The organism is Microbacterium sp. HD4P20, assembly GCF_019449275.2.
Classification (GTDB): domain Bacteria; phylum Actinomycetota; class Actinomycetes; order Actinomycetales; family Microbacteriaceae; genus Microbacterium.
This window is the reverse complement of sequence record NZ_JAHZQZ020000022.1, coordinates 1-57,671: the sequence shown is the minus strand read 5'-3', so window position 1 is coordinate 57,671 and position 57,671 is coordinate 1. Positions and strand designations below refer to the sequence as shown.

Below are 57,671 nucleotides of genomic sequence, written 5' to 3'. Positions count from 1 at the left end.
TGTGGCAGAACTACATCGACATCTGGACGCAGTCCGACATGCTGACGTGGATCCGCAACACGCTGTTCCTCGCGGTCGTCGTCACATTCCTGCAGGTGCTCACCGGCTCCTTCGCCGCCTACGGCTTCGCCAAGATGCGCTTCCGCGGCCGCGACGTCCTGTTCCTGCTCTACGTCGGCACGATCGCGGTGCCGTGGCAGTCGTACATGATCCCGCAGTTCATCCTGCTGTCGAACTTCAAGGTGTCGAACACCCTGTGGGCGATCATCCTGCTGCAGGCCTTCGGGGCGTTCGGCGTCTTCCTCATGAAGCAGTTCTACGAGACGATCCCCGAAGAGCTCTCCGAGGCGGCGCGCCTGGACGGACTCAGCGAGTACGGGATCTGGCGCCGGATCATGCTGCCGCTGTCGATCCCCGCGCTCGCGAGCCTCACGCTGTTGACGTTCGTCACGACGTGGAACGACTACCTCGGGCCGCTCATCTACCTGCGCAACCCCGACCTGTGGACGATCCAGCTGGGCCTCAAGAGCTTCGTCTCCAACCTCTTCGACACCAACTACGCGCTGCTGTTCGCGGGCCTGACGATCTCGGTGATCCCGATCGCGATCATCTTCCTGCTGGGGCAGAAGTACTTCGTCGAGGGCATCGCAACGAGTGGTCTGAAGGGCTGATCGTGAAGCGACTGAACGGTCTGGTCTCGCACGAGACATGGGCATCCCTCATCGGGATGCTCTACCTCGGCCTCATCACGAACCTCCTGCTGCTGCTGACCTCGCTCCCGCTCGTGGTGCTGCTGGCGACGACCGACCCGGCGCGGTCGTGGCCGCTCCTGGCGGTCGCCGCGCCGCTGGCCGCGCCCGGGCTGGCCGCCGCATTCCGGGCCTTCCGCGAGCACGCCGACGCGGGGCGGGGCGAGGGCGGGCTCGGTCCGGTCCGCGCCTTCGGTGCGGGGCTTCGCGACACGTGGCGCGGCGCCCTCCTGATCGGCGCGGGGGTCACAGTGTTCGTCGTGGTGCTGCTGGTGGACGTCCGGATGCTGTCGGCCACGCCGGCGGCGGTGTTCACGGTGCCGCTCCTCGCGGTCCTGGCGGTGCTCGCCCTCGCCGTGGGCCTCCTCGCGCTCGTCGCGATCGCCGAGGTGCCGACCGCGCGCCTGCGCGACGTGCTACGCGCCAGTGCGTATCTCGGACTGCGGCGGTGGTACCTCACGGCCATCTCGCTCGCGGCGCTCGCCGTGCAGGCCGCGGTGTTCGCGGCAGCACCGGCGATCGGACTCGGGCTCACGGCATCCGCTGTCCTCTATCTCGCCTGGACCAACACGCGCTACACGCTGCGCCCGGTCCTCGACCTCGATCTCGATGAGACCGTCCGCGCCTGATCCGGCGCTCGTCTCGTCTTCTCTCTACGAAGGATTCCCTCTCATGACGTCCACCTCGCCCGTGCAGGGCACCAGCGCGGCAGCATCCTCGCGCGAGACCGACGCTGCGATCGCCGCGGCCGTCGCGACCGTCCGCCGCAACATCGAGACCTTCGGCGGGAGCTTTCCCGGCGACACGACGGTGGACGACCGGTACGAGCTGCGCCCCGCGGAAGGCGGGATCGGCGAAGGCGGCAACCGCGGCTGGACCACGAGCTTCCGCACCGGCATGCTGTGGCTCGCGTGGGAGCTGACCGGCGACGCGGCACTCCACGATGCGGCCCTCGGCGACGCGCGCGACTTCGAGCGCCGTGTGCGCGAGGGTGAAGACCTCGACACCCACGACCTCGGATTCCTGTACACGCTCTCGACGGTCGCGGCCTGGCGCCTGACCGGCGACGAGGCGGCGCGGTCGGCGTCGCTGCTGGCCGCCGACCACCTGATGCGACGCTTCCTCGAGCCCGCGGGCATCATCCAGGCGTGGGGCGACCTCTCCGACCCGGCGCAGCGTGGGCGCACGATCATCGACAGCCTCATGAACATGCCGTTGCTGACATGGGCCGGTGAGCAGAGCGGCGAAGGGCGCTTCACCGACGCGGTCCGCCGGCACACCGCTCAGCTGCGCGAGCACATCATGCGCGAGGACGACTCGACGTTCCACACCTTCTACTGGAACGCCGAGACGGGCGAGCCGCTGCGCGGCGCGACCGAGCAGGGCGCGTTCGACGAGTCGTGCTGGGCCCGCGGCCAGGCGTGGGGGATCTACGGCTTCGCGATGAACTACGCGGTCGTCGGTGACGACCGCCTGCTCGAGGCATCCCGTCGCTGTGCGGACTACTTCTTGCGGCACCTGCCCGCCGACGACGTGCCCTTCTGGGATCTCGTCTACACCGACGGCAGCGACGCGCCACGTGACAGTTCGGCCGCGGCGATCGCGGTGTGCGGGCTGCTGGAGCTGGCGAAGGTCGAGTCGGATGCCGCGCGCGCGGCCGAATGGACTGCTCGGGCGCACGCGATCCTGGCGTCGCTGATCGCGAACTACACGCCGGCGGCGCCCGAGGACTCGGATGCCCTGCTGCTGCACAGCGTCTACGACCTGCCCAAGGACAACGGCGTGGACGAGGGCACCCTGTGGGGTGACTACTTCTACCTGGAGGCACTCATGCGGGTGGCACGCCCCGACTGGAGGAAGTACTGGTGAGGCTGGTCACCTACGCCACGGGCGACGGCGCGCGGCCCGGTGCCGTCGTGGCGGCAGTCGGCCGCGACCGGCTGCTCGACCTCGGCCACGTGGCCGGGTCTGTGACCGCGCTGCTGTCGGATGCCGCAGCCCTGGCGTCCGCGCGCGCGGCGGTGGCGGCATCCGACCCGTCCTCGCTGCCCGCGCTGGACCCGGCGGCACTGCTGGCCCCGGTGGCGCCGGGCAAGATGCTGTGCCTCGGGTACAACTACCGCGGTCACGTGCCCGACGGTGCCGAGCCCGAGGCCGAGCCGGAGTATCCGGATGTCTTCGTGAAGACGCCGAACACCTTCGCAGGGCCGAACGATCCCGTCGCGATCCCACCGGGCGCGACCGACGTGGACTACGAGGGCGAGGTCGCCGTCGTGATCGGGCGGCGCGCGCAGCGGGTCGCGATCGACGACGCCCTCGACCACGTCGCCGGATACACGATCCTCAACGACGTGTCGGATCGGGCGTGGCAGCGCCGCCAGAGTCAGTGGGCGCTGGGCAAGTGCTCCGACGGCTTCGCGCCGATCGGTCCGTGGATCATCACGGCCGATGACGTGCCCGACCCGCAGGACCTGCTGGTCGAGGTCGTGCGCGATGGGGCGGTGACCGTTTCGCAGTCGACGTCGACCACGATCTTCAGTGTCGCGTTCGTCATCCACCATCTGAGCCAGGTGCTGACACTCGAGCCCGGCGACATCGTCTCGACAGGCACGCCGCAGAAGCTCCCCGCCGCACAGGAGGCGCACCGCCCGCTTGCTGCCGGCGATGCCGTCACGGTGCGCATCTCGGGGATCGGCGAGCTCACCACCCGCTTCACAGCCCCTTTCGTCACCGCCGCACGCGACCAGGAGGCCGCCGCATGATCCTCGATTCCTTCCGGCTCGACGGAAAGGTCGCGCTCGTCACCGGCACCAGCCGCGGGCTCGGTCAGGCGGCCGCGGTCGCCCTCGCGGAGGCGGGGGCCGACGTCGCCCTGCTCGACCGCGGCGATGCATCCGAGACCGCCGAGCTCGTCGCCGCGACGGGCCGGCGCGTGCTCCGCCTGCAGCGCGATCTCGTCAGCGCCACGCCCGAACAGCTGGGCTCGGCCGTCGACGAGGTCATCGGCGAGCTCGGCGGACTCGACATCCTGGTCAACAACGCCGGCACGATCCGCCGAGCGCCGGCCGCCGAGTTCCCGCTCCAGGACTGGGACGACGTGCTCGCCGTCAACCTCGATGCCGTCTTCCACCTGTCGCAGGCTGCGGGCCGTCACATGCTGGCCCAGGGCGGCGGACGCATCATCAACGTGGCCTCGATGCTGTCGTTCCAGGGTGGCATTCTCGTTCCGGCATACACCGCGTCCAAGCACGCCGTCGCGGGCCTGACCAAGGCGCTGGCGAACGAATGGGCAGCGGGCGGCGTCACCGTCAACGCCATCGCGCCGGGCTACATGGCAACCGACAACACCGCGCCCCTGCGCGCGGACGAAGACCGTGCCGCGTCGATCCTCAGCCGCATTCCGGCCGGTCGCTGGGGCGAGGCATCCGATCTGCAGGGAGCCTTCGTCTTCCTCGCCTCGGACGCCGCCGCCTATCTCACCGGCGCCGTCATCCCCGTCGACGGCGGCTGGCTCGTCCGCTGACCGACCGAAACCACAGGAGAGACATCGTGACAGACACCCACATCCCGCAGCGCTACGCCACCAACCCCGCCCAGATTCCAGGAATGACCACGGCGGAGCTGCGGGCGACGTACCTCATCTCCGACGTCTTCGTGCCCGGTGAGATCCGGCTCACCTACACGCACCACGACCGCATCGTGCTCGGCGGCGCGGTCCCCGCGGGAGCCGAGCTGTCCCTCGGCGGATACCCCGAGATCCGCAGCGACTACTTCCTCGAGCACCGCGAGGTGGGCATCGTCAACGTCGGCGGCACCGGCACCGTCACCGCGGATGGCGAGGTCTACACGCTCGTCACGGGAGCGTGCCTGTATCTCGGCCGGGGCATCCGTTCCGTGTCGTTCGCGGACGCGTCACCTGCCGAGGGCGAAAGCGGTGCGCAGTTCTACCTGTTCTCGGCGCCGGCTCACACCGCCTACCCCGCGGCGCTGGTCTCGCCCGGCGAGGGGACGGTGCGCGAGCTGGGCGACCAGGTGACCTCGAACCGCCGCACGCTGAACCAGTACATCCACGAGAACGGCGTCAAGAGCTGCCAGATCGTCATGGGCGTCACGCAGTTGCACCCCGGGTCGATGTGGAACACCATGCCCGCCCACACCCACGACCGCCGCACCGAGTGCTACCTGTACTTCGACCTGCCCGAAGAGGCGCGTGTGGTGCACCTCATGGGCGAGCGCGAAGAGACCCGTCACCTGCTGGTGGCCGACCGGCAGGCGGTCATCTCGCCGTCGTGGTCGCTGCACTCCGGAGTAGGCACCGCGGCGTACTCGTTCGTGTGGGCGATGGCCGGCGAGAACCAGGCGTTCGACGACATGGATGCCGCCCCCGTCACCGACCTCCGGTGACGGATGACGCGGCCTGAGTACGCTGGCAGGATGCCCCCGACGCTGCTCGCCATTGGCGAGACGATGGCGATGGTCACGCCGGCCGTCGCCGTCTCCGCCGCCGACGCCGACACGTTCCTGCTGGATGCGGGTGGGGCTGAGTCCAACGTCGCGGCGCACGTGGCGGCCCTCGGTCACCGCGCCGTGTGGTTCAGCCGCCTCGGCGCGGATGCGCTCGGGCGCCGGATCGTACGGCAGCTGACCGAGCGCGGCGTCGACGTCTCGCGCGTCGTGCTCGACGACGCCCACCCGACCGGCTTGTACGTCAAGGACCCCGGGCGCGGCGTGCTGTACTACCGGCGAGGCTCGGCGGCGTCGCGCCTGTCGGAGGCCGACGCCGAGGCGGTGTCGTTCGAGGGCGTGGATCTGCTGCACGTGTCGGGCATCACGGCCGCGATCTCGGCGTCGGCGGCGGCGTTCCTGTCGCGAGTGATCGCGCGGGCGCGCGTGCATGGCGTGACGGTGTCGTTCGACGTGAACCACCGTGCACCGCTGTGGGATGCCGCGACGGCTGCGCCCGCGCTCCTCGAGCTCGCGCGCAGCGCCGACATCGTGCTGGTCGGCCGCGATGAGGCGCAGACGCTGTGGGGAACGGATGCCGCCGCCGACGTGCGTGCGCTGCTCCCCGAGGTCGCGGAACTCGTGGTCAAAGACGGCGATGTCGGCGCGACGGCGTTCGTCGGCGCGGACGAGGTGTTCGAGCCGGCGCTCGTGGTCGAGGTCGTCGAGGCGGTCGGCGCCGGCGACGCGTTCGCCGGCGGGTATCTCGCCGGGCGCCTGTCGGGTGACGCGATCGCCGAGCGGCTGCGCGCCGGCCACGCACGCGCGGCGCGCACGTTGCGGACGACCAAGGATTCTGTGGACGAAGGAGACGACTGATGACGACGACCGACGATGGCGATTGGTTCGAGACCGCGTTCGCGGGGGCGCCGCTCATGGCGATCCTGCGGGGGATGGGGGTTGAGCGCACCCTCGCCCTGGCTGAGACCGCGTGGGATCTGGGCATCGACTCGGTCGAGGTGCCGCTGCAGACCGAGGAGGACGAGCGCGCACTGCGCGAGCTGGTCGAGCGAGGGGCGGCGCGTGGCAAGAGCGTCGGAGCCGGCACGATCATCTCGCCCGAACAGGTCGCGGTCGCCGGTGATGCCGGAGCCGCGTATCTGGTGTCGCCGGGTATCGATGCGGCGGTCGTGCGTGCGGCGCAGGATGCCGGCATCCCGATCCTTCCCGGTGTCGCGACGCCCAGCGAGGTGCAGCTCGCGGTCTCGCTGGGGCTGACGTGGCTCAAGGCCTTCCCCGCGACGTGGCTCGGCAGCGGATGGTTCAAGCACATCCGTGGCCCTTTCCCGCAGGTGAAGTTCGTCGCGACCGGCGGGCTCGACGCGTCCAATGTCGAGGAGTTCCTCGATGCCGGCGTGCGCGTCGCGGCGGTCGGCTCGGCACTCGAGGACTCGTCGCAGCTCGAGCGACTGGCGGCCCTGCTGAAGGAGCGCGCTGCGGCGACGGGCTGATCCGCCGCGGTAACCGGCTGGTCGGTGCGGATGCCGGTGGCGCTACGGTTGCGGAATGGCCGAGTACGTGCGCCCCGCGATTGCGGCGCCTCCGTTCCTCGACGACGAGGGGCGTCCGTACGGTGACCGCCGGGCGGACGTGTCTCCGCCGGAGGACTGGTATTCGGTCGTCAGCCATCCCGAGAGATTCGCGCCCCTGCATACGGTCGGGGATTACCTCATCGAGTGGTTGGTCGACGAGTTCGACGCGGTGACGGAGGAGTCTCCGGAGGTCGCGGGTGACTTCTTGTCCGTGCCGCCGGACGCCGTCCGAGCCGTGCGGGTGACCCCTGGTGACGAGGTCGCCGCGCCGCTCACGTTCGTCTTCACGTCGTTTCCCGGCATCCACCTGCATGCCGGCTTCCTCTTCGAGGACCGGTACCCGTCGTGCGGCTGCGACGCGTGCGACGAGGAGTGGGAGAGCACCGCGACGGAGCTCGAACGTGCTGTGGGTGCCGTGGTCGGCGGTGGGTTCTCGGAAGGGTTCGCGCCGGGTGCCGAGCTTCCGGTGTCGTTCCGTCTCGAGCGTCCGGACGGATGGCGCGGTGGCTCCAGCCGCGCCGACGCGTACCCGGCGGAGCTGCTCGCGCGGGTCGGACCGCTGCTGACGCCGTCGCGGGCGTGGGCTCCGTGGCCGCGCCGTGTCGGCCGGTGACGCTCCGCCGGGCGGTCGCGGGACCAAGCCTTCCCTTGGTGCGCCGCGTTCGGAAGAGTGGGGGCATGCGATATTGGCCGTCAGTCCTGCTGCTGTGCGGCAGCGGTGTCGCCGGTGCCGTATCGATCTGGCTGTTCGTGCTGGCGAACGAGAGTACCGGCGGCTTCATGCTCGCCGGCGTCGGCCTCGGATTTCTCGCGTTCGTGGGCGCGGCGTTCGCCGTCGGCCGTCTCCGGCGGATTCGGAGCTTGACCCCTGAGGCGATCATCGGCGTGCAGGCTCCCTCGTCGGACTGACGCGGCGACAGCACTGCGCGCCGGCCGGGCACGGGCACCCGGGTGGGGAGCAGTTGTGCGCGCCGGGGCCGGTTGTGCAGGTCGGCCCATACCAGCAGAACCAACCCGGCACCCGAACGCGGGCGCGGTTGTGCGTGCTGACTGAAACCGGAACCACACCCGGGCGGGGGCGTGGCCGTATGCCCTGGCCCGAACCGGCACCCGAACGCGGGCGCGGTGTGCGCGCTGACTGAAACCGGAACCGACACCCGGGCGGGGGCGTGGCCGTATGCCCTGGCCCAAACTGGCACCCGAACGCGGGCGCGGTTGTGCGTGCGGGACCAACCCGGCACCCGAGCGCGGGCGCGGTTCAGGCGACTTCGAAGCGGCGAGGCGACTTCGACGTGAGCAGCGTCGGCTCGCCGACTTCACCCGTTGCCGGGTCGGGTGGTGGATGCAACCAGTAGCCGTCGGCGCCCGACATGGGATCTCGTGTTCGTGTGATCCGCCATCCCTGGTTATGCAGTCGGAGGTGGCAGTTGCGGCACAGGGGAACGCCGTCGTCGACATCGGTGCGGCCGTGATGCTCCCACCAGTGGTCGATGTGGTGGTACTCGCACTGCGAAATGGGCGCCCCGCAGGCAGGCCAGACGCAGCCGCCGTCACGGGTCGCGATCGCGACCCGTTGCTTGCGGGTGAACAGCCGAAGCTCGCGCCCGACATCGAGAGGACGCCCTTCCGCACCCCACAGGACGGGAACGGCGCCGGCGTCGCAGAGCCGCGCTTCGACCACGCCGGCTGGGAGCGCCTGGCCGCCGTCCTCGAGGTGTCCGACGCCGGTGATCCGCATTGCTCCCCGTGAGCCCGCGTCGGAGATCGCGCCGCCTTCGAGGACGATGCGCACACCCGGCTGCCGATCACCGAACGCCTGCTGCGGATCGGCGGAGGCTCCCGTGCGGAGTACCGCGACGATCGTGTCGTACTGCACCTGTTCGTTGGTGCGCTCGTCCGCCTCGGCCGCACGCGCGATCTCGTCGGCGTCCGCGCCGACGAACCTGGGCCCGCGACGGGGACGCAGAGCTGCCTGCAGGAGAGCGTCCACGAAAGCCCCCGCCTCGTCGTCGAAGACGAAGCGGCCGTGCTTCTGCCCGCTCTCATCGGTCCACGTGCGAAACGAACGCCGGGCAAACCGTTCTTCGAAGCGCAACGTGACGCCGACCGGATCGAGCCTGTCCCGGGCGATCCGTGCCTGGTCGCGGAGTTCTTCCACAGGACGCACGGGTGCTTCATTCAGCAGCAGGGCGACCGCTCGCGCCCATGCCTGCTCGAGGAAGCCCGGTTCCAACGCGGGGTACCGTTCGACGGGCGGCTCACCGAGTCCGGTGCGGATCGCGTGGAACTGCGCTTGCGACACGTGACCGCCCACGAGCGCTGCGCGCAGGAGCTGCAGCCAGTCGGCGACCGCCGGTGCCTCCGTGGCCGCGGCATCCGTTCCAGCCACACCACCGGCGTGCTCGCTCACGACGGGGCCGGCGAGCTCTTCGCCCGCCTGCACCGCGCGCGTGACGTCGGCCCGGCCGAGGCCCGTGATCTGCTGCACCAACGCCGTCCCGGTGCGGACGCCCTTCCGCTGCGCGAGTCCGCGGTAGCCCAGGTCGCGCGCCGACCGTCGTGAGACCTCGGCTGACGCCGAGGCCACCACAAGCTCCAGGGCTTTGCGGGTCTCAGTCGCGTCCTCGAGGAGCGCCAACAGCTCTTCGTCGCTCAGGCCGGTGACATCGGGTGCCGCCGCGGCGGCACGATCAGCGACGCGCGCAGCCGCATCCTTCAACCGCTGAGCGGGAGAGGCGGGCGCGAGATCCATAGAACAAAGATACGGATGACCTCCGACATCGAGCCCGGCTCACAGCACAGATCCGTCACGCGAATGGAGTGAGAGGATCGACGGGTGGCATCCGTCTTCCGCATCGTCACCCTGGCCGATCACGAGCCCCAGGCGCTGTTCGACGCCAGCCTCAGCATCGACGCCCATGTGAGGTCGATGGCGGGCTCACGCGAGAAGGCCATCGCCGGTGTCACGTCAGGATCGATCGGGCTCGGCGAGACAGTGACGTGGCGCGCCCGCCATTTCGGCGTGTGGTTCACGATGACGTCGCGGATCAGCGAGCTGCACCGACCGCACCGGTTCGTCGACGAGCAGGCGAGCGGTCCGTTCCGCCTGTTCCGTCACGTTCACGAGTTCGATGCGCACGGCGACGGATGCCGCATGACCGACGAGATCACCGTGGCTTCTCCCGTCTTCGGGGTCGTAGCGGAGAGGCTCGTGCTCGTGCCGTATCTGCGGCGGCTGATCGCCCGGCGCAACGAGCACCTTGTGGGCTCGCTGGGCTAGAGGCGCGCGATGGGCGAGCCGGGCGCCGCTGCCAGGCGTTAGCGCAACGCGCCGGCGGGCTCCGGTCGGTGCACGCCGCGCGGGCGGTACCCGAGCGCGTCCGAGACGCCGGCCAGGTCGGCGAGGTACCACACGATCGCGAGCCACATCTCGGTGCCCTGCAGCCCGGGCTCGGTCTCGGCCAGACCCTGAGTCGCGGCGCTCGGCTCCCGGAAGGCGAACCCGGCGTCTGGCACCCACATCGTCAGTGCATCGGAAAGCAAGCGCGAAGCGAGGTCGCGCACCTCGTCACCGCGATACCCGGTCGCGCGGGTCAGCCACAGGGGATGCGCGATGTCGAGCACGTTGCACGCGTTCCGAGCGCCCGGTGCGAACCAGCGGGGATCGCGGGCGTGACGCAGCACGGTGTCGATGACTCGTTCGGGGTAGGGGAGCGGCATCCCGAACTGTGCGAAGGTGCCCCGCGTCGCGCGATAGAAGCCGTTCACGACGGGGAGCAGTCCTTCGGTCGGGCTCGCCGAACCCCACATGCCGCTCTGCGGGTCGGCGTGGGTGAGCAGCCACCCGAACAGCGCCTCCTCCACACCGGACGGAATCGGATGCCCCGCCCGGCGTGTCCACAGCACCGCGGTGCCGAAGCCGTCGACGTGATGGCCGGCGCCCCACGCGTCGGAGGCCCATGGCAGGCTCTGGCAGAAGTCGATCACGCGTCCGGGAGTCGCAGCGGTCACCCACGTGAGAGGAGCGGGGAATGCCGATCCGAGCAGGTCCAGCGCATATCCCGCGCTGAGCACGTGGTAGGCCACGTCGTCGTTCGAGAAGCCCAGTCCCGCTACCTGTGCGCCCGTGGCGTCGAGGGGCGCGACGGCGCCGGTCGCGGCATCCTGCCACGCGTGCAGCCGCGCGATCTGCACCTCTGCCGACGCCTGCGTCGGGGCGGTGCCGAGGAGGAGATCGGCGATCTCGATCGCATCGCATTGCGCGCGGACCGTGGGTGCAACGCCCGGGCGGTCGGCGAAGAGTCCGAGGTCGTCTCGCCATGCGCGATCGAGGATGACGGATGCCTCGGCCCGGGCACGCTGTGCGAAGGCGGCGGCACGCTCCGCGAGGCCTGGTCCGGTCTCGAGGTTCGCCGCCGGCGTCGCGGTCCGACGTGCGGGCGGAGAAGGTGCGGGCGGAGGAGGCCCCGGCGACTGCGTCGCTGGGGCGGCGTCCTGGAGCTCGTCCATGCCGAGGCTGCGCGAAGTCACCCCGGGCGCGGCAGCGAGCGCGGGCGAGTGCTGCTCGACCGAGTTCACGATCGGACTCGCGGGCGGGGCATCCACGTCGGCGCCTGCGCCATCGCGGTCGCTGTCGATTGCACGCGCAGCGGCCTCGGCGGCGGCATCGGGCGCCACACCGGTGTCTTCGGGCTCGACGCGCCAACGGATGAACCTGGCGGGATTCCCGCCGACGATCGCACCCTCGGGCACGTCCTTTGTGACCACGGCGCTGGCTGCGAGAACCGAATGCGAGCCCACGCGCACGCCGTCGAGGATCACGACGTGCGAGCCGATCCAGACGTCGTCGCCGATGACGATGCCCTGAGAGGTGAGCGGCTGCTGGAAGACGGGCGATCCCGGCTCCATCGAGTGGTTGAAACCGAGGATCGACGTGTGCGCCCCGATGCGCACGCCGTCGCCCACTTCGACCCGGCCGCGGATCACGGTGTACGGATTGATGCTGCAGTCAGCGCCGGCGCGGAGGTCGCCGGTCAGGTAGGCGCCGGCGGCGACATACGTGCGGTCGCCCAGCAGCAGCACGTCGTTGTCGATCGACGCGAGCTCCGATAGGAAGCACTCCGCACCGAACTCGTGGTCGCTCTTGCCCGCCCGTACTGACTGCTGCCATTCGAGCTGCGCTTCACGTGCGTCGTCATCGGCCTCGCGCCAGAAATCCCACGGTGAGAACTCGTGGGCGGCGACTGAGCGGGACATGGAGGGGCTGACGGGAATCGAACCCGCGCTGTCTGCTTGGGAAGCAGAAGTTCTGCCATTGAACTACAGCCCCGCGACCAAAGTCGTGCGGCCGACAGCCGCCGACCGAGGCCGGGTGGCGCCTCGCGAGAGAAGCCACGCGCCAGCATAGCAAGGAGCGCGCTGCGCCAGCGGTTCGGAGTGCTCGAGCTGGACGCTCAGGCCACGGCGAGGCGGACGGCGACCGGCTCCCGCAATCGGACTGCCGCCGGTACGGTCGTCGCCAGCACCGTGAGGCAAAGGCCTACGAGGGCAACCGGCCCCGCGACGCCGATATCAAGCACCGGGACGGCAGTGGTGAAGCGTGCCAGAGCCGTCGCGCTTACGAACGCTGTTGCGACCAGCACGGTCATGGCCAGGACAAGCGCGGTGGTCACGTGGATGAGCGCCTGCAGCAACGCCGATCCGAGGACAGTGGCGTCGCTGGCGCCACCTGCCCGCAGGAGTGCTTGCTCGTGACCCTGGGTCCGGTTGCTCATGAAGACGACGACTGCGGCGCCGACCGCGGCCAGAGCGATCGGCCCACCGCTGATCAGCAGGACCTGAGGAACACTCAGACGGGCGAGCGACTCTCCTCCGGCGTGGAACGAGGCGTTCGTGGTGGCCGCCATGGTGAACAGCCCGCCCACCAGCGCGGTTCCGGCGAACAGCGGTGTGATCGACGCGGTGCTGCGGGACAGGTGGTAACGGGCCTGATGACGGGCGAGGTACCACGACGAAGACATCGAGGCGGGTAGCAGAGCAGTCCAGGCGCGCAAGGTGAGCGGATAGATCGCGGGACCGGCGGCGAGGAGGGGAATCGTCAGATAGACGGGAATGAGCACCGATTGCGACATGTACGACGCACGATCCTGTGCGCCCAGCACTGAAGCCAGACCGAGCGCCGCGCCAAAGGTGACCAGCAGGAGCAGCACCCAGCGCCACCACCGCATGCGCTTGGCGCGCGTCTCGGGCTCACGCAACGCCGCCAGCGGCGACCCGTGACCGGCGCCCCGCGCTGCACGCAAGCCGCCGGCGATCGCGACCGCGGTGGTCAGCGGAATCGTGATCGCGAAGGTGAGCGGCCCGGTGAGGATGTCCATCTCGGCGAAGAGCGAGCCGGACTCGAATCCCGCTCGCACCAGCGGACCGGCAACGACCGGGGTCAGCGCGAAGCCCAGGATGCCGCCGGCGAACCCAGAGGCGGCGAGTTGAGCGAACACCACGCCGGACGCCTGCGCCGGTGCCACGCCCGCAAGCTGCCAGCGTGCGTACGTCGCACGTCCGAGATCCACCGAGAGACGCGCAACCGCACCGACCACGGCGATCCCGCTCGGAACCGCGAAGAGCAGTATGGTGACGGCGAGAGTGCTGTATGCCTCTTGAACATCGCCCCCCTCGCGCAGCCCCGTCTCGAACGCGCTCAGGCCGACACCGCTCGACAGCGCCAGGACGGCACCGAGCAGCACTACTCCGATCCACGCGGCCCACCCGGTCCGCAGCTCCGCAAGCACCAGCCCCCTCATGCCGCACCCCGATCGGGAACGCTGCCGGCGGTTTCCTGCGTCGCGGCCAGTATCTGCGCGGCCGAGGCGCGGCGCAGCACCTCGACCACCGCGCCATCTCGGAGGACCACCGTCCGATCAGCTCTCGCTGCGGCGTCGAGGTCGTGCGTGACCAGCACAACGCTGCGGTCGCCGTGGGCATACTGTCGCAGCAGGTCGAGCACCCGTTCGCCAGCCGCGGTGTCGAGCGCGCCGGTGGGCTCGTCGGCGAAGACCAGGGGCGGCTCCGCGGCGAGAACCCGTGCGATCGCGACGCGCTGCTGCTGGCCTCCAGAGAGTGCGCCGGGACGCTTCCGCTCGTGGCCGGTCATGCCGACCGCGGCCAACGCCGAAGCGGTGTCGGGGCGACGCCTGCGGGCGAGCCGCGACGGGAGCGCGACGTTCTCCTGCACGTTCAGAGAGGGGATGAGGTTGTAGCTCTGGAAGACGAAACCGATGCTGTCTCGGCGAAGTCGCGCCAGGCGGGCATGCGAGGCGTGGTCGATTCGCTCTCGGCCGATCGTGATCGCTCCGGCATCGGCGCGCTCGAGTCCGGCGAGGCAGTAGAGCAATGTCGACTTTCCGGAACCGCTGGGACCCACGATGCTCACCATCTCACCGGGGGCGACGTCGATGTCGATGCCGCGGAGCACGTCCACGCGCGCACCGCCTTCAAGCGCGAAGCTCTTTGCAACGGCGCGGGCGGAGAGGGCAGCGCCGGGAAGAAGATCTGTCATGGCCCGATTCCAGCCGCTTCGAGCAGGATCCGCAGCGGAGTGCGCGAGACAAGGACGGTAGCGTCAGCGCTACTTCTCGCGGGCGTCGCCCCGCCGGGAGGCTCGCGTGCGTAGTGTGAGCGGATGCGAGCGTCGACGGTCTGGCAGGCGCTCATGTTGCCACCGTGGCGACTGTGGGCGTCGCGGTGGCCATGGGCCGCGCTGGTCTACGTGCTGACGAGCGCGCTGTTGTCGCTCGCTCTGGTCCCTGTCCTCCTGCTCACTCTGATTGCGCTCCCGTTGTGGGCGATCCTGGTGGGTGCGCTGGACCGGACCCGGCTCCGGCTCCTCGGCGTGGCGAAGCTCAGCAGCGGCCATGTGCGTGTTCCGCACGGCGAGCGGCGCCACTGGTTGGGCATCCGCCTCACCGAGCGCGCCACGTGGCGCGAGACATCGTCGATGATCGGCGGCCTCGCCTTCGGCGCGGCAGCGCTGGTCGCCGTCTTCACCCAGGCGATCACGGCGATCGTGCTCGTGGTCCTGCCCTTCCAGGCCCGCGTGCGCGAGATCGATGTGAGCGTCTTCGCCGACATTCGAATGAGGCTCGGCCCGGACGACTGGTGGTTGCCACTCCTGCTGTTGCCGGTCTTCCTCGCCCTTGCCGCCTACGTGAACGCGGGACTCGCCGCAGCGCAGGGCGCGTTCGCCCGTTGGCTCCTCGCTCCCCGTACCCGCGAGATCGATGCGCGCGTCGCCCAGCTCACCCGCTCCCGCGCGGCGATCGTGGCGGCACACGCGAGCGAACGTCGCCGTATCGAAAGAGACCTGCACGACGGCGTGCAGCAGGAACTCGTCGGCATCGCCGCGCGACTCGGGATCCTCGAGATCGAGCTGGCCGCAGGCGACGTGGATGCGGCGCGCGGGGCGCTGACTCGGGCGCAGGATCAGACCGACCGCGCGCTGGGGGCGCTCCGCGAGACCGTGCGCGGCATCCACCCCGCGGTCCTCACCGACCACGGTCTCGCCGCCGCGCTGGACGAGCTCCCGGGCCGCGCTGCCCTGCCCGTTCGCATCGAAGGCGTGAGAATCCCCAGGCTCCGGCCAGACGCCGAAGCCGCGGCGTACTTCTTCGTCGCCGAGGCTGTGACCAACGCCGCCAAGCACACCACCGCGGATCGCGTGATCGTCCGCGGGGACGCCGTCGACGACGGCTGGATCGTCTCGGTGGCGGACAACGGACACGGCGGCGCAGACCCGGAGCGGGGCACGGGCCTGCGAGGGATCATCGAGCGTGCCGAAGCGCTGGATGCCGCGGTGCACGTGCGGAGTCCCGCCGGCGGTCCCACCGAGATCTCGCTGCACCTGCCTGGCAGGCTGCGACAGCAAGGAGAGGGGGCGAGCGATGCGGATACTGCTCGCCGATGATGCGACGCTCCTCCGAGAGGCACTCGTCGCGCTGCTCGAGAGGCTCGGACACGATGTCGTGGCCGTGGCCTCCTCGGCGACGGAACTCCTGGACGCCCATGCCGCGCTCGTTCCCGCGCCCGATCTCGTTGTGACCGACGTGCGCATGCCTCCGAACGGAACGGATGACGGGTTGCGCGCTGCCCTCGCGATCCGCACAGGAACCCCGCAGCAGCCCGTCCTCGTGCTCTCGCAGTACCTGGCCGACCGTTACGCTCGCGACCTGCTCACCCTGCCCGAGGGTGGCGTGGGGTATCTCCTCAAGGACCGGGTCAACCGCGTGTCCGACTTCGACCGCGCGCTCCGCTCGGTCGCGGCCGGCGGCACGGTCATCGATCCCGAGGTCGCACGGCATCTCATGCGGGCACGGGAACCCGGTCCTCTGGCGTCTCTCTCAGCGCGCGAGCGAGAGGTTCTCGGTCTGATGGCCGAGGGTGCATCGAACCGCGAGGTCGCATCTCGGCTGTTCCTGAGCGAGGCTGCGGTGCGAAAGCATGTCGGCAACATCTTCGGCGGTCTGGGGCTCCAGCCCGCAGACGAGAACCGCCGGGTGCGTGCGATCCTCGTCTTCCTCCAGGACGAGGCCCGTCGAGTCGATGAAACGCACCTCGAGTAGGACGTGACCCCCACGGGCCCGGGCTCAGGCGCTTTCCGGATCGGGTCCGAGGACGGCTCGACCGCCGTCCACGGGGATCACCGCGCCCGTGATGAATCCTGACTCGGGAGACAGCAGGAAGGCGACCGCTCGCGCGACATCCTGCGGTTCTCCGACGTGCCCCAGCGGGTGCAGCGCGGCCATCCGGTCGTCGGTTCCAGGGTGCTCGCGCCGGTACTCCTCGTAGCGGTCAGTCGTGATCGAGCCGAGAGCGACAGCATTCACTCGGATGCCCCGCGGCCCGTGATCGACGGCGGCCGCGCGGGTGAGCCCTTCGACGGCGGCCTTCGCTGTGGCGTACGGCAGCGCTCCGCGGACCGGACGCTGCGCCTGGTGCGACGAGACGTTGACGATCGACCCGGCCCGAGAGTGGGCCAGAAAGTGCTGCACCGCGGTGTGGCATCCCACCACCGCGAGGTTGAGATTCACGCCGATGAGTGCGCTGACCTCCTCTGCGGTCGCGGTGGCGAGACTCGCATCGCGGAACACGGCAGCGTTGTTCACCCATCCGGTGAGAGGCGCGTAGCTCTCCGCGAGTTCCGCTGCCGCCCGCGCGGCTCCCGGGTCGCCGGCGTCGCCTCCTACGTGGTGCACGCGGGAGTCCGCGTCCTGTGGCGGCGGCGACGGGTCCAGATTGACGACCGTGTTCCCGATCGAGACCAGGTGCTCTGCGATCGCCTGTCCCACGCCACCGCTGGCTCCGGTGACGACGAAGGAGAAGGACGTGCTCATGCGGCCGGTCTCACTGCGCGCGGTAGGCATCTCCCTATTCTTCTCCGCGCCGGCGGTAAGCGATCAATACCGCGCGGCCGCCGCAGAGGCCTTCCGGAGCGGCTGCGTGGAGAGGGTGCGCTCGGCCAGCGCCGGAAGAGCGGAACGGGCGATCTCGCGCGCCTCCGGGCGCGCGGTGTGTGGACGGCGCGTGTCGTCGATGAGCGCGACGACCCCGCCGTGCACCCGGAACTGCTCCAGTTCCCGCGAAACCAGATCCCCGGCGATCTCCTCGCCGACGGCGACGAGGAAGATCGCGCGTGGCCGCTGCCCGCGCAGCCTGCGGATGATCGCCGCGGCCCGTTCATCGCCGGGAGGCCACACGGTCACCGAAGCGGCGTACCCCAGGTCCTCGGCCACGGAATGCGCTTCGGCGGCCGCGCGCATCACATACTCATCCGTCAAGGACGGCACCACGATGGCGACCGTGGTCGACGATCGTCGTGCCGTGGCCTGGGCCCGCAGATCTACGGAGTAGCCCAAGCGCGCGGCCGCCTCTCGCACGAGTTCGGCGTGCTGTGGACGCACCCGTCGGGTGGATCCGTTCAGCACGCGGGAAGCCGTCGCCTCCGATACGCCCGCAGCGCGCGCCACGTCCGAGAGTCTGACCTCGGTCATGTGTCGCTCCCGTCATCCGTGCATCAGCGAGTGGTGTCGGCGCGGGAGAGCACCGCGCGCGTCGCGAACAGCAGCAGTCCGGGAACGAGGACCACCAGCGGCGCGAACATCCAGACGATCATGGCGCTGAGGGCGAGAGCCAAGAGGAGGAGCATCGAACCGCGGAGGTCACGCGTCGCATCGGCGGCGGCCTCACGGACGAGCCCGCCCCAACGCGCTGTGGGGGTCCACTGCGCGCTGGCACGCAGCAGCACGATCGCTCCGACGGCGGCGATGCCCGCCGAGACCCAGCGCAGCGGCTCGCCGCCGGGGACGACGCTGATCAGCGGGTTCGTGAGCGTGATGGCGGCCGCGGCGAAGGCCGCCGCCGAGCCGAGCGCCCACAGCCACCCGCCGCGCAGTGCGGACCAGAAATCACGAAGCAGCGTCCGGTAGGCGTGGGACTCACCGCTGATATAGCGGCGCAGATGCTGCGATCCCGCTGCGAGCGCCGGCAGTGCCGTGACGGCGGGCGCGGCTAGCAGCCCGACGGCGAGGCTCACGATGACCACCTCGGAGAACAAGCCCAGCCGCTCGCTCGACAGGGCACGGGTGACTCCGCGGGCACCCCCGGCGCGCTGCTTCGCCGGCACCGACCTCACGACCGACCTCACCACTGACACGTCGCGATCACCCCTTCAGCCCCTGTGTCGCCACGCCGTCCACGAGGTAGCGCTGGAAGATCAGGAAGAAGAGGAACACGGGAATGAGTGCCAGCACGGCCATGGCCATCTGCGCACCGTAGTCGGCAGCCGAGCTTTGGTCGACGAACAGGCGAAGCGCGATCGGAAGCGTGTAGAGGTCCGGATCCTTCAAATAGAGCAGAGGGCCGAAGAAGTCATTCCACGTCCAGATGAAGGTGAAGATCGCACACGTCACCAGCGCGGGTTTGAGCAGCGGAAGCATGATCGACCAGAAGGTGCGGTAGTGGCCGGCGCCGTCGATGCGGGCTGCCTCGTCCAGTTCACGAGGCAGTCCCCGCAGGAACTGCACCATCAGGAAGACGAAGAAGGCCTCAGTGGCCAGGAACTTTCCCAGCAGCAGCGGCGTGAAGGTGTTCACCAGCCCGAAGGCGTTGAACATGATGTACTGCGGGATGATCACGACGTGGAACGGCAGCAGCAACGTGCCGATCATGATGCCGAAGTACACGGTGCGCCCCGGGAAGTTGATGCGAGCGAACGCGTACGCGGCGAGCGCGGACGACAGGACGACGCCGACCACGGATAGGACCGCCAGGATCGTCGAGTTCTGAAAGAAGGTCCAGAACGACACTCCACCGATTCCGCCCAGCGCCTTGTCGTAATTGTCGAGCGTCACCTCCCGGGGGAGCAGGTCGGCGTTTCCGACGATCTGCGCCGACGGCTTGAAGGTGGACAGCAGCATCCACGCCACCGGATAGAGGATGACGACCAGAAGCGCGAGGACGACGACGTGGAAGACCACTTCTTTGCGGGTCCAGCGACGTCGCGGCGGCTTGGCCGCCTTCGCCGTCACGACGAGTTGCGTAGCGCTCATCGGCCCTCATCTCCTGCGTAGTGCACCCAGAACTTCGAACTGCGGAAGAAGATCACCGTGATCACGGCGATCACCAGCACCAGGACCCATGCCATGGCAGAGGCGTATCCCATCTGAAAGTCGCGGAAGCCGCGGAAGTAGAGGTACAGCGTGTAGAACAGCGTCGATCGAGCCGGACCGCCGGTGCCGCCGGAGATGATGAACGCCGAGGCGAAGACCTGGAACGCGTTGATGGTCTCGAGCAGCAGATTGAAGAAGATGACCGGCGAGAGCATCGGGATCGTGATCGCGCGGAACTTGCGTATCGGGCCGGCGCCGTCGACGGATGCTGCCTCGTACAACTCGTTCGGAACCTGTTTCAGCCCGGCGAGGAAGATCACCATCGGGGCCCCGAACTGCCAGATGGCGAGGAGGATGAGCAGCGGCATCGTCTTGTCGGGATCTCCCACCCAGCCGCCGGCGGGAAGGCCGAAGAACTGCTGGATGCTGTCGACCGGGCCGTTGTCGATGAACATCGCCTTCCACACCACCGCGATCGACACGGAGGCCCCGACGAGCGACGGCAGATAGAACGCGCTGCGGTAGAAGCCGCTTCCGCGGAAGGTGGCGTTGAGGATGAGCGCGACGCCGAGCGCGGCGGCGAGCTTGAGAGGCGTGCCCACCAGGACGTAGATCGCCGTCACCTTCCACGCCTGCAGATAGTCGGGGTCGCTCCACAGCCGCACGAAGTTGTCGAAACCGACCCACTCGGGCGGGGTGAAGAGGTTGTAGTCGGTGAACGCCAGGTAGAGCGACGCGGCCATCGGGCCCGCCGTCAGCAGCACGAAGCCGATCAGCCACGGGGCGAGGAAGACGTACCCGGCGCGGATGTCCGCCCAGTGCCGCCGCCGGGGCCGCATCGGTGGCGGCGGCGTGGGTGTGTCACGAGGCGCCGGGCGAGCGAGTGTGTCGGCGGTCATGTCGGTTTCCTCTCGGGCGTTGCGTGGACGGCGCTCCGGCGAGGAGCGCCGTCCACACGCGTTCGTTCGTCCTACCGGAGCGCGTTCTCCGCTTCGGCGAACCAGCGCGCCGCGGCTTCCTCGGGCGTCGCCGCACCGTAGCTGACGTCCTCGCTGATCGTGACGAACGTCTGCTCGAGCGTTCCGAGTCCGTTCACAGCGGGAGGCGCGGTGCCGTCGAGCTTGTCGGCGATCTCCTCCTGGTAGGCGAGGATCTGCGAGTCGAGCTCGTTCGCCTCGATACCCTCCGCCGCCGTTGTGGAGGCGGGAACACCGCGCGACATGCCGAAGATCGCTCCGACCTCGGGGTCGTTCACCAGGAAGTCGATGAACTCCGCGGCCCAGTCCGGGTGCTCGCTGTTCGTCGCGATCGAGAGCATCAGCCCGGGCTTGAGGAACATCCCGGTGTTGTCCGCGTCGTCGAACGGCGGCATGGTGAGCGACAGCTCGGGAGCGGCGGGACCTTCGGTGAATCGCGGCAGGAAGTTGGCCCAACTGATGTCGCTCGCGATCTCGGCCGCCCCGAGAGCATCGACGCCTTCGAACTGCGCCTGGCGCTCCCGCGGCATGACGGCTCCGGTCTCGCGCAGGGTGACGCTGCGCGACCACCACTCCGCCAGGTCGTCCTCGGTGAAGCCGAGCTCGCCGTCCTCGATGAAGGTCAGACCCTGCTGACCCAGCCAGATCTGGAAGAGCCAGAAGTACTGCGTGTAGTCGAGCGAGCCGTACACGGCGGGCGAGAGGGCGGCCCCGCTCTGGGAGATCTGCGCGAGAAGCTCGTCGTACTCGTCCCACGTGATCTCACCCTCGGGGACCTCGACGCCCAGCTGCTCGAGCAGCGGGCCGTTGTAGAGATTGGCCAGCGTACTGCTGCTCGAGGCGATGCCGTAGATCTGATCGTCCACGGCGCCGGCCTGCACGAGCGAGGGGTCGATGCCGTCGGTCTGGATCGTCTCGCCGAGGTAGTCGTCGAGGGCGAGAACGTGACCGAAGCCGCCGTACTCGGCGAGGTAGGCCAGGTCCATCTGGAAGACGTCGGGGAGGGTGCGACTGGCGGCCTCGGTGTTGCGCGCCGTCCAGTAGTCGCCGAATCCCGCGAAGCTGGTCTGGATGGTGACGTTCGGGTTGGCTTCCTCGAAGATGTCGATCGCCGCTTCGTAGCGTTCGGCACGGCTCGCGTCACCCCACCACGAGAAGTTGAGCGTGACCTCTTCCTCGGCGTCCGGAGGAGCGGCCTCGTCGGGTGTGCTGCCCGCGCAGCCGGTCAAGACGGCGAGACTGCCGACCGCGAGGATCGCTCCCCCGGCCAGGGCGTGTCGCCGGCGCCGGAACGGAGCGGCGCGGGTGAATGATCGGGATGTCATCGGAGCCTCCTTGCTCATGCCTTTTGCGGCTATGCCGGCATCGCCGGTGCAGTGCGGAGCAAATCTAGGCGCACGCGTCTGCGCGTCGTGACTAAGCGGACAAAAGCGATCAGGCGCGCGCGCCGCAGGAGGCGCGGACGGTCAGATGCGGGAGCATCGTGATGTGACGCGCCGCGGCGCTCGTGAGGTCCGGGGTCGCGATCCTCTCGGTCAGGATCCGCATCGCCTCGCGGCCGAGGTCACGGCCCGGAGCCGTCACGCTGGTCAGCGGCACCATCGCCATCCTCGCGGTGTCGTCGTCGACGGCGATCACCGCCAGATCATCGGGAACGCGGATGCCGCGATCGGACGCGAGCTCTATCAGGCGGGCCGCGTGGACGTCGGTGTGCACCAGCGCCGCCGTGGTTCCCGAGTCGAGGCACGCGTCGAGGAACCGCGTCAGTGCGTCATCGAGGGGATCACCGTCACCCTCGCCGCCCTTCGGCAGCGAGATGGTCGGGGCATTCGCCAGCGCCAGCCGTGCGACGGCGGCGCCATGTCCCACCCTGACCAGAGGCGCCGTGGGCGTGCGATCGAACGCCGCGAGGCCGACGGCGCGGTGACCGAGGTTCGCGAGGTGCTCGACGGCGAAGTCGGCACCCCTCTCGTGGTCGGTGCGTGCGCTGTCGAACCTGGCAAGGGCGGTCGACTCCAGGCGACGCTCCAGAAAGACGACGGGAACGGGGATGCTGCTCAGCCACGCGGCCAGCTCCTCCTCGGTGCGGTCGCGCATGGTCGGAGCGAAGATCACTCCGGCGACGCCGACTTCCACCAGGCGCTCCACCTGCCGCTGCTCGAGCTCCTCGCGGTACTGCGAGGTGGCGAGGATGACTCTCGTTCGCGCGCTGTGTGACGCCGCCTCCATCCCCTTCACGATCTGCGGGTAGTGGCTGACCGACCCCGGCACCACCACGCCCACGTTGGTCTTCGCCGGCTGAGGGATCGCCGGCGCACCGACGCCGATGGCGCCGCCGTGCACCCGCGCGAGCTTTCCGGCGCGCTCGAGCTCGACGATGTCACGCCGCACGGTGACCTGCGAGACGCCCAGCTGCTCGGCGGCCTCGGCCGCGCTCACGCTTCCGCGCAGCTCGAGCTCGCGCAGAATGTGCTCGTGACGCTTCCTCGGCAGCGGATGCTGTCCAGCCATGGCGAAGTCCGTTCGTCGCTGATCCGCGCCCCGGATGATCGGAATTGTCCGATAGTGCAGATGGGTTCAGGAGTGTAACGCAAGATCGGGTGGTGACAGAGACGCGCGTACCTGCAGTGACGGCACGACAGCGATGGCAGGGCGCGGCGGATGCCATGCTCGGGGCGGTCAGCCGTTTCGCATCACCCAGCGGCGCGCTGATCTCGATTCCGGGCCCCGTGAGCGCCTCCGGTTCCTGGAGCGACGGTCTCGAAGGGTTCGCGCGCACCGCACTTCTGGCTGCCTTTCGCGTGCGCGGCGCCAACGGTGCCGACCCCGAGGGGCTTCTCGAGCGCTACGCGCGCGGACTGGCGGCCGGCACCGATCCGGAACACCGGGAACGCTGGCCCACGATCGCTGAACGCCGTCAAGCGGTGGTGGAGGCGGCATCCGTCGCCATCGTCCTCTCCGAGACCCGGCCGTGGCTGTGGGACCACCTGGACCCGTCGGAGCAGCAGCGGACGGTGGAGTGGCTTGCCGGTGTGGTCGGCACGAGTGGCTACACCAACAACTGGACCTGGTTCCAGGTCATCATCGAGACCTTCCTCGCGACCGTCGGAGGCCCATGGCGGCAGGACGACCTCGACCGCTGCGCCGAGATCCAGGAGAGCCTGTACATCGGCGACGGCTGGTACTCGGACGGCGCGGGGCCCGACGGATCGCGCCGCAGCTTCGACTACTACGCCGGCTGGGCCTGGCACATCTACCCCTTGTTCCAGGCGCGCATGCGCGACGCAGCGCTTGACCAGAGGCACGGCGAGCGGCTGCGCGCATTCCTCTCGCAAGCGATCGACCTGATCGGATCGAGCGGTGCACCGCTGTTTCAGGGACGCTCGCTCACGTACCGATTCGCCATGCTTGCGCCACTATGGGCCGGGGTTCTGGCCGGGCACTCGCCCTTGCCGGCCGGACGCACCCGGGAGATCGCCGACACCGTGCTCGATCATTTCCTCGACCGCGGCGCGATCGATGAACGCGGCCTGCTCTCGATCGGATGGCACGGCGAGTTCCTGCCGATTCGTCAGCCGTACACCGGGTCGTCCTCGCCGTACTGGGCGTCCAAGGGGATGATGGGGCTCCTCCTCCCCGCCGATCACGCGGAGTGGACGGTTGAGCCGGCGCGTCCGTCACGCGACGAGGTTCGCGCTCGCTCCTTCGCCGCTCCCGGATGGCTCGTCGTCGACTCCGAGTCCGACGGTGTCGTGCGCGTCCTCAACCACGGTTCGGATGGATTCCGAGGACTCTCCGTCGGCAGCGCGCGGGCCGATAACCCCTTCTACCAGCGTCTCGGATACTCCAACGTCGCCTCGCCCGACCTCTCGCTGGAGGGTGTCGCAAGTCCGTTGGAGAGCCACGTCGCCCTCCTCGACCAGGACGGTGTTCCGTCGCATCGCGATCGGATCGAGCGCGTCTCGATCACGGACCGCATCGCGGTGTCGCATTCTCTCGTGCACTGGCTCGACACTCCTGGTCGTCGGGCCCCAGGAGGCAGAAGCATCGTCCCCGATCAGGCGGGATGGGCGTCGGTGAGGCGGGGTCCTCGCGTGTGGGTGGCGTCGGTCACGCACGGCATCCACGAACTGCGTCTGGCGTGGTGGGATGAGCGACCCGTCGAACCCCACCCCACCGCGCTCGCCGACGCCGACGGGCACTGGCGGCAGGACGAAGGGCCCTGGACGTTCCGATTCGGGGGCTGGGCGCTGCCCGTCGGACCCGAGGACACGAACGCAGGCTCGCGCCAGCCGACGAAGGCGCTGGCCCGGCGCGCGGACGGGTTGACGTCGGTCGTCGCGGGCGTGGAAGGTTTGCCGGAGCACGGAGTGACCCGTCGCGCCGGGGGCGACCCGTTCGCTCCGGCTTCGGTCACACCGTGGGCCGCGGGGCGCGCGCCGATCGGACCGGGTGAGGTCGCCGCTGCAGTCATCACGCTCGGGTCCGCCGAGACGGCCGAGCTTGCGGCTGCGCCGACCGTGCAGATCTCGACGGAACGGATCGAGATCCGCTGGCACGACGGCTCGGTCGACGTGGTCGGGCGCGAAGCGGAGGTCGCGGAGTGACGTTGTCTGCGCGCCCGCGGGCCATGTTCGCCATGCAGTCGGCAAGTCTCGTGGACGAGCTGTTCAGTACCCGCGCGAGGCGGGAGCTCGACGGCATCGTCGACGTCGACGACGTCGTCCTCACCCCCGACAGGGCGATCGAATCGTCGCCCGACGACATCGAGATCCTCATCACCGGGTGGGGTGCTCCCATCCTCGATGAGACCGCCCTCGCGCACTGGACGCGCCTTCGCGCCGTCGTGCACTCGGCAGGATCCGTGAAGCGGCTGGTCACGCCCGCGGTGTGGGAGCGCGGCATCCGTGTCTCCTCCGCCGCCGAGGTGAACGCAGTGCCCGTCGCCGAGTACACCCTCGCCGCGATTCTGCTCAGTGCCCGGGACGTCTTCCGCTCGGCACGCGACTACAGCCTGACCCAGGACCTGGGTGCGGCACGCCCACGCGGCGACGTGGGCGCGTTCGGCATCACCGTCGGCCTGATCGGAGCCTCGCGGATCGGGCGTCGCGTGCTCGAACTTCTGCGTCCGTTCGACATCGAATGCCTTCTGGTCGATCCCTCGCTGACGACGGAAGAAGCGCGGATGCTCGGGGCGGAACTGACGTCGTTGCCGAGCCTGCTGTCGCGGTCTCAGGTCGTGTCGGTCCACGCCCCCGCCCTTGCCGAGACCTATCGGATGATCGGCCGGGACGAACTGGCACTCATGGCCGACGGCGCGACGCTCATCAACACCGCGCGCGGCTCCCTCGTCGACACAGAGGCGCTCGTGGCCGAAGTCGCGGCCGACCGGCTACGAGCCGTCCTGGATGTCACCGACCCTGAACCCCTTCCGCCCGAGCACGCACTGTTCTCGCTGTCGGGTGCGACGCTCACCCCCCACATCGCCGGGTCCATCGGCAACGAGCTGCGCCGCCTCGGGCATCACGTCGTCTCGGAAGTCGAGCGCTTCGTCACAGGCGGGCAGCTGGTCGGCGAGGTCACCTACCCCGACCTGGCGCGCATCGCGTGACCGTGCGCTCAGGTCGAGCAGGGCCGAGATCGGCCGCCGCGTTCGAGTGTGACGCCGCCGGCTAGCAGCGCAGGACTGCCCCGATAGGCTGGCTGCGTGCTGCTCAGTGATCGTGACATCCGGCTCGAGATCGACGCGGGGCGCATCGGGCTCGAACCGTGGGATCCGGCGATGGTGCAGCCTTCGAGCGTCGATGTGCGGCTGGACCGCTACTTCCGTCTGTTCGACAACCACAAGTACCCGTTCATCGACCCCGCGGAGGACCAGCCCGAGCTGACGCGCCTCATCGAGGTCGATCCGGGCGAGCCGTTCATCCTCCACCCCGGCGAGTTCGCGCTCGGCTCGACCTTCGAGCTCATCTCGCTGCCCGACGACGTCGCGGCCCGCCTCGAGGGCAAGTCATCCCTCGGTCGGCTGGGGCTGCTCACGCACTCGACCGCCGGCTTCATCGACCCGGGCTTCTCGGGGCACGTGACCCTCGAGCTCTCCAACGTCGCGACCCTGCCGATCAAGCTGTGGCCCGGCATGAAGATCGGCCAGGTCTGCTACTTCCGGCTGTCGTCGCCCACCCAGAACCCCTACGGCTCCGGTCCCTACGGCAACCGGTATCAGGGGCAGCGGGGGCCCACGGCATCCCGTTCGTTCCAGAACTTCCACCGCACCGACGTGAGCGCATCGGATGCCGGGAGCCGCGGCGCCTGAGAATCAGGGTGCGTCATCCGGCTCGTGACCCATCGCCGTCGTCCGGGTTCGGTTCCGGTGCAGCCGCGAACACGCTGACCCGGTCGCCTTCGAGAACGAACTGCAGCAGAGTGCCGTCGGCGAACCGGTCGCGAAGCTCCTGCGGCGACTGGGGCCCGACGATCGCGATCGCTGTCGCGGGGAAGGGTCCGGTCCCGCACGCGCCTCCCGCGTAGAACAGACCGTCGCCGCGGCCGGAGAACACCGACAGGCACTCCATCAGGTCGGCCTCCGGCCCCATCTGCTGCGGCTGCGAGATCACGGCCAGCCCGTAGAACGGATCGAATCCTCGCGCGCCATCGGTGCGGGGCCCCCAGACGTCCGAAGGCCACTCCATGTCGGTGTCCTCGCGCAGGACGGCCACGGCACCCCTGGTCAGCTCCTGCACCGCCAGCGTCAGGCCGACGCCGAGCAGCAGGGCGGCGGCGAGGGAGCCCGCCAGGACGACGCGCATCCGTCGTCTCCACCATGGGCGCACAGGAGCGGGGTCCTCCGCCGACGGAGGGGCGGCATCCGCTGCCACGACCGCAGGCGCAGTTGCGCCGGGGTGAGCGGAGTCCGGCGCAGGGGCGAGCGTCGCCGTCCGCGCGGGTGCCGGCATGGGCGTGGCAAGCCCGGGTGCAGCTGGCGCCCCCTCGTCGGCTGCCGACGCTCGGAGCGTGATGGGGTCGGGCCCGCCCGGAGCGAGTGCGGCGGCTCGGGTCGCGGCATCCGGCCCCCTTGCAGCCTCCGCGCCCTCGTCTGACCCCGCGTCCGATCGCACCCGTGCCTCGAGTTCGCGCAGGCGGGCGAGTGCCGCCGGGTCGTCGTGGATGTCGGCGTGGCGGCCGTACGCGCGCTCGCGAAGCGCTCGCAGCTCGTCGTCGGGCTCGTGGGTCATCGATGCCATCATCCCCCACGGCCTACCCGATGGGCCGCGGTGGCTCAGAGCCAGTGACGCCGCTTGAACACCACGTACAGGGTGACCGACGTCGCAGCCATGAGCGCGAGCGCGAAGGGGTAGCCCCAGGTCCAGTGCAACTCGGGCATGTACGTGAAGTTCATGCCGTAGACCGTGCCGACCAGGGTCGGCCCGAAGAGGATCGCGGCCCAGCCCGAGATCTTCTTCACCTGTTCGTTCTGGGTCAGCGCGGTCTCGGTCTGTCGCTGGGTCACGAGCGTCGCGTTGACCGTGAGTGCGTTGTCGAGGATCACCCGGAAGGAGGACAGGCGCTCGTTGATGCGCAACGCGTGGTCGAGTACGTCGCGAAGCGAGCGCTGGAGCTCGATGTCGACGCCGTACTTGTCGGCGCCATGCAGCAGCGACTCGAGCATGCCGGTGAGCGGCTCGGTGGCGCGCTGGAACGAGATCACCTCGGACGAGAGTTCGTAGATCCGGCGCGACAGCCCGCTGTCGGCCTTTCCGAACAGCGCATCCTCGATCTCGTCGAGGTCGTTGCGCACTCCCTCGGTGACCGGGTGGTACTCGTCGACGACCTCGTCCAGGATCGCGTACAGCACCGCCTCCGGCCCGCGCGCGAGCAGCTCGGGCTGGCCTTCGAGCCGCCGGCGTACGCGGGCGAGGTCGGGCGACTCGGCGTGGCGGATCGTGACGACGAAGTCGGGACCGACGAAGACGTGCAGCTCGCCGAACTCCACCGTCTCGGTCTCGTCGATGTAGCGTGCCGGTCGCAGCACGGCGAACAGGATGTCACCGTAGCGCTCGAGCTTGGCCCGCTGATGCCCGCTGAGCGCGTCCTCGACCGAGAGGCGGTGCAGCGAGAACTCGGCCGCGACCTGAGCGACCTCCTCCGGCGTCGGGCGGAACAGTCCGATCCACGCCATGCCGCCCTCCGCGCGCATGTACTCGAAGGTCTGCTCGAGACTGCCCGGGTTGGTGATCCGCTTGCCGTCCACGTAGACGGCGTTGTCGATGATCGGCATCAGGCCAGTCTGACGGACGCCGCGGGCTGAACCGCACGCCGCGCGCGAGCGGTGTACCGGGTGAGCGGGCTCGTCCGGCTCGCCGGCGGGTTGCCGCCGGAGCGGCTCAGTGCGCGGTGCGCACGCCGACGAGGTCGTGCACCAGCACGGCCGCCGCACGCGCACCCTGCCCCGCGGCGACGATGAGCTGCTGCGGGCCCGGGGAGGCGGCATCCCCCGCGGCGTACAGTCCCGCGACCGACGTGCGTCCCGAGCGGTCGGTCACGAGGTTGCCGAACCGGTCGCGGTCGACGTCGAGTCCGCTGAGGAAGTCGAGCGCCGGATGCCACTGCGGCCGCACGAACCCGCCGTCGATCTCGACGCGGTCCCCGCCTGCCAGACGCACGGCCGTCACGGCGCCGCGGTCGCCCTCGAGGTCTTCGATCGGGCGGCGTTCGACGATGATCCCGGATGCCGCGAGCTCTGCCTCTTCGACGGTATCGACCGCGTCGGACCCGTTCGTGAAGACCGTCAGCCGATCGGTCCAGCGCGCGATGAGTCGTGCGCGGGCCGTGAGGTCGCGGGTCTCGCCGATGAGCGCGAGCGCCTTGTCCTGCAGTTCCCACGCGTCGCACGCGGCACAGCTGAAGATCGACATCCCGTAGAACGCGCGCAGGCTGGGAATCGACGGGAGCGTCTCGCGCAGTCCGGTGGCGACGACGACCGCGCGTGCCGCGATGGCGGGCGGGGTGCCCGATCCCCGGCCGTGCAGTGCCGCGATGAAGCGGCTCGCGTCGCCGGAATCCTGCTCGAGCAGCGCCGTGACCGACGTGCGATCGAAGATGCGGACGGTCGGGTACGCCGACAGCTCGGCGCGGGCGAGCTTGCGCAGCTCGAGCGGCGAGATGCCGTCGCGCGTGAGGAAGCCATGGGAACGCAGGGTCGCGGCGTTTCGCGGGCGTCCGGCGTCGACCACCAAGACGGACGCGCGCGCCCGGGCGAGGTTGAGCGCCGCCGAGAGGCCGGCCGGACCGCCGCCGACGACGACCACGTCGACCTCGGTGCCACCGGTGGCCGCGCGATCAGTCATGGCCCTCTCCCTGCGGCGGCAGTGCGGCGATGATCGGGTGGTCCTTGTGGATGACGCCCACCTTGGCGGCGCCGCCGGGCGAGCCCACATCGTCGAAGAACTCGACGTTGGCCTTGTAGTAGTCCTGCCACTCGTCGGGCAGGTCATCCTCGTAGTAGATCGCCTCCACCGGGCACACCGGTTCGCACGCACCGCAGTCCACGCACTCGTCAGGGTGGATGTACAACGACCGGTCACCCTCGTAGATGCAGTCCACCGGGCACTCGTCGATGCAGGCGCGGTCCTTGACATCGACGCAGGGAAGAGCGATCACATACGTCACAGGACCAGCGCTCCTGAGCGCGAGATGCGCACCTGCTCGTCGCGCGGCACGACCTTGACGCGCTCGCGGGTGTGCTGGTGGGAGGCGCCCAGCTCGCGCTCGTGGGCGTCGAGGGCGAGCCAGCCGTTCCACGTCGTGTACTCGACCTCGCGCTCCTCGAGCAGGGCGAGCACGTCGTCGTCGACGCGCCGTGCCGGGAGCACGCCCGCCTGCGCGTCTGCCACGAGGTGCGCGATCGTCTCCATCGCGTCGGACTTGGTGTGCCCGATCAGGCCCACGGGTCCGCGCTTGATCCAGCCGGTGGCATAGAGCCCGGGAACGACAGGGGCTTGCGCGTCGCCGGTGGCGACAGCATTCTTCACCCGTCCTTCGACGTTCGGCACGACGCCGGCGCGCTCGTCGAAGGGCGCGTCGACGACCGGTGTGCCGTAGTAGCCGACGGCGCGGTACACCTGCTGCACGGCGATCTCGCGGAACTCGCCGGTGCCCCGCACCGCGCTGCCCTCGCCGGTGGGCTCGGTGCGCTCGAAGCGGAGGCCGCTCACGTGAACAGCACCGTCGCGCTCCTCACCGAGCACCTCGACCGGTGAGTGGTAGAAGTGCAGGTGCAGACGGCGGCTGGCGCCGGTCGACTCGCGCGTGCGCCAGCTGTTCAGGATCCGCAGCATGACCTTGAGCTGGTTGTTCGCGGGCGTCAAGCCCTCGAGATACGCGAAGTCCTCGTCGTGCACGACGATGTCGACGTTCGGCACCTCGCCGAGCTCGCGCAGCTCGATCGGCGTGAACTTGATGTCGGCGGGCCCGCGGCGACCGAACACGTGCACGTCGGTGACGGCGGATGCCTCGAGCCCGGCCAGCACGTTGTCGGCGATCTCGGTCGAGCGCAGGTCGACGGCGTGCTTGGCGAGCATGCGGGCCACATCGAGGGCCACGTTGCCGTTGCCGATCACGGCGACCTCGCGCTGATCGAGCGGCCACTCGGTCGGCACATCGGGGTGTCCGTCGAACCACGCGACGAAATCGGCGGCGCCGTACGAGCCGGGCAGGTCGATGCCGGGGATATCGAGCACGGCATCGCGGATCGCGCCGGTCGCGAGGATCACGGCGTCGTAGCGCTCGCGCAGCTCGTCCAGCGCGATGTCGCGGCCGACCTCGACATTGCCGATGAACCGGGTGGTGCCGGCATCCAGCATCTCGTGCAGCGAGTTGACGATGCCCTTGATGCGCGGGTGGTCGGGCGCGACGCCGTAGCGGATCAGGCCGTAGGGCGCCGGAAGCGACTCGAGCAGGTCGATGACGACGGTGCCGCCCGCGGCGTGCACGGCGCTGGTGAGGATGTTGCCGGCGTAGATGCCCGCGGGGCCGGCGCCGACGATCGCGACGCGGAGGTTGTGGAGGTTCGACGAGGAGGTCACAGTGCGGTCTTTCCGGGGAGGGGCTCGGCGAGGGGCTCGGCGAGCGGGTCGTACGTTTCGGGCTTCAGGGTCGCGAGATCCGCGGGGGCGTAGGGGCTGAGGCGCACGACATCGCCGACGACCACGACCGCGGGGGAGCGGATGCCCCGTTCCGCGGCCTGGTGGGCGATGGTCGCGAGTGTGCCGACGGTGACCCGCTGGCGCGGCCCGTAGCCGTCCTCGACGACGGCGACCGGGCAGTCGGCGCCGCGCTCGCCGCGGGCGAGGGTGATCGCCGAGTGGGCGAGTGTGCCGACGCCCATGAGCAGCACGACCGTGTGGTCGCTGCCGCCGCCGAGCGCGCGGATCTGGTCATGGCCGGTCGCCACCGTGAAGGCCGTCGCGACTCCGCGGTGAGTGAGGGGGATGCCGGCGATCGCGGGGACCGAGACGGCGCTGGTGATCCCCGGCACGACCTCGACGGCGACGTCGGCTTCCTGGCAGGCGGCCAGCTCTTCGCCGCCCCGGCCGAAGATGTAGGGGTCGCCGCCCTTGAGGCGCACGACGGTCTTGCCGTCGAGGGCGAGCTGCACGAGAAGGGCGTTGATCGCGTCCTGGGGCACGGCGTGGTGGCCGGGCCGCTTGCCCACGTCGACGACCTCGGCACGCAGAGTCACGCCGTCGGCCGCGAGGCCGTCGAGCACCGCGCGGGCGCCCAGCCGGTCGGCGACGATCACGTCGGCCGCCTCCAGCGCCCGCAGGCCCTTGACGGTCAGCAGCCCGGCGTCGCCCGGCCCTGCCCCGACGAGCCAGACCTTGCCGGTTGCCGGGGCAGGGGTCTGGGTCCGGTCTTCGGACCCGTCGGGGAATCCGTGCGCTGCGGTCATCGTGCACCTCCGGGGTTGAGTCCGCGCCGGCGCAGCACGCCGCGCTCGATCGGGGCGAGGATCGCGAGTTCGACGACGATGCCGATCAGCAGGATCACGAGGATCGCCGCGAGCACGCCGGCCATGTCTTCGGCCTGACGGTGTTCTTGCAGCAGCGCGCCCACGCCGCCGGCAAGCCCCGTGCCCGCCGCGATGATCTCGGCGGCCAGGACGCCGCGCCACGAGAACGCCCAGCCCTGCTTGAGCCCGGCGAGGTATCCCGGCAGCGCTGCGGGGAGGATGACCGTGGTGGCCAGCCGCAGCCGGCTCGCACCGAGGACGCGCCCGACGCGACGCAGCTGCGGCGGCACCTGGTCGACCCCCGAGATGAGCCCGTTGACGATCGAGGGCACGCCGCCCATCAACACGACGAAGTACACCAGCGCGTCGGTGAGGCCGAACCACAGCGTCGCCGCCGGCACCCACGCGACGGAGGGCAGCACCATGAGTCCCGAGATGACCGGGCCGATCGCGCGACGCAGCGGCCGCACCTCGGCGAGCAAGAGGCCGAGCACCGTCCCGACCGCGATCGCGATCGCGAAGCCGATCAGCGCGCGTCCGAGGCTCGTCGCGATCGCCTGCACCAGCAGGCCGGACTCCCATGCCGCACCGAGCGCTCCGAGCACGGCCGACGGCGGCGGCAGGGTGTCGGGCCCCAGTCCGAACAGCTGCACGGCGAGCACCCACACGATCAGGAGGGCCGCTACGAAGAGGGCGGGGGGCAGTGCGGCCGCCGCGAAGCGGCGCCAGCCCGGTGTCGCGGCGGGTGCGTCGGTCTGCAGGCGATCCAGCCCCGCCTCCACCCGGCGGAGGTCATCGCGGGCGAGGGTGTCAGGCGGCATTGCGACCGATCTCCTCTCGCAGGTGGCGGGTGATCTCGACCGACAGTGCCGCGACCTCGGGTGACTCGATGCGTCGCCCCTCGGTCTTGGCGATCCGCCACTCGCGCGCCACCCGACCGGGCCGGCTCGAGAGCATGACGACGCGCTGGCCGAGCCGGGCGGCCTCGCGCACGTTGTGGGTGACGAACACGACGGTGCAGCCGGTGGCCCGCCACACGCGCTCGAGCTCCTCGTGCAGCAGGTCGCGCGTGATCGCATCCAGGGCGGCGAACGGCTCGTCCATCAGCAGCACCGGCCGCTCCTGCGCGAGCGCACGTGCCAGTGCGACGCGCTGCCGCATGCCGCCGGAGAGTTCGTGCGGGCGCTTATGGGCGGCATCCGTCAGCGCGACGACGTCCAGCAGCTCTCTCGCGCGCGTGGCGCGCGGCCGGCGCGGCACCCCTCGCAGCTTCAGCGCCAGCTCGACATTGCGCTGCGCGGTGAGCCACGGCATGAGCGCCGACTCCTGGAACATGACCGCGGCGCCGGCGCCGGGGGTCGTGATGGTTCCGGCGGCCGGGCGGTCGAGGCCTGCGATGAGGTTCAGCAGGGTCGACTTGCCGCATCCGGACGCACCGACCAGGCACACGAACTCGCCGGGAGCGATGTCGAGGCTGATGTCGTCCAGCACGAGAGGGCCGCGGCCGTACCGCTGGCTGACGTTCGCGACCCGCACGGCCGGCGCCGGCGCGGGAGCTGCCGGGGCGGGCGGTGCCGTCAGGTCGAAGCTCGGTCCCAGACGTGTCGCCGGGACGCCCGAGACCGCCGCGCCGGTGGCACGGGGCGAAGACGTCGAGGCGGTCATGTCATGGCTCCGGTCGGCGATTCAGTCGCGCACGATGCCGGCGGCGAGCGTCGCGCCGTCGGACGGGTGGATCACGAGGAACGAGCCCCCGTGACGGCTTGCCCGGTACGCCTCGAGCGGCAGGTCGGCCGCAAGGCGGATCCGCACGCGGCCGATGTCGTTGGTCTGCAGCGACATTGGTGCTCCATCCGCCTGGGCCGGCTCGTGGGTGAGCGCCTCGAGGTCGTAGCGCGACTCGATCTGCGTGACGATCGCCTGCACGGTCGCGGTGCCGTGCTTGACGAGGACACGGATGCCGGGGGTCAGCGTCCGCGCATCGAGCTGGAACAGCTCGGCGTCGAACTCGCGGCGCGCCGTCGGCAGAGTGCCGGCTGCCACCACGAGCGCACCCCGGGCGGTGTCGACGTCGTCGGCGAGCTCCAGAGAGACCGACTGGGGCGCCACGGCCTCGTCGACGTCGGTGCCCGCCGCGCGGATGCCGGTCACGGTCGTCGCGATACCCGACGGGAAGATCTCCACCGCGTCGCCGACCCGAACGGTTCCGCTGGCGATGCGACCGGCGACCGCGCGGTAGTCCCGCAGCCGCTCGGCGGCCTCCGGGTCGGCCGCGATCTCGGGTGCGAGCCCGCCCTGGGGTCGCAGCACGAGCTGCACCGGAAGGCGGAGCGGCTCCAGTTCCTGCTCCAGCTCGTCGGCGCCCGGGAGCGTCTCGAGCAGCTCGAGCAGTGCCGGTCCGTCGTACCAGGGGGTGCGCTCGGAGTGGTCGACGATGTTGTCGCCCTCGAGCGCCGACACCGGCAGCACGTGCAGGTCGTCGATGCCGAGCTCGGTCGCGACGGCGTGTGCCTGTGCCGAGACGTCGGCGAAGGCATCCGCGTCGAATCCGGTCAGGTCGATCTTGTTGACCGCGACGATCACGTGCGGCACCCGCAGCAGCGCGACCACCGCGAGGTGGCGGCGGGTCTGCTCGACGACGCCCTTGCGCGCGTCCACCAGCACGACGACCGCGTCCGCGGTGGTGGCGCCGGTCACCATGTTGCGGGTGTACTGCACGTGGCCGGGGCAGTCGGCGAGCACGAACGAGCGGGTTCCGGTCGAGAAGTAGCGGTAGGCGACATCGATCGTGATGCCCTGCTCCCGCTCGGCGCGCAGGCCGTCGGTGAGCAGCGCGAAGTCGAATTCGCCGTGCGCGAAGCCGCGATCGGCCGACGTGCGCGCGACCTGCTCGAGCTGATCGGCGAGGATCGCCTTCGAATCGTGCAGCAGCCGGCCCACGAGCGTGGACTTGCCGTCGTCGACCGAGCCGGCGGTGGCGAAGCGGAACAGCGTCGGCTCGGCTCCGGTCGTATCCGCCGCCGATCGAGTAGCCGAGGAACGAGGCGTATCGAGATCGAGCATCAGAAGTACCCGTCCTTCTTGCGGTCTTCCATCGCCGCTTCGCTGAGCCGGTCGTCGGCGCGGGTCGCGCCACGCTCGGTGAGGGTCGAGACGGCGACCTCGGCCACGATGTCGCCGAGGGACGCGGCATCCGATTCCACCGCTCCGGTGCAGCTCATGTCGCCGACCGTGCGGTAGCGCACCGTGCGCACCTCGACGGGCTCGTGCTCGCGCGGCGGTGAGAACGGCCCGACCGGGCGCCACATGCCGTCGCGCAGGTAGACCTCGCGCTCGTGGGCGAAGTACAGCGGCGGCAGCGCGATGCCCTCGCGCTCGATGTAGCGCCACACGTCGAGCTCGGTCCAGTTCGAGATCGGGAAGGCGCGCACGTGCTGACCCGGAGTGTGGCGCCCGTTGTAAAGGCTCCACAGCTCGGGGCGCTGGTTGCGCGGATCCCACTGCCCGAACTCGTCGCGCAGCGAGATGATGCGCTCCTTGGCGCGGGCCTTGTCTTCATCGCGTCGCGCCCCGCCGAAGACGGCGTCGTGACGGCCGGCGGCGATCGCATCCAGGAGCGGCAGCGTCTGCAGCGGGTTGCGGGTGCCGTCGGCGCGCTCGTGCAGGCGACCGTCGTCGATGTAGTCCTGCACGCGGGCGACTTCGAGACGGATGCCGAGACGCTCGACGGTCTCGTCGCGGAAGGCCAGCACCTCGGGGAAGTTGTGCCCGGTGTCGACGTGCAGCACCGGGAAGGGGACCCGCCCGGGCGCGAACGCCTTGGTGGCCAGGTGCAGCACCACGACGGAGTCCTTGCCGCCCGAGAACAGCAGCACGGGGCGCTCGAACTCGGCGACCACCTCGCGGATGACGTGGATCGCCTCGGCCTCGAGCAGATCGAGCGTCGAGAGTGCGGGGCGTTTCGTCTCGTCGCTGCGCTCCTCGCTCGACGACCGGGAACTCTCGGTCGTCGAGCGAGCGGAGCGAGACGAAACGCCGTCGATGGTTTCGAGGGTCATACGTGCAGCCCGCATTCCGTCTTCGAGAGGCCGGCCCATCGGCCGGATCGGGGGTCTTCGCCGGGGGCGACCGGCTTGGTGCACGGCTCGCAGCCGATCGAGGGGTAGCCGTTCGACACCAGGAGGTTCACCGGCACGTTGTGCTCGCCGGCGTAGTCGAGCAGGTCGTCGAAGGTCCACGCGGCAACGGGGTTCACCTTGACCAGGCCGTTGCGCTCGTCCCACGTCACGAGCGGCGTGTTCGTGCGGGTCGGGGCCTCGTCGCGGCGGACGCCGGTGAACCACAGCTCGTAGCCGCCGAGGGCGTCCTTGAGGGGGCCGACCTTGCGGCGCTCGCAGCACAGTGCGGGATCGCGGTCGTGCAGCTTCGCGCCGAATTCCGCGTCCTGCTCGGCCACGGTCTGTTGCGGCAGAACGTCGACGATGCGCACGTCGAGCACGCGGGCCACCTCGTCGCGCGTGAAGCGCGTCTCGGCGAAGTGGTAGCCCGTGTCGAGGAACAGCACGTCCACGCCGGGCAGCTGCTCGGCCACCAGGTGCGGCAGGGCGGCATCGGCCATCGAGCACGCGACGGCCGCGGCATCCGTCCCGAAATTCCGGGCCACCCACGCGATGACCTCGACGGGGGATGCCTCGTGCTCGGTCAGGCTGCCGAGCTCGATGTTGCCCTGCTCGGCGAGGGCCTTGAGCTCTTCGCGCGAGCGCTTCACGGCGACGCGGGGTGCCAGCGACACGGTCATTGGAGACTCTCCTCTTCGGCGCGGTGGGCCCACTCGGCGAAGGTCTCGTCGGCGGCGGTGTCGCGCTCGGCGAGGAAGCGCCGCACGACGCGATCGACGTAATCGGCGATGCCGTCGGCGGCGACCTTGAGCCCGCGCACCGTGCGGCCCAGGCCCGGCTCCTCACGGTTCTGCGACGCCAGCCCGCCGCCCAGGTGCACCTGGTAGCCGGGCACCTGCTCGCCGTCGATCGTGACCAGCTGGCCCTTGAGCCCGATGTCGGCGGTCTGGATGCGCGCGCACGAGTTGGGGCATCCGTTGACGTGGAGCGAGAGCGGATGCGGCAGCTCGAAGCCCTTCAGGCGCTCTTCGAGGTCGAGCACGGCCGCCGTCGCGTTGACCTTGGTCTCGACGATCGCGAGCTTGCAGAACTCGATGCCCGTGCACGCGATCGTGCCGCGGCGCAGCAGGCTCGGGCGCGCCTGCAGGCCGAGGGCGTCGAGCTCGGCGATGAGCGGCTCGACATTGGCCTCCGGCACGTCGAGGATCACGAGCTTCTGGTGCGGCGTCGTGCGCAGCCGCGTCGATCCGTGCTTCTCGAGCGCATCGGCGAGCTTCGCGAGCGTCGGGCCCGCCACGCGACCGACGATGGGGGTGACGCCGATGTAGAACAGGCCGTCCTTCTGCCGGTGTACGCCGACGTGGTCGCCCTGCGACTTCGGCTTGGGTGCGGCGGGGCCGTCGGGAAGCGCGTAGCCGAGGTACTCGTCCTGCAGCACCTGCCGGAACTTCTCGGCGCCCCACTCGGCGAGCAGGAACTTCAGGCGCGCTTTGTTGCGCAGCCGGCGGTAGCCGTAGTCGCGGAAGATCTGGGCGACGCCGTGCCAGGCATCCGCCACCTGATCCGGCCGGACGAACACGCCCAGGCGCTCGCCGAGACGGGGAGTGGTCGACAGCGCGCCGCCCACCCACAGGTCGTAGCCGACACCGAGGTCGGGGTGCTCCACCGCCACGAACGCGACGTCGTTGATCTCGTGCACGACGTCCTGGCTGGGGTGCCCGGTGATGGCCGACTTGAACTTGCGCGGAAGGTTCGCCAGCGATGCGTCGCCGAGGAATCGGCCGGTGATCTCGTTGATCTGCGTCGTCGGGTCGATGAGTTCGTCGGCGGCGATGCCGGCCACGGGCGAGCCGAGGATGACGCGGGGCACGTCGCCGCACGCCTCGGTGGTGCCCAGGCCCACGGCTTCCAGGCGGCGCCAGATCTCGGGCACGTCCTCGACGCGGATCCAGTGCAGCTGGATGTTCTGGCGGTCGGTGATGTCGGCGGTGTCGCGACCGAACTCGGTGGAGATGCCCGCGATCACGCGCAGCTGCTCGGTGGTCAGCTGCCCGCCGTCGATGCGCACGCGCATCATGAAGTACTCGTCTTCGAGCTCGTGCGGCTCGAGCGTCGCGGTGCGGCCGCCGTCGATGCCGGGCTTGCGCTGCGTGTACAGGCCCCACACCCGGAATCGGCCGTGCAGATCGGTCGGGTCGATCGAGGCGAAGCCGCCCTTCGAGTAGACCTTCTCGATGCGGTCGCGCACGCTCAGGCCGTCGTCGACCTGCTTCCATTCCTCGTTGCCGTTGAGGGGCGTGGTGCCGTCGATCTTCCACTGGCCGTTGGGCTTGGACGACGGCCGAGGCGGGCGTGCGGTCGCTCCGCCGGGGCGGGTCGTCGCCGTCTCACGCCGTGGCGTGGGGCGGGGTTCGGTGTCGCTGATGGTCACGGTGGCCTCCGGATCACCCGGGCGTCCCCGGGCAGGACTCTATCGAGTCCATTCCGTGAGGCTAGAAGCGGCCGACCGCCTGACCTATCCGAGTGTCAAGGTGCGTTAACCGACGTAATGCGGCGTCATACAGTTGCGGCGCCGCCGGACTCGGTCCGACAAGCGCTGTCGTAGCGGTCGATCACGAGATCGACCAGGCCGGGCGCGGGTTCGTCGTCATCGAGCAGGGGACGTGCCACCGGTGCAGTGCCGGCGAGTCGCACGGCCAGGTCGTGGAAGTACCCCGGGGCGAGGAGGTAGTTCGCCACGACCACGCGCTCCGCGTTCCCCGACACCCGCGTGACCGCGACGTCGAGCCTCGGGTCGGCGGCCGCGAGGAAGCCGACCTCGACGTCTCGGTCGAGCCGGTCGCCCAGCATCCGTCCCACCTCGCGGCAGTCCTCGTTCGCCCGCTCATCGCTGGAACCGGCGACGGCGAGCACGACAGCGTCGTCGGCCGCGAGGCCGAGCGGTTCGAGGCGCATCGTCAGTGCGTCGACCAGTCGGGGGTCGGGTCCCATCGCGGCGGCGATGACGACGCCGTCGCGGCCGGCCGTCTGCTTCTTCAGGTCGACACGCACGTGGTAGCCCGCCGACAGCAGCAGCGGCACGATCACGACGGGCTGCCCGCCGGGGAGTGCGTCCAGGGATGCCGCGACATCGGGCTGCTGCACGTCCACGTGGCCGAGCCGCACCGTCACCTGAGGCAGGCGTCGTGCGACCGCCTCGACGAGAGCCGAGACGGCCGCTTGGCCTGCGGGGGATGAGGTGCCGTGCGAGATCGCGAGGAGAGCGGGCGTCGAGGTCACGCGCCCCATTGTGCCGGGCCTGTGTGGCAGGCGCGTTACGCGGCCGAGCACAACATCGGATCCGCAGGTGCGGACGCACAACACGACACGCCGCGTTCGAACGGGTCGAACACGGCGTGTCGGCGGAGGTGTCCGCTCCCGCGGATCCGAGGGAAGGGACGGGAGGGGTCCCCACGGCCCCTCCGCTCGCCGCTGGCGCGTCGAGCGGAGCCTCCGGCCGCGTGGGCCCAGCTGCGGCTCAGGCCGCGCCGGACTCCCGGCCGCGAGCGAACCCGGCCTCGAAGCCGCGCTCGTACGCGCCCTGCGCGCCGCGCTCGCCGTCCCCGCGACCGCGACCGTGGGGTGGGAAGCCGTGGCCGCCGTGGGGGCCGTGGCCGCCGTGAGGACCGTGGCCGTGGCATCCGTCGCCGGAGTCGTGTCCGGAGAAGGGCTCGTCACCGCGCTCGGCGGGGCGGCCGGGTCGACCCGGGGCGAAGCCGCGGTGGCGGTTAGGTCCTGCTCCGAAGCGGATCTCGGGGCGGAACGGGCGGCCGAAGCCGCCGAACCCGCCGAAGCCCGGACCACGCGGAAAGCCGCGACCGGGCGCCTCGTTCTCGTCCCAGCCGAGTTCGCGGGCCATCGCCTCGAGCGAGCTCGTGGTGGTGGCGAAGGCCTCGGCGCCCACGGCGTCGACCAGGCGGGAGCGGATGCCATCGACGATCTCGCCGATGCGCTCCTTCTCGGCACGGCCGGTGTCGGTCAGAGTCCAGGTGCCGTCCCCGCTCTCCTCGGCCCAGCCGCGGGTCTCGAGCGTCCGCAGGCGCTTGCCCTTGCGGGCGAGGCGCTCGCGGAGTCCGGGGGCGTCGACGTCGCCCGACAGGAGGTTCAGCAGCATCCACTCCCGGCGCGAGATGCCCTCGGCCTCGAAGGCCTCGGCGAATCGCTGCGTGAGCAGGCCGTCGACCACGCGCAGCCAGTAGCCGAGGGGCCGCTGGTCGGTGGGCACGTGCTCGGTGGGCACGTGCTCGGTGGGAAGTTCCTCGTTGGAGAGGTCCTCATTTTCTTTGTCTTCGTTCTGGGTGTTCATGACAAGTCCTTTCTGGGGCGGCGCCGAGCGCCGCCGGGGTTACATGTCGAAGTGCATGTACATGCAGTGTGACATGTAACTCGAGTGCATGTCAACCCGCATGTAAATTGAAGGCATGCCCTCTCGACCCGACGATCCCGCCGACGCCATCGCCGCCGCGCTCGCCCGGCTGCGCGGGCGGCGCATGCCACGGCCGCCGTGGGGTGACGGTCCTCCGCCACCCGCCGGCGGGCACGCCGGCCCCCATCCCGCGGGCACGCAGGGCGTCGGTCACCACCCCTTCCCGCACGGCGGCGGGCGCGGCGGCCCGCCGTGGGGGCGCGGCCACGGCGGGCCGCCCTGGGGTGCCCCTCGCATCGGCGGCCCCGCGCGCATGAGGCTGCTCGAGGCGCTGGCCGCGGCATCCCATCCCCTCTCGGTGGGCGAGATCGCCGATGCGGTCGGTGTCGACCAGCCGCGGGCCTCGCGGCTCGTGCAGCAGTCGGTCGAACTCGATCTGGTGCGCCGTGAGGCAGACCCCGACGACGCGCGACGCACGAGAGTGGCGCTGACGGATGCCGGATCCCGCCTGGTGCGCGGATTCCGAGGTGAGCGGCGCAACGCGATGGATGCCGCGCTCACGGCATTCACCGACGATGAACGCGCCGAGCTGGCACGACTGCTCACCAAGCTCGCCGACTCCTGGCCGCAGCGGTAGCGCTTGGCCGCCCGGTGGCGGCTCGCTAGCGTGAAGCCGTGACCGACGATGAGAACACTCAGCCCGAGGCACCCCCGGATGCCGGACCCGCGACACCGACCAGTGGGTCGGCGCCTGCCGGCGTCGACCCGCTTCCGCCCACGGTGCCGGCCGCGCCGCCCGCGCCGGGCGCCGGCATCCAGCGGTGGGTCTTCTGGCCCGCCGCAGCCGTCGTCCTGACCTTCAGCGCGTTCGCCATCATCGCGCCGCGCGCCGCGGAGGCGATGTTCGCCGCGATCCAGTCGACGATCGTCAACGCCTTCAACTGGTACTACGTTCTGATCGCCGCCTTCTTCGTCGCATTCGCCTTGGTGATGGGCTTCTCGCGGTTCGGCGACATCAAGCTCGGTAGAGACGACGACAAGCCCGAGTTCTCGGTCGGGGCCTGGTTCTCGCTCCTCTTCGCGGCGGGAATGGGCATCGGCCTGGTCTTCTACGGCGTCAGTGAGCCGCTGAGTCACTTCGTCGATCCCCGGCCGGGCGTCGTGGGCACGCCCGAGCAGCTCGCGCAGCAGGCGCTCACCCAGACGTATCTGCACTGGGGCGTGCAGGCGTGGGCGATCTATGTGGTGGTCGGTCTGGGGCTGGCCTACGCGATCCACCGTCGGGGGCGGCCGATCTCGATCCGGTGGACGCTCGAGCCCGTGCTCGGGCGCAAACGCGTCGAGGGCCCGTGGGGCCATGCGATCGACGTCGTGGCGCTCGCGGGCACTCTCTTCGGTGTGGCCACGTCGCTCGGGCTTGGTGTGCTCCAGATCAGCTCAGGGCTCGAGTCCGCAGGCCTCGCCGAGCCCACCCCGGGCGTGCAGGTCGCGATCATCGGCGTCATCACCGTCCTGGTGCTCCTGTCGGTCCTCTCGGGCGTCACGCGGGGCATGAAATGGCTGTCGTCGGCGAACCTCATGCTGGCCGGGTTGCTCCTGGCGTACGTCCTGGTGTTCGGACAGACCGAGTTCCTGCTGCGCGAATGGGTGCAGTCCATCGGCGGATACATCCAGAACTACATCGGCCTGTCGTTCACGGTGAGCGCGTTCCAGGGTGCGGCGGGCGAGGCGTGGCAGGCGGCGTGGACGTCGTTCTACTGGGGCTGGTGGATCTCGTGGTCGCCGTTCGTCGGCATCTTCATCGCGCGCATCTCGCGCGGACGCACCGTGCGAGAGTTCGTGCTCGGCGTCATCATCGTGCCGACGATGCTCGGCATCCTGTGGTTCGCCGTGCTCGGCGGCTCGGCGCTGTACCTCGAACTGCACGATCCCGGCTCGATGACCCTCCCCGACGGCACCGTCGATCTCGAGGGCTCGATCTTCCAGCTGCTCCGTCACTTCCCCGGCACCACCGTGCTCACGGCCGGAGTGATCCTGCTCGTGACGATCTTCTTCGTCACCTCGTCCGACTCCGGTGCTCTCGTGATGGGCATGATCGCCACCGGCGGCAACCAGGAGCCGGCCAAGTGGGTGCGCACCTTCTTCACCCTCGTGACCGCGCTGCTGGCGGTCGCGCTCCTGCTGACGGGTGGGCTCACGGCGCTGCAGACGGCGGCGATCACGATCGCCCTGCCGTTCAGTGTCGTCATGCTGCTGATGTGCTGGGCGACCGTCGTGGCGTTCCGGCGCGAGCGGCGCGCGTACGAGCACGCGCGGCGAGACGCGTTCGTCGAGCGCATCGGCGACTACTACGGGCTCGAGGTGGAAGAACCCGATCAGCGGGGCGTTCGATGGCCCCGGCTGCCGCGTTGGCTGCGGCATCCGCGCTGACCCGCTGCAGTGAGTCGGCACGCGAGTGGATTGCGCCGCTCAGAAGCTGGTGACGAGGTCGCCGAGCACCGCCTCGAGCTGCGACGGGTCGGTCGCGTCATAGTAGTGGGCGCCGGTCGCGCTCGAGATCGACTGCAGCGTCGCGACGTCGGCGTCGGCACCGTAGGCGAGGGTGAACACCAGGACCGGCGTGGAGTGGTGCAAGTGGCGCAGGTTCTCGAGCATCTGCTCGGCGCCGATCGTCGGCGCGTTCGGTGCGTCGTTCTCGCCGTCGCTGAGCAGCACGACGGCGTTGATGCGGTCGGCCGACCACGCGGCGGCCTGCTGGGCGGTGAAGGTGTCGACCGCCTGGTACAGGGGGGTGTCGCCCATCGACACGATGCCGCCCAGGGCGCCCAGGAACCCGTCCCGTGCACCGCCGATGTCGGCGACCGGCGAGATGAGTCCCGGCACCATCGCGCCGTCGGGCGCCTGCGCGAAGCCGGCGAGCCCGACGTCGTCACCAGTGGTGAAGTGACCGAGCGCCGCCTCGATCGCCTTCTTGGCCTGTGTGAGCTTGGTGTCGTTCGGCGAGATCGGCGCATCCATCGAGCCCGACACGTCCAGCAGGAACAGCACGTTCGCGCGCTTGCGCACCTCGGGGAAGGCGTCCTGCACCGCGGTGACGACCTCCGCCGCCGGGAACGGGATCACCCCGGCCTGTTCCGCGGTGAGCCTGCCGATGCTCGCGACCACCGGATCGAGCTGCCGGTTGAGGTCGCGATAGCCGGCGGCCCGCACCGCCTCCTGACCCTGCGCCGTGCGGGTGAAGCGGATGAAGTCGGCGGCCGCCTCGGATTCGATGGGGTCGATCCAGGCGCCCGTCAGGCGCATCGCCGGGTTATTGGCGGCGTAGTAGCCGTCGGCCGGGTAGATCGGCACCAGTTGCTCTGCCGGCGGAGCCTCTTGCGAGCGAGTCACGCCGTCGCGGCTCGTGATGCCGCGGTTGTAGTCCCACACCGACTTCTCATCGACGATCACGGCCGACAGGAAGTCGGCGGCAGTTCCGGATGCCTCGGCCTGACGCGCGTGCCACAGGAAGTGCTCGGGGGTGGCCATGTAGTGGCTGGTGGAGAGCTCGTTCGCGTGCACGGCTGCCAGGACGGCCGCGTCGGCGACATGCTGCGCCGAGAACGCCGCGAGGGAACCCGCCGCTGTGCCGAACGAGGCATACATGGCCGCCTCACCCGAGGTGGCCATGAGGGGACTGGTCTTGCCGAGTTTGAAGCTGCCCCATTCGGGGTGGCCGAGCGCGCTCCACAGGTCGGCGTCGCCGGCCGCTTCGAAGACCTCGGCCCACGTCGGCGCCGTCTCATCCCAGCCGACTGCCTCGGCGAGCGGCTGCGGCATCGCCAGCACGATGTCGGAGGTCGCGATGCTCGTGCCCTCGGGGCGCAGCGCGGTCGCACCCTGGGATTGCGCGACGTCGACCCATGTGGTCGAGTCGGGCAGCCATACCGTGGGCTTCTGATCGTCGGGGACGCTGGGGAAGCCGGTGGCGACGATGGTGGCCGCCACCCCGGACTTCTCCTTCGTCGAGGCCACCGTCACGCACGAGCCGGCCACATTGCGGGGCGCGCTGTTGTACGCCGACGTGAGGTGCTCCACCATCTGGGCGTTCTCGTGCGACGACAGCACGTGCACCATCGTGCACGGGCTTGCGCCGGCGGTCGACGCCGGCTCGTCCTGCGGGAAGGTGATCAGTTCGGGCTCGGGGACGGGCTGCTCTTCGGGCGCCGCCACGACCTCTGCCTCGGCGGCGAGGGCCGACAGGATCATCGTAGAGACGGTGCCGATCGCCGCGACGAGCGCCACGATGCCGACCACCGAGATCCACATGACGACCTGGCGGCGTCGCCGCCGCCGGCGCAGCCGGCGTTCCTCGGTCGCCGCGTGCGGCCTGCCCTTCACGGGCGGCTCTCAGTGCGACGGGCGCACGGCGCGGCGCCGCGTCCACGGCAGGCGTCATCGGGCATTGGCTGGACCTCAGGTCGGGGGGCACCTGAGCCGGATCGGGTTCCGGCGCTGGCCAGAGCCTAGCGGCAGACCAGAGAGGGGCGCGAGGGGTGATGAAGCGCGTTGGCTGCGGCGTCAGGCCGACAGCTTCTGCTGCGTGGCCCGCACCGGCAGCAGGAGCAGCAGGCCGACCAGCAGCACCAGCACGATGCCGAGGATCCCGTAGTACGCCTCGCCCGAGACGCCGACGAACACGGCGAACATCATGGGCGCGAGGAATGACACGGCCCGACCGGTCGTCGCGTAGAGCCCGAACACCTCGCCCTCCCGCCCCGGCGGGATGATGCGCGCGAGGAACGTGCGCGACGCGGACTGGGCGGGGCCGACGAACAGGCACAGCGCCAGGCCCGCCGTCCAGAACACGATCTGGCCGCCGTCGTGCAGGAAGAAGACGAGCAGCCCCGAGATGACGAGACCGATGAGCGCCGCGACGATGACCGGCTTCGCGCCGAGCCGGTCATCGAGCGCGCCGACCGCGATGGTCGAGACGCCCGCGACGACGTTCGCCGCGATCGCGAAGATGATGACCTCGCCGGCGGAGAAGCCGAAGACGGATGCCGCGAGCACCCCGCCGAACGTGAATACTCCCGCCAGACCGTCGCGGAAGACGGCGCTCGCGAGCAGGAACCACAGGGTCGGGCGGCTCTCGCGCCAGAGCCGTGCGATGTCACGGCCGAGGCGCGCGTACGAGGCGAAGAACGACACCTTCTCGCGCTTCACCCCGGCTCCGCGGTACTCGGGCACGGCGAACAGCACCGGAAGTGCGAAGAGGCCGAACCACACCGCTGAGACGACCATCGCGATTCGCACCGGCCAGCCGTCTTCGTCCGGCACCCCGAACAGCCCTTGGATGAAGCCGAAGTACACGATGAGAAGGAGCACGATGCCGCCCACGTATCCCATGCCCCAGCCGAAGCCGCTGACGCGACCGATGGAACGCGGCGTCGACACCTGCGACAGCATCGCGTTGTAGTTGACGCCCGCGAACTCGAAGAACACGTTGCCGGCAGCGACCAACAGCAGACCGAGCCACAGATAGCCTGGATCGGGCGCCACGAAGACCATGGCGGCGGTCATGCCGACGACGATGTAGGTGTTGACCGCGAGCCACAGCTTGCGACGGCCGGAAGTATCGGACCGCTGGCCGGTGATCGGAGCGAGCAGCGCGATCAGCAGTCCCGCGGCGGCGAGCGCCCAGCCGAGCTGGGCCTCGACGGTGCCGGCCGGTCCGAAGCTCGAGCTGGTCAGGTAGACCGTGAAGACGAAGGTCGTGACCACGGCGTTGAACGCGGCGGAGCCCCAGTCCCACAGTCCCCACGCGAGCACTGCACGGCGACTGGTGCGCTCTGGCCCCTCGGCCTGGGCTGCGGCAGCCACGGCCGCCGCCATCGCGTCGGTAGGCGTGACGCCGGTGAACTCGGGTGCGCCGGCGGGGGGTCGAGACTCGGGCGAAGTCATGTCGGTCACGCTAAGACCCTTCGGTGAACGGCCGGTGGCGCCGGCGGTCTGCACCGCGTCATCGCGGCGCTCCGCCAGGCTACGGCACGTCGGCGCGCGCGGTCCTCTCCCAGGCACGGCTGCCAGACTCCCGCCATGTCGCCCGCCGCTTCGTCACGTGCCGATGCGCGTCGATCCGGCTCTGGCGGAAGGCGACGCCCGACGCCCTCTCGGCACAACGGCCGGCCCCGCCCTCGGGCGAAGAACCGTCGCACCGCGGCATCCCGCGCTCGACGCCTGCGTACCGCGACGATCATCGCCATCGCGACCCTGGTAATCGTGGGCGTCGTCGGCGTCTTCGCGCTCGTCAGCGCGACTGTCCGAGGCTTCGGGGAGTGCCGGCTCGACGCGTTCGCACCGCACGACACCCCCGCAGCAACGCGGAGCTGGAACGCCGAGCAGCTCGCGAACGCCGCTGTCATCATGTCGGCCGGCCGGGACCTCGGCCTGTCGGTGCGGGATCAGACCATCGGCGTCATGACCGCGATGGGCGAGTCGTCGTTGCGGAACCTCGACTACGGCGACTGGGAGACCAGCGGCGTCACCAATCCCGACGGCAGCCGCACCACCTCGATCGGACTCTTCCAGCAGCAGGACGGCTGGGGCTCGCGCGATCAGCGGCTCGACCCCTATAGCGCCGCGACGCTGTTCTATCGCGCGATGACGCTCGCCGTTCCCGAAAGCGAGCGGGTCGCGACAGCGCCGACGCTCGTGGCGCACCGCACGCAGATCAACGCCGATCCGCAGCACTACGCGCGGTACTGGCCGATGGCCGTCGGTGTCGTCGAGCACCTGTCGAACGCCGATACGGGTCTGGACCTCGCGACAGGCGAGCAGGGCTGCTGACCGAGATCTTCAACTTGAGCCGACTCCTATCAACTTTGATTTGACGGATCCCGAGCCCGGGCATATGGTTGAGTCATCGCGGCTCAACCTTCCGGTGCGGGCCGCGAGAAGACTTCCCGTAAACCCTGGGCCGAGGCATCCGTCCCGCCCCTGAGAAGGAGAGAAACACATGGCACGTGCTGTTGGAATCGACCTCGGTACGACCAACTCGGTCGTGAGCGTCCTCGAGGGTGGCGAGCCCAAGGTCATCGCCAATGCCGAGGGCTTCCGCACGACCCCCTCTGTGGTCGCGTTCACCAAGGACGGCGAGGTGCTCGTCGGCGAGACCGCCAAGCGCCAGGCTGTCACCAACGTCGACCGCACCGTCTCGTCCGTCAAGCGCCACATGGGCACCGACTGGGGCTTCGACGTCGACGGCAAGAAGTGGACGCCGCAGGAGATCTCGGCCCGCATCCTGCAGAAGCTCAAGCGCGACGCCGAGCAGTACCTCGGCGACACGGTGACGGATGCCGTCATCACCGTTCCCGCGTACTTCAACGACGCCGAGCGCCAGGCCACCAAGGAAGCCGGTGAGATCGCGGGCCTCAACGTCCTGCGCATCATCAACGAGCCCACCGCCGCTGCTCTCGCTTACGGCCTCGACAAGGGCAAGGAGGACGAGCTCATCCTCGTCTTCGACCTCGGTGGCGGAACGTTCGACGTCTCGCTGCTGGAGGTGGGCAAGGACGACGACTTCTCGACCATCCAGGTGCGCGCGACCGCCGGCGACAACCGCCTCGGCGGCGACGACTGGGACCAGCGCCTCGTCGACTACTTCATCAAGCAGTTCAAGGACACCACCGGCGTCGACGTGTCGGGCGACAAGATCGCGCTGCAGCGCCTGAAGGAGGCCGCCGAGCAGGCGAAGAAGGAGCTCTCGTCGTCGACTTCGACGAGCGTCAACCTGCCGTACCTGTCGCTGACCGACTCGGGCCCGGTCTCGCTGTCCGAGACCATCACGCGCGCCAAGTTCGAGGACCTCACCAAGGACCTGCTCGACCGCACCAAGAAGCCCTTCGAGGACGTCATCCGCGAGGCCGGCATCAAGGTGGCCGACATCGACCACGTCGTGCTGGTCGGCGGTTCGACCCGCATGCCCGCCGTCGCCGAGCTGGTCAAGCAGGAGGCCGGCAAGGAGGCGAACAAGGGCGTCAACCCCGACGAGGTCGTGGCCGTGGGCGCAGCCCTGCAGGCCGGTGTCCTCAAGGGCGAGCGCAAGGACGTCCTTCTCATCGACGTCACACCGCTGAGCCTGGGCATCGAGACCAAGGGCGGCATCATGACGAAGCTCATCGAGCGCAACACCGCCATCCCGACCAAGCGGTCCGAGACCTTCACGACCGCCGACGACAACCAGCCGTCGGTGGCCATCCAGGTCTTCCAGGGCGAGCGCGAGTTCACCCGCGACAACAAGCCGCTGGGGACGTTCGAGCTCACCGGCATCGCGCCGGCGCCCCGTGGCATCCCGCAGGTCGAGGTCACCTTCGACATCGACGCGAACGGCATCGTTCACGTGTCGGCCAAGGACAAGGGCACCGGCAAGGAGCAGTCGATGACCATCACCGGCGGCTCGTCGCTGCCCAAGGAGGACATCGAGCGCATGGTGCGCGAGGCCGAGGAGAACGCGGCGGAAGACAAGAAGCGCCGTGAGTCGGCCGAGACTCGCAACCAGGCCGAGACGCTCGCTTACTCGATCGAGAAGCTCATCAAGGAGAACGACGACAAGCTGCCCGAGAACGTCAAGACCGAGGTTCAGGCCGACGTCGACGCCCTCAAGACCGCTCTGGCGGGCGAGGACGATGACGCCGTCAAGACCGCGTTCGACAAGCTCTCGCAGTCGCAGGGCAAGCTGGGCGAGGCGATCTACGCTGCGGGCCAGGCGTCGCAGACGGCTCCGGATGCCTCGGCCGAGCAGCCCGCCGAGGGTGCCGGTTCGAACGCCGCCTCCGATGAGGACGTCGTGGACGCCGAGGTCGTCGAAGACGAGGACGAGAAGAAGTAGTCATGACCCACAAGGACTTCGATGAGAATGAGGTCCCCGGTGACGAGGACCCGGAAGCGCAGGCTTCCGGGTCCGACTCGCAGGAGGGCCAGGAGAACACCGGTGAAGCCGGCGCCGAGGAGGTCGAGTTCACGATCGACGACATCCTGGGTGCCCCGCAGAACGCGGATGCCGCAGCCGAGGACGCCGTGCTGGCCGATCTCGAATCGCAGCTGCTGAACGACCTCAAGCGACTGCAAGCCGAGTACGCCAACTACCGGCGCCGCACCGAGGAGCAGCGCGAGATCGAGATCGACCGTGCCACCGGCGCGGTGGCGAAGGGGCTGCTCCCCGTGCTCGACGACCTCGACCGTGCCGAGAAGCACGGTGACCTCGAAGAGGGTTCGCCCTTCGCCGCGATCGCCGAGAAGCTGCGCAGCGTCGCCGAGCGCATGGGGCTCAGCACCTACGGCGAGGCCGGCGAGGTCTTCGACCCGCAGCAGCACGAGGCGATCTTCCAGGCGCCGACTCCCGGCGTGACCGCGCCCACCGTTCTCGAGGTCGTCGAGATCGGCTACCGCCTCGGCTCGGTCGAGCTCCGGCCGGCGAAGGTCGTCGTCGCCGTTCCGGCCGAATAGCTCGGGAGGGCATGGATGGCCAGTCAGGACTGGTTCGACAAGGACTTCTACTCGGTGCTCGGCGTCTCGAAGGACGTCTCGGACGCAGACCTGAAGAAGACCTACCGCAAGCTCGCCCGCACCTACCACCCCGATTCGAACCCGGGTGACGCGGCGGCCGAGGCGAAGTTCAAAGAGATCAGCGAGGCGTACTCGGTGCTCTCCGACGCGGAGCAGCGCAAGGAGTACGACCAGATCCGGGCAATGGGCTCGGGGGCTCGATTCACCGCAGGCGGCGCCGGTGAGGCGGGCGGCTTCGAAGACGTCTTCAGCATGTTCAACCAGGGCCGGGGTGCGCGCTACCAGTCCGCTGAGGACTTCGACGACATCTTCGCGATGTTCAACCAGCAGCAGCCCGGAGCGGGATTCGGTTCCGGCCGGTTCGGGCAGCCGACGGGCGGCTACCGCGGCTTCGGTGGTCCGACGCGTGGCTCGGATGTCACGGCGCGGACCACGATCGACTTCATCACCGCCACCAAGGGCGAGACGATCAGCCTGCAGGGCGAAGACGGCAAGCCGTTCAAGGTCAAGATCCCCGCGGGCGTCGCAGACGGGCAGAAGATCCGTCTGCGCGGTCGCGGTCGTCCCTCGCCGGACGGCGGCGAGAACGGAGACGTCGTGGTGCAGGTCGCGGTGCGACCGCACCCGGTCTTCTCGCGCGACGGCCTCAACCTGCGGGTCACCGTTCCGGTGACCTTCACCGAGGCCGCGCTCGGAGCGACGATCGAGGTGCCGACACTCGGCGGCGATCCCGTCAAGCTGCGGGTCGCCCCGGGCACGCCGTCCGGGCGCGTGCTGCGCGTCAAGGGTCGTGGGGTGCAGACGCAGAAGGGGACCGGCGACCTCCTCGCCGAGGTGCAGGTCGCGGTGCCGTCGCACCTTGACGACGCCGCGCGCGAGGCCCTCCAGCGCTTCCACGACCTGGAGCCGAAGGAGAACCCGCGCGCCGACCTCATGAGCAAGGCGCGAGGCTGACACGCCCGGAGATTGAGCGAGCGAAGCGAGACGAAAGGCGATAGACCGGAGGCGAGGTGATGACCATGGGCGAGCAGCACGAGATCGACGACGAGACACCGATCTTCGCGATCGCAGTGGCCGCCGAGCTCTCGGGCATGCACCCGCAGACGCTGCGGCAGTACGACCGGCTGGGCCTCGTCGTTCCCGCACGAACGCAGGGCGGCTCTCGCCGCTATTCACTTCGCCACGTGGCACAGCTGCGCGAAGTCGCGCGCATGTCGGCCGAGGGCATCGGCCTGCCGGCGATCGCGCGCATCCTCGAGCTCGAGGATCGTGTGCGCGAGCTCCACGGCCGCGTGCGAGATCTCGAAGAGCGCGTCCGGGTCGAGCTGGAGAGGCGGCCGGGGGCCCGCGTCTTCGCCGCGGGATCGACGGGCGCGGTCGTGACGCTGCGCCATGGCACGCGTGTGCGGCGCGCAACCGAGCTCGTCGTGTGGCGTCCCAGGCAACCGCTCCCGCCGGCATCCGGCGCCGACTCGGACGACCCCGAGGGCGAGCAGACGACCCGCTGACCCGCGACCACGACCATGGGGTGAAAGACAGGGTGAAATCCTGAGAGAACTCCTGGAATCGGGATATGAACGTTTCACGGGCCGGTGCCATTTCGGCGTCGAGCTCGTGAAGTCCCGAGGGGGGAAATCGTGAGTCGTCTCATCGCGCCCAGAATCTTTGCCGGTTCTTCATCCAGGCGGCGGCCCACAGGACGCCGCGTCTCATCCGTCTCCGTGGTGGCGACGACAGTCGCGGCACTCATGCTGGCTCTCTTGCCCGCGACCGCCGCTCAAGCGGCCACGGTGTACGAGATCACCGCGCGCTGGGTCGACGGAACGGCGACCTCGGTGAAGAGCGGAGACGTCGTCACAGGCCTGTGGCACGTGAACCTGAACGATGACGCGGCAGCGCCCGTGAACGACCCGGTAGAGAACGTCACTGCAACGCTCGTCGCCCAGAACGGCCGGTTCGCTTCCATCCCGAACATGTGCCTGACGAGCGACGTGGATCCGGCATCGAGCATCTCGTCGGACGGTCTCACCCTCGTCTGCAACGTCGGAACTCAGACGGAGGGGACCGCGGCCGCGATCCAGGCCCCCATCACCGTGGACGGCCCGACTGGGTCACACGTTTCGGCGACAGGCACGATCGGCGATCAATCGGCAGCCCTGGATCCGATCGAGATCACGAACGAGTTCGCGATGGACATCCGCTGGGGAACCGGCGCGGCCTATGTCGCCAGCGGGGCCAACTACTTCGAGACGAGCTACGAGTGGACGCTCAACAAGGGCCTCGGCAGCGACGCAGGACCGCAGACGATCACGTATGACCTGACGATCGCTTCGCCCCAGGGCGGGACGATCCAGATTGCGCCGCAGGGATGCACGCCGTACGACATGAACATCGCGTCGGACGGGCACCCGTGGTCGGGTGGCAGCCACCCGACGAACCAGATGACGTCGTTCGTCGGCAGCTGCACGGTCGCGCAGACCGGTCCGAACACGTTCCAGATGACACTGAGCGGGATCGACTACGACCCGGCCAACATCCCGACCCGGGACTCCGCCGGGAACCTCCTGCCGACGGATCAGGTGGCTCTGGCAGCCGGATCGCTCTTCGTCCGCACGTTCAACGTTCCGGGCGGCTCGACGACGGTCACCGCCAGCGCTCCTACGTACACATCGACGACCGGTCTGACCGCGCAGGACGATCCCTCCAACAACAGTGAGACCAAGACATGGCAGCCGCTGGGCACCTACTCCTCGGGGTGGGGCCGTGGCTACACCGGGAGTGGCGGGACGACGTGGGATGACACCTATCGCGTTGCCGCGGGCACCGTCGTCGGCCAGTACCTCGACACCGGCTGGCAGCGCTGGGCTCACCGAGACGACAGCCTGCTCGTCGGAATGTGCGCACCTCTCGACACTCGCCACGTGACCCTCGAGGCATTCGTCTGGGGCGTCCCGGCTGGGGGCGTCCCGAATGCCCCGTTCGAGTACTACACCGGTACCAGCCCAAACCTCGATCCGTCGAGCCCGAGCTACAACCCAAATACTTTCGACTGCGCCCCCTCGACGGGGTGGAGCACGACACCGCCGGCCAACCTCGCCGAGGTCAAGGCCGTTCGCGTCGTCATGACACAGGGGCAGGCCGAGGCCCACGTCGATGACCCGAGCATCACGCCGGCTGCCTTCGTGCGGATCCGCCCCGAGACCCCGGCTGGCACGGAGATCTGGAGCTTCTTCTCCGGCATCCACGATTCGCCGGCCCCGAACTCGTGGACCGGCCCCGACTACGCCGGCTGCATCACCAACACTCCGGGGTGGCGGTACCCCTGCACGACCGGATTCCGCGACGTGCTGCGGATCGTCGATGCGGCTCCGGCCATCGCGAAATCGGTCGATCGCAGCGCCGTGACACCGGGTGTTCCCGCGACCTTCACGCTCACCTACGCCGCCAACGGCGCCGGGCAGGTACCGCCGACCGTCGATGGCTACCAGATCGCCGACACTCTGCCGGTCGGGATGACCTATGTGCCCGGCTCGGCGTCGCCCGCGCCGACCGTGACCACCGACCTGCAGGGCCGTCAGGTGCTCAGCTGGACCCTGAACGGCGTCCCGACGAACACGCAGAACGCCCTCTCGTATCAGGCGGTCGCCGACCCGTCCGTGACGCCAGGTCAGGCGCTCACCAACACGGCTACCTCCGCGTACGGCGGTGTGGTGACGGCCCCCGTCGCCGCGCAGGTGACCGTGAGCACAGACGGCTACACCAGCATCGCCAAGGTCGCGGACACGCCGTTCATCCCGAACCTCGCGGGTGACGGAGTGGGCGAGGGGTCCTGGACGGTGACGCTGCGATCGTTCGACCCGCTGCCGCAGGACTTCACCGACACGATCGACATCCTCCCGTATCTCGGCGACGGCCGCGGAACGGACTTCTCGGGCGCTTACGAGCTGACCGAGGTCGAGGCCGTCGCGGGTGCCACGGTGTACTACACCACCGCAGACCCGGCGACGCTCAGCGACGACCCGGCCGACGCGACGAACGGCGCTGCCGGCGATCCGACGGGCGGTACCGCGGGCTGGTCGACGACGTTCACCGCCGATGCCACCGCCGTCCGCGTGATCGGGCCCGAGCTCGCCCCGGGCGCGACGGAGGCCTTCACGGTGCACGTCGCCACCGACGGTGTCGAGGGTGGCGACACCCTCGTGAACCGCGCGCAGGCCAGGGCTGAGCACACCGAGCTGGTGATGCGTACGTCGGCTCCGATCACGGTCGCCAACTACTACTCCGCGGCACTGAAGAAGTACGTGCAGGATGCCGAGGGCATCTGGCGCGACGCGAACACCGTCGAGGACTACCCGACGTACCGCGTCGGCGACGAGGTGCCGTACCGCATCGTGATCGAGAACACCGGGCAGGGAACCCTCACCGACCTCGAGATCACGGACAGCCTCTTCCCGGAGGGGTCGTTTACGGTCGACGAGCTCGCGCCCGGCGCGGAGGAGGCGCACGAGTTCACCGTGACCCTCACTGCCGGTGGCAGCGTCGTGAACACCGCGTGCGGTGCTGCAGCGATCCCGGACGACTCGGGCATCGCCCCGACGATCAACTGCGACCCGGCCGGGGTCGAGGTCGTGAACTACTCCACGGTGAAGTCGTCGGATCCGGTGTCGGGGACGGTGCTGAACCCGGGTGATGAGGTGACGTACACCGTCACGGTCACGCAGGAGGGCACCGTTCCCGCGGTCGCGCAGTTCACCGATGACCTGGCGGAGGTACTGGACGACGCTGATCTGACGGCTGGGCCGACCGCTTCGGTGGGGACTGCGACGATCACGGATGGGGTGTTGTCCTGGGCGGGCACGGTCCCGGTCGGTGAGGTGGCTACGGTGTCCTACACCGTGACGGTGAAGGACGCCGCGGCCCTCGCGGAGGGTGGCAGCTACTTCCTCGAGAACGGGGTTTCGAGCCCGGGATGCCCGGACGCCGGCTGCCCGCCGGTGGAGCATCCGATCGCGGATTTCACCGTGGTGAAGTCGTCTGATCCGGCTGATGGGTCGAATGTCGATGAGGGTGGCACGATCGAGTACACCGTGACGGTGTCGCAGGTGGGTGAGGCCGAGTACGAGGGTGCGTCGCTGGTCGATGACCTGAGCGATGTGCTGGATGATGCCACCTGGGACGACGAGCTGACCGCGTCGGCTGGCACGGTCGGTTTCGATGCGGCCACGCAGGTGTTGTCGTGGTCGGGTGATCTGGCGGTGGACGAGGTCGTGACGATCACGTACTCCGTCACGGTCACGGGTGAGGGTGACACCCACCTGCACAATGTCGTAACCAGTGATGGCTGTGCGTCGGTGGAGGTGTGTGAGACCGAGCATTACACGGCCTCCTACACGACGGTGAAGACGTCGGATCCGGCGTCGGGTTCCGATGTGCAGGTTGGTGATGTGATCGAGTACACGGTGACGGTGACGCAGTCGGGTCAGGGTCGTGTGGTGGCGCAGTTCTTCAACGACGACCTCACCGGGGTGTTGGATGATGCGACGTTCAACGATGACATCGTCGCCTCGGACGGGACGTTCACGTATGTCGATGGGGTGATCTCGTGGACGGGTGATCTGGGTCCGGGTGATGTGGCGACGGTGACGTATTCGGTGACGGTGACCGCTGCTGGTGACACGTTGATCGGGAACACGGTGCAGTCTCCGGGTTGTGAGGCGGCTGCTGATTGTGAGACCGAGCATCAGACCGGTCGTTACGAGACGGTGAAGACCTCTGACCCCGCCTCGGGCAGCGATGTGCAGGTCGGGGAGGTCATCGAGTACACCGTGACGGTGTCGCAGATCGGTGCGGGGCCGGTGGAGGATGCGTCGTTCGCCGATGACCTGACGGCGGTGCTGGATGACGCGACCTGGAACGATGACCTGGCCGAAAGTGGCGGGTCGGCGGATTACGCGGAGCCGACGGTGTCGTGGTCGGGTGATCTGGCGGTGGATGCCGTGGTGACGGTGACGTATTCGGTCACGGTGACCGGTGCGGGTGATATGAGCCTGGCCAACGTGGTCACCAGCGACGGCTGCCTCGACGAGGCGGGTTGCACCACGACCCACCTGACCGGTGACTACACGGTGGCCAAGACCTCGGTCGCCGCACCCGGCAGCGATGTCGCGGTGGGTGAGACCATCACCTACACCGTGACGGTCGCGCAGCGTGGTCCGGGGGCGGTGACGGATGCGTCGTTCGATGATGATCTGTCGGCGGTGCTGGATGATGCGACCTGGGACGACACCCTGGTCGCCAGTGCGGGCGAGGCCTCGTTCGACGCGGATGCTGAGACCATCGAATGGTCCGGTGATCTTGCGGTGGGTGCGGCGGTGACGGTCACCTACACGGTGACGGTGACCGGTGAGGGTGACATGACACTGACCAACGTGGTGTTGCCGGGTGAGGACGGTGAGTGTGTGCCGGCGGCGGACGGGAACCCGGAGTGCACGACCACGCATGAGACGGGCCGGTTCACCTACGCGAAGATGGCCGACCCGATCCACAACAGTGACGTGCAGGCCGGTGACACCATCACCTACACGGTCACCGTCACGCAGGTCGGTCCCGCCGGGGTCGCGGCATCCGTGGTGGATGACCTGACGGACGTCCTGGATGACGCGTCCTACAACGGGGATGTCGCGGCCACTGCCGGTACGGCGACCGTCGAGGGACCGACGCTGTCGTGGGCCGGTGACCTGGCGCCGGGTGATGAGGTGACGATCACCTATTCGGTGACGGTGACCGGGGCTGGTAACACCACCCTCGCCAATGTCGTGACCACGCCGTCCGAAGCCGGCGATTGTGTGACGGCGGAGGATGGCACCGAGGAGTGCCGCACCATCCACAAGACCGGCGGGTATGTCTACGCCAAGACCGCGGACCCGGCATCCGGGGCCACCGTGCGTGCCGGTGACACGGTGACGTACACGGTCACCGTCACCCAGCGTGGTGAGGGTGCGGTCACCGACGCGGTGGTCACCGACGACCTGTCGGGGGTGCTGGATGATGCGACCTGGAACGGTGACGCGGCCGCCAGCAGCGGCACCGTGGCCCGGGCGGGGAACACCCTGACCTGGACGGGTGATCTCGCGGTGGGGCAGACTGCCACGATCACCTACTCGGTGGATGTGACC

Annotated in this window: 51 protein-coding genes and 1 tRNA gene (1 of these 52 running past the window's edge); 24 read left to right on the top strand and 28 right to left on the bottom strand. The window is 69.7% G+C overall.

Annotation, left to right across the window (positions count from 1 at the left end):
- The 10 genes from K0817_RS16825 to K0817_RS16780 all read left to right on the top strand — a co-directional run.
- Positions 1-671 carry the 3' portion of a carbohydrate ABC transporter permease gene (locus K0817_RS16825; protein WP_253735502.1) on the top strand. Its footprint begins 160 nt before the window's first position, so only the last 671 of its 831 coding nucleotides appear in the window; its start codon lies off the left edge, out of view; the stop codon is at positions 669-671.
- Between the two features lie 2 nt (positions 672-673).
- On the top strand, positions 674-1,378 hold the full coding sequence (locus tag K0817_RS16820; RefSeq protein ID WP_253735467.1) for a ferredoxin-NADPH reductase: 705 nt from the start codon (positions 674-676) through the stop codon (positions 1,376-1,378).
- 43 nt (positions 1,379-1,421) lie between these two features.
- Positions 1,422-2,618 (top strand): glycoside hydrolase family 88 protein, encoded by a 1,197-nt coding sequence (locus K0817_RS16815; protein WP_219982850.1) that lies wholly within the window; start codon positions 1,422-1,424, stop codon positions 2,616-2,618.
- Complete coding sequence (locus tag K0817_RS16810) at positions 2,615-3,511, top strand: fumarylacetoacetate hydrolase family protein (RefSeq protein ID WP_219982849.1); 897 nt, start codon at positions 2,615-2,617, stop codon at positions 3,509-3,511. Before K0817_RS16815 ends, K0817_RS16810 begins: the two co-directional genes overlap by 4 nt.
- On the top strand, positions 3,508-4,272 hold the full coding sequence (kduD, locus tag K0817_RS16805) for a 2-dehydro-3-deoxy-D-gluconate 5-dehydrogenase KduD (protein WP_219982848.1): 765 nt from the start codon (positions 3,508-3,510) through the stop codon (positions 4,270-4,272). The genes K0817_RS16810 and kduD overlap by 4 nt, the downstream gene beginning before the upstream one ends.
- Before the next feature lie 26 nt (positions 4,273-4,298).
- The gene (kduI, locus tag K0817_RS16800; RefSeq protein WP_219982847.1) at positions 4,299-5,153 is read left to right on the top strand and encodes a 5-dehydro-4-deoxy-D-glucuronate isomerase; all 855 of its coding nucleotides are present in this window, start codon (positions 4,299-4,301) and stop codon (positions 5,151-5,153) included.
- A gap of 30 nt (positions 5,154-5,183) precedes the next feature.
- Positions 5,184-6,071 carry a sugar kinase gene (locus tag K0817_RS16795; RefSeq protein ID WP_219982846.1) on the top strand — a complete coding sequence of 296 codons (888 nt, stop codon included), beginning with the start codon at positions 5,184-5,186 and terminating at the stop codon, positions 6,069-6,071.
- A complete protein-coding gene (locus tag K0817_RS16790; protein WP_219982845.1) occupies positions 6,071-6,703 on the top strand; it encodes a bifunctional 4-hydroxy-2-oxoglutarate aldolase/2-dehydro-3-deoxy-phosphogluconate aldolase in 633 nt (210 codons plus the stop codon). Before K0817_RS16795 ends, K0817_RS16790 begins: the two co-directional genes overlap by 1 nt.
- A gap of 55 nt (positions 6,704-6,758) precedes the next feature.
- Entirely contained in the window at positions 6,759-7,397 is a 639-nt protein-coding gene (locus K0817_RS16785) for a DUF6226 family protein (RefSeq protein ID WP_219982844.1), read from the top strand.
- 65 nt (positions 7,398-7,462) lie between these two features.
- Complete coding sequence (locus tag K0817_RS16780) at positions 7,463-7,693, top strand: hypothetical protein (protein ID WP_219982843.1); 231 nt, start codon at positions 7,463-7,465, stop codon at positions 7,691-7,693.
- A gap of 349 nt (positions 7,694-8,042) precedes the next feature.
- On the opposite strand, the gene K0817_RS16775 is transcribed toward K0817_RS16780, so the two are convergent.
- The gene (locus tag K0817_RS16775; protein ID WP_219982842.1) at positions 8,043-9,536 is read right to left on the bottom strand and encodes an HNH endonuclease signature motif containing protein; all 1,494 of its coding nucleotides are present in this window, start codon (positions 9,534-9,536) and stop codon (positions 8,043-8,045) included.
- A gap of 84 nt (positions 9,537-9,620) precedes the next feature.
- Here K0817_RS16775 and K0817_RS16770 point away from each other — a divergent pair, with 84 nt between their 5' ends.
- Positions 9,621-10,064, top strand: coding sequence for an SRPBCC family protein (locus tag K0817_RS16770; RefSeq protein ID WP_219982841.1), 444 nt, complete (start codon positions 9,621-9,623; stop codon positions 10,062-10,064).
- 38 nt (positions 10,065-10,102) lie between these two features.
- Here K0817_RS16770 and K0817_RS16765 read toward each other — a convergent pair whose 3' ends face one another.
- From K0817_RS16765 to K0817_RS16750, 4 genes are all read right to left on the bottom strand, one after another.
- Positions 10,103-12,040 (bottom strand): DapH/DapD/GlmU-related protein, encoded by a 1,938-nt coding sequence (locus K0817_RS16765; protein WP_219982840.1) that lies wholly within the window; start codon positions 12,038-12,040, stop codon positions 10,103-10,105.
- Positions 12,040-12,113: transfer RNA gene (locus tag K0817_RS16760), tRNA-Gly, on the bottom strand. Before K0817_RS16760 ends, K0817_RS16765 begins: the two co-directional genes overlap by 1 nt.
- A 124-nt stretch (positions 12,114-12,237) precedes the next feature.
- Positions 12,238-13,584 (bottom strand): hypothetical protein, encoded by a 1,347-nt coding sequence (locus tag K0817_RS16755; RefSeq protein WP_219982839.1) that lies wholly within the window; start codon positions 13,582-13,584, stop codon positions 12,238-12,240.
- Positions 13,581-14,339 carry an ABC transporter ATP-binding protein gene (locus K0817_RS16750; RefSeq protein WP_219982838.1) on the bottom strand — a complete coding sequence of 253 codons (759 nt, stop codon included), beginning with the start codon at positions 14,337-14,339 and terminating at the stop codon, positions 13,581-13,583. Before K0817_RS16750 ends, K0817_RS16755 begins: the two co-directional genes overlap by 4 nt.
- A gap of 123 nt (positions 14,340-14,462) precedes the next feature.
- Between K0817_RS16750 and K0817_RS16745 the strand changes: the two genes are divergently transcribed.
- Complete coding sequence (locus K0817_RS16745) at positions 14,463-15,743, top strand: histidine kinase (protein WP_219982837.1); 1,281 nt, start codon at positions 14,463-14,465, stop codon at positions 15,741-15,743.
- Complete coding sequence (locus K0817_RS16740; RefSeq protein ID WP_219982836.1) at positions 15,721-16,398, top strand: response regulator transcription factor; 678 nt, start codon at positions 15,721-15,723, stop codon at positions 16,396-16,398. Before K0817_RS16745 ends, K0817_RS16740 begins: the two co-directional genes overlap by 23 nt.
- A 24-nt stretch (positions 16,399-16,422) precedes the next feature.
- On the opposite strand, the gene K0817_RS16735 is transcribed toward K0817_RS16740, so the two are convergent.
- The 7 genes from K0817_RS16735 to K0817_RS16705 all read right to left on the bottom strand — a co-directional run bounded on the left by K0817_RS16735 (position 16,423) and on the right by K0817_RS16705 (position 22,931).
- Positions 16,423-17,169 carry an SDR family NAD(P)-dependent oxidoreductase gene (locus tag K0817_RS16735; RefSeq protein WP_253735466.1) on the bottom strand — a complete coding sequence of 249 codons (747 nt, stop codon included), beginning with the start codon at positions 17,167-17,169 and terminating at the stop codon, positions 16,423-16,425.
- Between the two features lie 63 nt (positions 17,170-17,232).
- The gene (locus K0817_RS16730) at positions 17,233-17,826 is read right to left on the bottom strand and encodes a LacI family DNA-binding transcriptional regulator (protein WP_219982834.1); all 594 of its coding nucleotides are present in this window, start codon (positions 17,824-17,826) and stop codon (positions 17,233-17,235) included.
- Positions 17,827-17,849: 23 nt separating this feature from the next.
- Positions 17,850-18,488: a hypothetical protein gene (locus K0817_RS16725; protein ID WP_253735465.1), complete on the bottom strand. Its 639-nt coding sequence runs from the start codon at positions 18,486-18,488 to the stop codon at positions 17,850-17,852.
- Positions 18,489-18,495: 7 nt separating this feature from the next.
- Positions 18,496-19,383, bottom strand: coding sequence for a carbohydrate ABC transporter permease (locus K0817_RS16720; RefSeq protein ID WP_219982833.1), 888 nt, complete (start codon positions 19,381-19,383; stop codon positions 18,496-18,498).
- Positions 19,380-20,342 (bottom strand): carbohydrate ABC transporter permease, encoded by a 963-nt coding sequence (locus K0817_RS16715; RefSeq protein WP_219982832.1) that lies wholly within the window; start codon positions 20,340-20,342, stop codon positions 19,380-19,382. Before K0817_RS16715 ends, K0817_RS16720 begins: the two co-directional genes overlap by 4 nt.
- Before the next feature lie 71 nt (positions 20,343-20,413).
- A complete protein-coding gene (locus K0817_RS16710; RefSeq protein ID WP_219982831.1) occupies positions 20,414-21,745 on the bottom strand; it encodes an ABC transporter substrate-binding protein in 1,332 nt (443 codons plus the stop codon).
- 109 nt (positions 21,746-21,854) lie between these two features.
- The gene (locus tag K0817_RS16705) at positions 21,855-22,931 is read right to left on the bottom strand and encodes a substrate-binding domain-containing protein (protein ID WP_219982830.1); all 1,077 of its coding nucleotides are present in this window, start codon (positions 22,929-22,931) and stop codon (positions 21,855-21,857) included.
- Between the two features lie 92 nt (positions 22,932-23,023).
- Here K0817_RS16705 and K0817_RS16700 point away from each other — a divergent pair, with 92 nt between their 5' ends.
- The 3 genes from K0817_RS16700 to dcd all read left to right on the top strand — a co-directional run bounded on the left by K0817_RS16700 (position 23,024) and on the right by dcd (position 26,733).
- Entirely contained in the window at positions 23,024-25,027 is a 2,004-nt protein-coding gene (locus tag K0817_RS16700; protein WP_253735464.1) for a DUF2264 domain-containing protein, read from the top strand.
- 32 nt (positions 25,028-25,059) lie between these two features.
- Positions 25,060-26,031, top strand: a complete 972-nt coding sequence (locus K0817_RS16695) for a hydroxyacid dehydrogenase (RefSeq protein ID WP_253735463.1) — start codon at positions 25,060-25,062, stop codon at positions 26,029-26,031.
- 96 nt (positions 26,032-26,127) lie between these two features.
- Positions 26,128-26,733 (top strand): dCTP deaminase, encoded by a 606-nt coding sequence (gene dcd, locus K0817_RS16690; RefSeq protein WP_219982829.1) that lies wholly within the window; start codon positions 26,128-26,130, stop codon positions 26,731-26,733.
- Positions 26,734-26,746: 13 nt separating this feature from the next.
- On the opposite strand, the gene K0817_RS16685 is transcribed toward dcd, so the two are convergent.
- The 14 genes from K0817_RS16685 to K0817_RS16620 all read right to left on the bottom strand — a co-directional run bounded on the left by K0817_RS16685 (position 26,747) and on the right by K0817_RS16620 (position 40,890).
- Positions 26,747-27,652, bottom strand: coding sequence for a hypothetical protein (locus K0817_RS16685; protein ID WP_219982828.1), 906 nt, complete (start codon positions 27,650-27,652; stop codon positions 26,747-26,749).
- 44 nt (positions 27,653-27,696) lie between these two features.
- Positions 27,697-28,695 carry a magnesium and cobalt transport protein CorA gene (locus K0817_RS16680; protein ID WP_219982827.1) on the bottom strand — a complete coding sequence of 333 codons (999 nt, stop codon included), beginning with the start codon at positions 28,693-28,695 and terminating at the stop codon, positions 27,697-27,699.
- A 106-nt stretch (positions 28,696-28,801) separates the two neighbouring features.
- A complete protein-coding gene (locus K0817_RS16675) occupies positions 28,802-29,764 on the bottom strand; it encodes an NAD(P)/FAD-dependent oxidoreductase (RefSeq protein WP_219982826.1) in 963 nt (320 codons plus the stop codon).
- Positions 29,757-30,086 (bottom strand): ferredoxin, encoded by a 330-nt coding sequence (gene fdxA / locus K0817_RS16670; RefSeq protein WP_219982825.1) that lies wholly within the window; start codon positions 30,084-30,086, stop codon positions 29,757-29,759. Before fdxA ends, K0817_RS16675 begins: the two co-directional genes overlap by 8 nt.
- On the bottom strand, positions 30,083-31,501 hold the full coding sequence (locus K0817_RS16665) for an FAD-dependent oxidoreductase (RefSeq protein WP_219982824.1): 1,419 nt from the start codon (positions 31,499-31,501) through the stop codon (positions 30,083-30,085). Before K0817_RS16665 ends, fdxA begins: the two co-directional genes overlap by 4 nt.
- Positions 31,498-32,367: a uroporphyrinogen-III C-methyltransferase gene (gene cobA / locus K0817_RS16660; RefSeq protein ID WP_219982823.1), complete on the bottom strand. Its 870-nt coding sequence runs from the start codon at positions 32,365-32,367 to the stop codon at positions 31,498-31,500. Before cobA ends, K0817_RS16665 begins: the two co-directional genes overlap by 4 nt.
- On the bottom strand, positions 32,364-33,248 hold the full coding sequence (locus K0817_RS16655) for an ABC transporter permease (RefSeq protein ID WP_219982822.1): 885 nt from the start codon (positions 33,246-33,248) through the stop codon (positions 32,364-32,366). Before K0817_RS16655 ends, cobA begins: the two co-directional genes overlap by 4 nt.
- Positions 33,238-34,092: an ABC transporter ATP-binding protein gene (locus K0817_RS16650; RefSeq protein WP_219982821.1), complete on the bottom strand. Its 855-nt coding sequence runs from the start codon at positions 34,090-34,092 to the stop codon at positions 33,238-33,240. Before K0817_RS16650 ends, K0817_RS16655 begins: the two co-directional genes overlap by 11 nt.
- Before the next feature lie 21 nt (positions 34,093-34,113).
- Positions 34,114-35,490 (bottom strand): sulfate adenylyltransferase subunit 1, encoded by a 1,377-nt coding sequence (locus tag K0817_RS16645; protein WP_253735462.1) that lies wholly within the window; start codon positions 35,488-35,490, stop codon positions 34,114-34,116.
- A complete protein-coding gene (gene cysD, locus K0817_RS16640; RefSeq protein ID WP_253735461.1) occupies positions 35,490-36,485 on the bottom strand; it encodes a sulfate adenylyltransferase subunit CysD in 996 nt (331 codons plus the stop codon). Before cysD ends, K0817_RS16645 begins: the two co-directional genes overlap by 1 nt.
- A complete protein-coding gene (locus K0817_RS16635; protein WP_219982820.1) occupies positions 36,482-37,225 on the bottom strand; it encodes a phosphoadenylyl-sulfate reductase in 744 nt (247 codons plus the stop codon). The genes cysD and K0817_RS16635 overlap by 4 nt, the downstream gene beginning before the upstream one ends.
- Complete coding sequence (locus K0817_RS16630; RefSeq protein WP_219982819.1) at positions 37,222-38,976, bottom strand: nitrite/sulfite reductase; 1,755 nt, start codon at positions 38,974-38,976, stop codon at positions 37,222-37,224. Before K0817_RS16630 ends, K0817_RS16635 begins: the two co-directional genes overlap by 4 nt.
- 125 nt (positions 38,977-39,101) lie before the next feature.
- A complete protein-coding gene (locus K0817_RS16625; RefSeq protein ID WP_253735460.1) occupies positions 39,102-39,824 on the bottom strand; it encodes a sirohydrochlorin chelatase in 723 nt (240 codons plus the stop codon).
- A gap of 238 nt (positions 39,825-40,062) precedes the next feature.
- Entirely contained in the window at positions 40,063-40,890 is an 828-nt protein-coding gene (locus K0817_RS16620; RefSeq protein WP_253735459.1) for a hypothetical protein, read from the bottom strand.
- A 115-nt stretch (positions 40,891-41,005) separates the two neighbouring features.
- Here K0817_RS16620 and K0817_RS16615 point away from each other — a divergent pair, with 115 nt between their 5' ends.
- Both K0817_RS16615 and K0817_RS16610 read left to right on the top strand, forming a co-directional pair.
- Positions 41,006-41,587 carry a MarR family winged helix-turn-helix transcriptional regulator gene (locus K0817_RS16615; protein ID WP_253735458.1) on the top strand — a complete coding sequence of 194 codons (582 nt, stop codon included), beginning with the start codon at positions 41,006-41,008 and terminating at the stop codon, positions 41,585-41,587.
- Positions 41,588-41,730: 143 nt separating this feature from the next.
- Positions 41,731-43,380: a BCCT family transporter gene (locus tag K0817_RS16610; RefSeq protein ID WP_253735499.1), complete on the top strand. Its 1,650-nt coding sequence runs from the start codon at positions 41,731-41,733 to the stop codon at positions 43,378-43,380.
- Positions 43,381-43,419: 39 nt separating this feature from the next.
- Here K0817_RS16610 and K0817_RS16605 read toward each other — a convergent pair whose 3' ends face one another.
- Positions 43,420-45,330: a substrate-binding domain-containing protein gene (locus tag K0817_RS16605; RefSeq protein WP_253735457.1), complete on the bottom strand. Its 1,911-nt coding sequence runs from the start codon at positions 45,328-45,330 to the stop codon at positions 43,420-43,422.
- Between the two features lie 180 nt (positions 45,331-45,510).
- Positions 45,511-46,893 carry an MFS transporter gene (locus tag K0817_RS16600; RefSeq protein ID WP_301340070.1) on the bottom strand — a complete coding sequence of 461 codons (1,383 nt, stop codon included), beginning with the start codon at positions 46,891-46,893 and terminating at the stop codon, positions 45,511-45,513.
- A 318-nt stretch (positions 46,894-47,211) separates the two neighbouring features.
- Here K0817_RS16600 and K0817_RS16595 point away from each other — a divergent pair, with 318 nt between their 5' ends.
- The 6 genes from K0817_RS16595 to K0817_RS18745 all read left to right on the top strand — a co-directional run.
- Positions 47,212-47,778 (top strand): peptidase M23, encoded by a 567-nt coding sequence (locus K0817_RS16595; protein WP_253735456.1) that lies wholly within the window; start codon positions 47,212-47,214, stop codon positions 47,776-47,778.
- A 169-nt stretch (positions 47,779-47,947) separates the two neighbouring features.
- Positions 47,948-49,819, top strand: a complete 1,872-nt coding sequence (dnaK, locus tag K0817_RS16590; RefSeq protein WP_219982815.1) for a molecular chaperone DnaK — start codon at positions 47,948-47,950, stop codon at positions 49,817-49,819.
- A gap of 2 nt (positions 49,820-49,821) precedes the next feature.
- A complete protein-coding gene (locus tag K0817_RS16585; RefSeq protein WP_219982814.1) occupies positions 49,822-50,436 on the top strand; it encodes a nucleotide exchange factor GrpE in 615 nt (204 codons plus the stop codon).
- Between the two features lie 15 nt (positions 50,437-50,451).
- Positions 50,452-51,450: a DnaJ C-terminal domain-containing protein gene (locus K0817_RS16580; RefSeq protein WP_219982813.1), complete on the top strand. Its 999-nt coding sequence runs from the start codon at positions 50,452-50,454 to the stop codon at positions 51,448-51,450.
- Between the two features lie 65 nt (positions 51,451-51,515).
- Positions 51,516-52,004 (top strand): heat shock protein transcriptional repressor HspR, encoded by a 489-nt coding sequence (locus K0817_RS16575; RefSeq protein ID WP_219982812.1) that lies wholly within the window; start codon positions 51,516-51,518, stop codon positions 52,002-52,004.
- A 213-nt stretch (positions 52,005-52,217) separates the two neighbouring features.
- The coding region (locus tag K0817_RS18745; RefSeq protein WP_219982811.1) for a DUF11 domain-containing protein at positions 52,218-57,671 on the top strand (5,454 nt) is incomplete at its 3' end.

Coding starts and splice junctions, on each gene's coding strand:
- K0817_RS16815 (WP_219982850.1), top strand. CDS start 1,422: ATGACGTCCACCTCGCCCGTGCAGGGCACCAGCGCGGCAGCATCCTCG.
- kduD (WP_219982848.1), top strand. CDS start 3,508: ATGATCCTCGATTCCTTCCGGCTCGACGGAAAGGTCGCGCTCGTCACC.
- K0817_RS16795 (WP_219982846.1), top strand. CDS start 5,184: ATGCCCCCGACGCTGCTCGCCATTGGCGAGACGATGGCGATGGTCACG.
- K0817_RS16790 (WP_219982845.1), top strand. CDS start 6,071: ATGACGACGACCGACGATGGCGATTGGTTCGAGACCGCGTTCGCGGGG.
- K0817_RS16785 (WP_219982844.1), top strand. CDS start 6,759: ATGGCCGAGTACGTGCGCCCCGCGATTGCGGCGCCTCCGTTCCTCGAC.
- K0817_RS16780 (WP_219982843.1), top strand. CDS start 7,463: ATGCGATATTGGCCGTCAGTCCTGCTGCTGTGCGGCAGCGGTGTCGCC.
- K0817_RS16775 (WP_219982842.1), bottom strand. CDS start 9,536: ATGGATCTCGCGCCCGCCTCTCCCGCTCAGCGGTTGAAGGATGCGGCT.
- K0817_RS16765 (WP_219982840.1), bottom strand. CDS start 12,040: ATGTCCCGCTCAGTCGCCGCCCACGAGTTCTCACCGTGGGATTTCTGG.
- K0817_RS16755 (WP_219982839.1), bottom strand. CDS start 13,584: ATGAGGGGGCTGGTGCTTGCGGAGCTGCGGACCGGGTGGGCCGCGTGG.
- K0817_RS16750 (WP_219982838.1), bottom strand. CDS start 14,339: ATGACAGATCTTCTTCCCGGCGCTGCCCTCTCCGCCCGCGCCGTTGCA.
- K0817_RS16745 (WP_219982837.1), top strand. CDS start 14,463: ATGCGAGCGTCGACGGTCTGGCAGGCGCTCATGTTGCCACCGTGGCGA.
- K0817_RS16740 (WP_219982836.1), top strand. CDS start 15,721: ATGCGGATACTGCTCGCCGATGATGCGACGCTCCTCCGAGAGGCACTC.
- K0817_RS16735 (WP_253735466.1), bottom strand. CDS start 17,169: ATGAGCACGTCCTTCTCCTTCGTCGTCACCGGAGCCAGCGGTGGCGTG.
- K0817_RS16730 (WP_219982834.1), bottom strand. CDS start 17,826: ATGACCGAGGTCAGACTCTCGGACGTGGCGCGCGCTGCGGGCGTATCG.
- K0817_RS16720 (WP_219982833.1), bottom strand. CDS start 19,383: ATGAGCGCTACGCAACTCGTCGTGACGGCGAAGGCGGCCAAGCCGCCG.
- K0817_RS16715 (WP_219982832.1), bottom strand. CDS start 20,342: ATGACCGCCGACACACTCGCTCGCCCGGCGCCTCGTGACACACCCACG.
- K0817_RS16710 (WP_219982831.1), bottom strand. CDS start 21,745: ATGACATCCCGATCATTCACCCGCGCCGCTCCGTTCCGGCGCCGGCGA.
- K0817_RS16705 (WP_219982830.1), bottom strand. CDS start 22,931: ATGGCTGGACAGCATCCGCTGCCGAGGAAGCGTCACGAGCACATTCTG.
- K0817_RS16695 (WP_253735463.1), top strand. CDS start 25,060: ATGCAGTCGGCAAGTCTCGTGGACGAGCTGTTCAGTACCCGCGCGAGG.
- K0817_RS16685 (WP_219982828.1), bottom strand. CDS start 27,652: ATGACCCACGAGCCCGACGACGAGCTGCGAGCGCTTCGCGAGCGCGCG.
- K0817_RS16680 (WP_219982827.1), bottom strand. CDS start 28,695: ATGCCGATCATCGACAACGCCGTCTACGTGGACGGCAAGCGGATCACC.
- K0817_RS16675 (WP_219982826.1), bottom strand. CDS start 29,764: ATGACTGATCGCGCGGCCACCGGTGGCACCGAGGTCGACGTGGTCGTC.
- cobA (WP_219982823.1), bottom strand. CDS start 32,367: ATGACCGCAGCGCACGGATTCCCCGACGGGTCCGAAGACCGGACCCAG.
- K0817_RS16655 (WP_219982822.1), bottom strand. CDS start 33,248: ATGCCGCCTGACACCCTCGCCCGCGATGACCTCCGCCGGGTGGAGGCG.
- K0817_RS16650 (WP_219982821.1), bottom strand. CDS start 34,092: ATGACCGCCTCGACGTCTTCGCCCCGTGCCACCGGCGCGGCGGTCTCG.
- K0817_RS16645 (WP_253735462.1), bottom strand. CDS start 35,490: ATGCTCGATCTCGATACGCCTCGTTCCTCGGCTACTCGATCGGCGGCG.
- cysD (WP_253735461.1), bottom strand. CDS start 36,485: ATGACCCTCGAAACCATCGACGGCGTTTCGTCTCGCTCCGCTCGCTCG.
- K0817_RS16635 (WP_219982820.1), bottom strand. CDS start 37,225: ATGACCGTGTCGCTGGCACCCCGCGTCGCCGTGAAGCGCTCGCGCGAA.
- K0817_RS16620 (WP_253735459.1), bottom strand. CDS start 40,890: ATGAACACCCAGAACGAAGACAAAGAAAATGAGGACCTCTCCAACGAG.
- K0817_RS16615 (WP_253735458.1), top strand. CDS start 41,006: ATGCCCTCTCGACCCGACGATCCCGCCGACGCCATCGCCGCCGCGCTC.
- K0817_RS16600 (WP_301340070.1), bottom strand. CDS start 46,893: ATGACTTCGCCCGAGTCTCGACCCCCCGCCGGCGCACCCGAGTTCACC.
- dnaK (WP_219982815.1), top strand. CDS start 47,948: ATGGCACGTGCTGTTGGAATCGACCTCGGTACGACCAACTCGGTCGTG.
- K0817_RS16585 (WP_219982814.1), top strand. CDS start 49,822: ATGACCCACAAGGACTTCGATGAGAATGAGGTCCCCGGTGACGAGGAC.
- K0817_RS16580 (WP_219982813.1), top strand. CDS start 50,452: ATGGCCAGTCAGGACTGGTTCGACAAGGACTTCTACTCGGTGCTCGGC.
- K0817_RS16575 (WP_219982812.1), top strand. CDS start 51,516: ATGGGCGAGCAGCACGAGATCGACGACGAGACACCGATCTTCGCGATC.